At 60.5% G+C, this 56,604-nt stretch carries 57 protein-coding genes (1 of these 57 only partly in view); 18 read left to right on the top strand and 39 right to left on the bottom strand.

Annotation, left to right across the window (positions count from 1 at the left end; all coding sequences use genetic code 11):
• The 7 genes from SO139_RS20240 to SO139_RS20210 all read left to right on the top strand — a co-directional run.
• A protein-coding gene (locus SO139_RS20240; protein ID WP_498540471.1) for an aminotransferase crosses the window boundary here: on the top strand, positions 1 to 1,336 show its 3' portion. The gene continues 32 nt to the left of window position 1, outside the view; 1,336 of the gene's 1,368 nt are visible here — the last part of the coding sequence; its start codon lies beyond the left edge, outside the window; the stop codon is at positions 1,334 to 1,336.
• Positions 1,333 to 3,012: an amidohydrolase gene (locus SO139_RS20235; RefSeq protein WP_498540470.1), complete on the top strand. Its 1,680-nt coding sequence runs from the start codon at positions 1,333 to 1,335 to the stop codon at positions 3,010 to 3,012. The genes SO139_RS20240 and SO139_RS20235 overlap by 4 nt, the downstream gene beginning before the upstream one ends.
• Complete coding sequence (locus SO139_RS20230; protein ID WP_498540469.1) at positions 3,009 to 3,860, top strand: ABC transporter ATP-binding protein; 852 nt, start codon at positions 3,009 to 3,011, stop codon at positions 3,858 to 3,860. Before SO139_RS20235 ends, SO139_RS20230 begins: the two co-directional genes overlap by 4 nt.
• Positions 3,860 to 4,642 (top strand): ABC transporter permease, encoded by a 783-nt coding sequence (locus SO139_RS20225; protein ID WP_498540468.1) that lies wholly within the window; start codon positions 3,860 to 3,862, stop codon positions 4,640 to 4,642. Before SO139_RS20230 ends, SO139_RS20225 begins: the two co-directional genes overlap by 1 nt.
• Positions 4,639 to 5,406, top strand: a complete 768-nt coding sequence (locus SO139_RS20220) for an ABC transporter permease (RefSeq protein ID WP_498540467.1) — start codon at positions 4,639 to 4,641, stop codon at positions 5,404 to 5,406. Before SO139_RS20225 ends, SO139_RS20220 begins: the two co-directional genes overlap by 4 nt.
• Before the next feature lie 19 nt (positions 5,407 to 5,425).
• Positions 5,426 to 6,370 carry an ABC transporter substrate-binding protein gene (locus tag SO139_RS20215; RefSeq protein WP_498540466.1) on the top strand — a complete coding sequence of 315 codons (945 nt, stop codon included), beginning with the start codon at positions 5,426 to 5,428 and terminating at the stop codon, positions 6,368 to 6,370.
• A gap of 312 nt (positions 6,371 to 6,682) precedes the next feature.
• Positions 6,683 to 8,377, top strand: coding sequence for a methyl-accepting chemotaxis protein (locus SO139_RS20210; RefSeq protein WP_498540465.1), 1,695 nt, complete (start codon positions 6,683 to 6,685; stop codon positions 8,375 to 8,377).
• 556 nt (positions 8,378 to 8,933) lie between these two features.
• Here SO139_RS20210 and SO139_RS20205 read toward each other — a convergent pair.
• The 9 genes from SO139_RS20205 to SO139_RS20165 all read right to left on the bottom strand — a co-directional run bounded on the left by SO139_RS20205 (position 8,934) and on the right by SO139_RS20165 (position 16,473).
• Complete coding sequence (locus tag SO139_RS20205; protein WP_498540464.1) at positions 8,934 to 9,155, bottom strand: hypothetical protein; 222 nt, start codon at positions 9,153 to 9,155, stop codon at positions 8,934 to 8,936.
• A gap of 201 nt (positions 9,156 to 9,356) precedes the next feature.
• Positions 9,357 to 9,554, bottom strand: coding sequence for a hypothetical protein (locus tag SO139_RS20200; protein ID WP_498540463.1), 198 nt, complete (start codon positions 9,552 to 9,554; stop codon positions 9,357 to 9,359).
• Positions 9,555 to 9,572: 18 nt separating this feature from the next.
• The gene (locus SO139_RS20195) at positions 9,573 to 10,169 is read right to left on the bottom strand and encodes a 3-phenylpropionate/cinnamic acid dioxygenase subunit beta (RefSeq protein ID WP_498540462.1); all 597 of its coding nucleotides are present in this window, start codon (positions 10,167 to 10,169) and stop codon (positions 9,573 to 9,575) included.
• 24 nt (positions 10,170 to 10,193) lie between these two features.
• Positions 10,194 to 11,000, bottom strand: coding sequence for an SDR family NAD(P)-dependent oxidoreductase (locus SO139_RS20190; protein WP_498540461.1), 807 nt, complete (start codon positions 10,998 to 11,000; stop codon positions 10,194 to 10,196).
• A complete protein-coding gene (locus tag SO139_RS20185; protein ID WP_498540460.1) occupies positions 10,997 to 12,346 on the bottom strand; it encodes an aromatic ring-hydroxylating oxygenase subunit alpha in 1,350 nt (449 codons plus the stop codon). The genes SO139_RS20190 and SO139_RS20185 overlap by 4 nt, the downstream gene beginning before the upstream one ends.
• A gap of 73 nt (positions 12,347 to 12,419) precedes the next feature.
• On the bottom strand, positions 12,420 to 13,664 hold the full coding sequence (locus SO139_RS20180; RefSeq protein ID WP_498540459.1) for an NAD(P)/FAD-dependent oxidoreductase: 1,245 nt from the start codon (positions 13,662 to 13,664) through the stop codon (positions 12,420 to 12,422).
• A complete protein-coding gene (locus SO139_RS20175) occupies positions 13,661 to 13,984 on the bottom strand; it encodes a 2Fe-2S iron-sulfur cluster-binding protein (RefSeq protein ID WP_498540458.1) in 324 nt (107 codons plus the stop codon). The genes SO139_RS20180 and SO139_RS20175 overlap by 4 nt, the downstream gene beginning before the upstream one ends.
• A gap of 354 nt (positions 13,985 to 14,338) precedes the next feature.
• On the bottom strand, positions 14,339 to 15,133 hold the full coding sequence (locus SO139_RS20170; RefSeq protein WP_498540457.1) for an SDR family NAD(P)-dependent oxidoreductase: 795 nt from the start codon (positions 15,131 to 15,133) through the stop codon (positions 14,339 to 14,341).
• A gap of 113 nt (positions 15,134 to 15,246) precedes the next feature.
• Positions 15,247 to 16,473, bottom strand: coding sequence for an ABC transporter substrate-binding protein (locus SO139_RS20165; protein ID WP_498540456.1), 1,227 nt, complete (start codon positions 16,471 to 16,473; stop codon positions 15,247 to 15,249).
• Between the two features lie 248 nt (positions 16,474 to 16,721).
• On the opposite strand from SO139_RS20165, the gene SO139_RS20160 reads away from it, so the two are divergent.
• On the top strand, positions 16,722 to 16,967 hold the full coding sequence (locus SO139_RS20160; protein WP_498540455.1) for a hypothetical protein: 246 nt from the start codon (positions 16,722 to 16,724) through the stop codon (positions 16,965 to 16,967).
• A 29-nt stretch (positions 16,968 to 16,996) separates the two neighbouring features.
• Here the strand turns inward: SO139_RS20160 and SO139_RS20155 are convergent, their stop codons facing one another.
• From SO139_RS20155 to SO139_RS20135, 5 genes are all read right to left on the bottom strand, one after another.
• The gene (locus SO139_RS20155) at positions 16,997 to 17,740 is read right to left on the bottom strand and encodes an ABC transporter ATP-binding protein (RefSeq protein WP_498540454.1); all 744 of its coding nucleotides are present in this window, start codon (positions 17,738 to 17,740) and stop codon (positions 16,997 to 16,999) included.
• Positions 17,737 to 19,437 (bottom strand): branched-chain amino acid ABC transporter ATP-binding protein/permease, encoded by a 1,701-nt coding sequence (locus SO139_RS20150; protein WP_498540453.1) that lies wholly within the window; start codon positions 19,435 to 19,437, stop codon positions 17,737 to 17,739. Before SO139_RS20150 ends, SO139_RS20155 begins: the two co-directional genes overlap by 4 nt.
• A 59-nt stretch (positions 19,438 to 19,496) precedes the next feature.
• Positions 19,497 to 20,537: a branched-chain amino acid ABC transporter permease gene (locus SO139_RS20145; RefSeq protein WP_498540452.1), complete on the bottom strand. Its 1,041-nt coding sequence runs from the start codon at positions 20,535 to 20,537 to the stop codon at positions 19,497 to 19,499.
• A 58-nt stretch (positions 20,538 to 20,595) separates the two neighbouring features.
• Positions 20,596 to 21,753, bottom strand: coding sequence for an ABC transporter substrate-binding protein (locus tag SO139_RS20140; protein ID WP_498540451.1), 1,158 nt, complete (start codon positions 21,751 to 21,753; stop codon positions 20,596 to 20,598).
• Between the two features lie 138 nt (positions 21,754 to 21,891).
• On the bottom strand, positions 21,892 to 22,071 hold the full coding sequence (locus SO139_RS20135) for a hypothetical protein (RefSeq protein ID WP_498540450.1): 180 nt from the start codon (positions 22,069 to 22,071) through the stop codon (positions 21,892 to 21,894).
• Between the two features lie 203 nt (positions 22,072 to 22,274).
• Here SO139_RS20135 and SO139_RS20130 point away from each other — a divergent pair, with 203 nt between their 5' ends.
• Together SO139_RS20130 and SO139_RS20125 are read left to right on the top strand one after the other, a co-directional pair.
• The gene (locus SO139_RS20130; protein ID WP_498540449.1) at positions 22,275 to 23,936 is read left to right on the top strand and encodes a thiamine pyrophosphate-dependent enzyme; all 1,662 of its coding nucleotides are present in this window, start codon (positions 22,275 to 22,277) and stop codon (positions 23,934 to 23,936) included.
• 7 nt (positions 23,937 to 23,943) lie between these two features.
• Positions 23,944 to 25,377, top strand: a complete 1,434-nt coding sequence (locus SO139_RS20125; RefSeq protein WP_498540448.1) for an aldehyde dehydrogenase family protein — start codon at positions 23,944 to 23,946, stop codon at positions 25,375 to 25,377.
• Between the two features lie 11 nt (positions 25,378 to 25,388).
• Here SO139_RS20125 and SO139_RS20120 read toward each other — a convergent pair whose 3' ends face one another.
• Positions 25,389 to 26,306, bottom strand: coding sequence for a Bug family tripartite tricarboxylate transporter substrate binding protein (locus SO139_RS20120; RefSeq protein ID WP_498540447.1), 918 nt, complete (start codon positions 26,304 to 26,306; stop codon positions 25,389 to 25,391).
• Positions 26,307 to 26,531: 225 nt separating this feature from the next.
• Between SO139_RS20120 and hpaE the strand changes: the two genes are divergently transcribed.
• The 7 genes from hpaE (at position 26,532) to SO139_RS20085 (ending at position 35,252) form a co-directional block, all read left to right on the top strand.
• Positions 26,532 to 28,049, top strand: a complete 1,518-nt coding sequence (gene hpaE / locus SO139_RS20115) for a 5-carboxymethyl-2-hydroxymuconate semialdehyde dehydrogenase (protein ID WP_498540446.1) — start codon at positions 26,532 to 26,534, stop codon at positions 28,047 to 28,049.
• A 12-nt stretch (positions 28,050 to 28,061) separates the two neighbouring features.
• On the top strand, positions 28,062 to 29,042 hold the full coding sequence (gene hpaD, locus SO139_RS20110) for a 3,4-dihydroxyphenylacetate 2,3-dioxygenase (RefSeq protein ID WP_498540445.1): 981 nt from the start codon (positions 28,062 to 28,064) through the stop codon (positions 29,040 to 29,042).
• Positions 29,043 to 29,057: 15 nt separating this feature from the next.
• On the top strand, positions 29,058 to 29,942 hold the full coding sequence (locus tag SO139_RS20105; protein WP_498540444.1) for a fumarylacetoacetate hydrolase family protein: 885 nt from the start codon (positions 29,058 to 29,060) through the stop codon (positions 29,940 to 29,942).
• Between the two features lie 185 nt (positions 29,943 to 30,127).
• A complete protein-coding gene (locus SO139_RS20100) occupies positions 30,128 to 30,988 on the top strand; it encodes an IclR family transcriptional regulator (protein WP_498540443.1) in 861 nt (286 codons plus the stop codon).
• A 282-nt stretch (positions 30,989 to 31,270) separates the two neighbouring features.
• Positions 31,271 to 32,506: an FAD-dependent monooxygenase gene (locus tag SO139_RS20095; protein WP_498540442.1), complete on the top strand. Its 1,236-nt coding sequence runs from the start codon at positions 31,271 to 31,273 to the stop codon at positions 32,504 to 32,506.
• Complete coding sequence (locus tag SO139_RS20090) at positions 32,506 to 33,936, top strand: FAD-binding oxidoreductase (RefSeq protein WP_498540491.1); 1,431 nt, start codon at positions 32,506 to 32,508, stop codon at positions 33,934 to 33,936. The genes SO139_RS20095 and SO139_RS20090 overlap by 1 nt, the downstream gene beginning before the upstream one ends.
• Before the next feature lie 356 nt (positions 33,937 to 34,292).
• A complete protein-coding gene (locus SO139_RS20085; protein WP_498540441.1) occupies positions 34,293 to 35,252 on the top strand; it encodes a LysR family transcriptional regulator in 960 nt (319 codons plus the stop codon).
• Here the strand turns inward: SO139_RS20085 and SO139_RS20080 are convergent.
• From SO139_RS20080 to SO139_RS19970, 23 genes are all read right to left on the bottom strand, one after another.
• Positions 35,219 to 35,464, bottom strand: a complete 246-nt coding sequence (locus SO139_RS20080) for a DUF2274 domain-containing protein (RefSeq protein WP_498540440.1) — start codon at positions 35,462 to 35,464, stop codon at positions 35,219 to 35,221. The two genes, SO139_RS20085 and SO139_RS20080, sit on opposite strands and share 34 nt — an antisense overlap.
• 3 nt (positions 35,465 to 35,467) lie before the next feature.
• Entirely contained in the window at positions 35,468 to 36,679 is a 1,212-nt protein-coding gene (locus SO139_RS20075) for a TraB/TrbI/VirB10 family type IV secretion system protein (protein WP_498540439.1), read from the bottom strand.
• Positions 36,676 to 37,710, bottom strand: coding sequence for a P-type conjugative transfer protein TrbG (gene trbG / locus SO139_RS20070; RefSeq protein WP_498540438.1), 1,035 nt, complete (start codon positions 37,708 to 37,710; stop codon positions 36,676 to 36,678). The genes SO139_RS20075 and trbG overlap by 4 nt, the downstream gene beginning before the upstream one ends.
• Positions 37,707 to 38,390, bottom strand: coding sequence for a conjugal transfer protein TrbF (gene trbF, locus SO139_RS20065; RefSeq protein ID WP_498540437.1), 684 nt, complete (start codon positions 38,388 to 38,390; stop codon positions 37,707 to 37,709). Before trbF ends, trbG begins: the two co-directional genes overlap by 4 nt.
• A gap of 91 nt (positions 38,391 to 38,481) precedes the next feature.
• On the bottom strand, positions 38,482 to 39,711 hold the full coding sequence (gene trbL, locus SO139_RS20060) for a P-type conjugative transfer protein TrbL (protein WP_498540436.1): 1,230 nt from the start codon (positions 39,709 to 39,711) through the stop codon (positions 38,482 to 38,484).
• On the bottom strand, positions 39,708 to 40,043 hold the full coding sequence (trbK-alt, locus tag SO139_RS20055) for a putative entry exclusion protein TrbK-alt (protein WP_498540490.1): 336 nt from the start codon (positions 40,041 to 40,043) through the stop codon (positions 39,708 to 39,710). The genes trbL and trbK-alt overlap by 4 nt, the downstream gene beginning before the upstream one ends.
• A gap of 32 nt (positions 40,044 to 40,075) precedes the next feature.
• The gene (gene trbJ, locus SO139_RS20050) at positions 40,076 to 40,804 is read right to left on the bottom strand and encodes a P-type conjugative transfer protein TrbJ (RefSeq protein WP_498540435.1); all 729 of its coding nucleotides are present in this window, start codon (positions 40,802 to 40,804) and stop codon (positions 40,076 to 40,078) included.
• Entirely contained in the window at positions 40,801 to 43,242 is a 2,442-nt protein-coding gene (trbE, locus tag SO139_RS20045; RefSeq protein ID WP_498540434.1) for a conjugal transfer protein TrbE, read from the bottom strand. The genes trbJ and trbE overlap by 4 nt, the downstream gene beginning before the upstream one ends.
• A gap of 10 nt (positions 43,243 to 43,252) precedes the next feature.
• Entirely contained in the window at positions 43,253 to 43,516 is a 264-nt protein-coding gene (locus tag SO139_RS20040; RefSeq protein ID WP_498540433.1) for a VirB3 family type IV secretion system protein, read from the bottom strand.
• Positions 43,516 to 43,842, bottom strand: coding sequence for a TrbC/VirB2 family type IV secretion system protein (locus SO139_RS20035; protein ID WP_498540432.1), 327 nt, complete (start codon positions 43,840 to 43,842; stop codon positions 43,516 to 43,518). The genes SO139_RS20040 and SO139_RS20035 overlap by 1 nt, the downstream gene beginning before the upstream one ends.
• A 1-nt stretch (position 43,843) precedes the next feature.
• The gene (trbB, locus tag SO139_RS20030; protein ID WP_498540489.1) at positions 43,844 to 44,758 is read right to left on the bottom strand and encodes a P-type conjugative transfer ATPase TrbB; all 915 of its coding nucleotides are present in this window, start codon (positions 44,756 to 44,758) and stop codon (positions 43,844 to 43,846) included.
• A 226-nt stretch (positions 44,759 to 44,984) separates the two neighbouring features.
• The gene (locus SO139_RS20025; protein WP_498540431.1) at positions 44,985 to 46,301 is read right to left on the bottom strand and encodes an MFS transporter; all 1,317 of its coding nucleotides are present in this window, start codon (positions 46,299 to 46,301) and stop codon (positions 44,985 to 44,987) included.
• Positions 46,302 to 46,432: 131 nt separating this feature from the next.
• A complete protein-coding gene (locus SO139_RS20020; protein WP_498540430.1) occupies positions 46,433 to 46,861 on the bottom strand; it encodes a CopG family transcriptional regulator in 429 nt (142 codons plus the stop codon).
• Between the two features lie 5 nt (positions 46,862 to 46,866).
• Positions 46,867 to 48,855 carry a conjugal transfer protein TraG gene (locus SO139_RS20015; protein ID WP_498540429.1) on the bottom strand — a complete coding sequence of 663 codons (1,989 nt, stop codon included), beginning with the start codon at positions 48,853 to 48,855 and terminating at the stop codon, positions 46,867 to 46,869.
• Between the two features lie 36 nt (positions 48,856 to 48,891).
• Positions 48,892 to 50,655 (bottom strand): relaxase/mobilization nuclease domain-containing protein, encoded by a 1,764-nt coding sequence (locus tag SO139_RS20010; protein WP_498540428.1) that lies wholly within the window; start codon positions 50,653 to 50,655, stop codon positions 48,892 to 48,894.
• Between the two features lie 418 nt (positions 50,656 to 51,073).
• A complete protein-coding gene (locus SO139_RS20005; RefSeq protein WP_498540427.1) occupies positions 51,074 to 51,910 on the bottom strand; it encodes a lytic transglycosylase domain-containing protein in 837 nt (278 codons plus the stop codon).
• The gene (locus SO139_RS20000) at positions 51,907 to 52,419 is read right to left on the bottom strand and encodes a S26 family signal peptidase (RefSeq protein ID WP_498540426.1); all 513 of its coding nucleotides are present in this window, start codon (positions 52,417 to 52,419) and stop codon (positions 51,907 to 51,909) included. Before SO139_RS20000 ends, SO139_RS20005 begins: the two co-directional genes overlap by 4 nt.
• Positions 52,416 to 52,880, bottom strand: a complete 465-nt coding sequence (locus SO139_RS19995; RefSeq protein ID WP_498540425.1) for a DUF2840 domain-containing protein — start codon at positions 52,878 to 52,880, stop codon at positions 52,416 to 52,418. Before SO139_RS19995 ends, SO139_RS20000 begins: the two co-directional genes overlap by 4 nt.
• Positions 52,881 to 53,169: 289 nt before the next feature.
• On the bottom strand, positions 53,170 to 54,051 hold the full coding sequence (locus tag SO139_RS19990) for a replication initiator protein A (RefSeq protein WP_498540424.1): 882 nt from the start codon (positions 54,049 to 54,051) through the stop codon (positions 53,170 to 53,172).
• 22 nt (positions 54,052 to 54,073) lie between these two features.
• Complete coding sequence (locus SO139_RS19985; protein WP_008561544.1) at positions 54,074 to 54,355, bottom strand: helix-turn-helix transcriptional regulator; 282 nt, start codon at positions 54,353 to 54,355, stop codon at positions 54,074 to 54,076.
• Between the two features lie 133 nt (positions 54,356 to 54,488).
• The gene (locus SO139_RS19980; protein ID WP_498540423.1) at positions 54,489 to 54,929 is read right to left on the bottom strand and encodes a DUF2285 domain-containing protein; all 441 of its coding nucleotides are present in this window, start codon (positions 54,927 to 54,929) and stop codon (positions 54,489 to 54,491) included.
• A gap of 136 nt (positions 54,930 to 55,065) precedes the next feature.
• The gene (locus tag SO139_RS19975; RefSeq protein ID WP_092297058.1) at positions 55,066 to 55,260 is read right to left on the bottom strand and encodes a transcriptional regulator domain-containing protein; all 195 of its coding nucleotides are present in this window, start codon (positions 55,258 to 55,260) and stop codon (positions 55,066 to 55,068) included.
• Positions 55,261 to 55,426: 166 nt separating this feature from the next.
• Complete coding sequence (locus SO139_RS19970; protein WP_498540422.1) at positions 55,427 to 55,699, bottom strand: DUF2285 domain-containing protein; 273 nt, start codon at positions 55,697 to 55,699, stop codon at positions 55,427 to 55,429.
• Positions 55,700 to 55,845: 146 nt separating this feature from the next.
• On the opposite strand from SO139_RS19970, the gene SO139_RS19965 reads away from it, so the two are divergent.
• A complete protein-coding gene (locus SO139_RS19965) occupies positions 55,846 to 56,094 on the top strand; it encodes a helix-turn-helix domain-containing protein (RefSeq protein ID WP_498540421.1) in 249 nt (82 codons plus the stop codon).
• A 102-nt stretch (positions 56,095 to 56,196) separates the two neighbouring features.
• Here SO139_RS19965 and SO139_RS19960 read toward each other — a convergent pair whose 3' ends face one another.
• The gene (locus tag SO139_RS19960) at positions 56,197 to 56,517 is read right to left on the bottom strand and encodes a DUF736 domain-containing protein (protein ID WP_498540420.1); all 321 of its coding nucleotides are present in this window, start codon (positions 56,515 to 56,517) and stop codon (positions 56,197 to 56,199) included.
• Between the last annotated feature and the right edge of the window lie 87 nt (positions 56,518 to 56,604).

Here is a 56,604-nt window from a genome sequence, read left to right as displayed (position 1 = left end):
CGATGTTGCGAGCCACGCCCACCCGCAAACGAATCTTCGATTGCACGAGACGATCGGGCCTCTCGTCATCGAGCGCGGCGAAGGGGTTTATGTTGTCGACCAAAACGGCAATCGGTTTCTGGAAGGCATGGCCGGTCTGTGGTGCGCGGCGCTCGGCTTCAGCGAAAAGCGCCTGGCCGAGGCGGCATACCGCCAACTGCTCAAGCTCCCGTATCAGCAGACCTTCGCGCACCGCTCCAACGACGCGATTATCGAACTATCGGAGAAGCTCCTGGCGCGAGCTCCAGTTTCGATGTCGAAGGTGATGTTCCAGGCCTCTGGCTCCGAAGCCGTCGACACGGCCATCAAGCTCGTCTGGTATTATCACGCAGGAATCGGCAAGCCAGAGAAGCGAAAGATCATCGGACGTGAACGCGGCTATCACGGAACCACAATTGCGTCGGCGAGCCTAACCGGCTTGCCGATCATGCACCGTGGCTTCGGAGTGCCCATCTCCGGCTTTATCCATGTCGCATGCCCGCATCACTACCGGAACGCCAAGCCTGGCGAGAGCGAGGAGGAATTTGCAAGCCGCCTCGCGCAGGAGCTTGAGGCCGTCATCTTGCGGGAAGGACCTGAGACCGTCGGCGCTTTTGTTGCCGAGCCGGTCATGGGAACCGGAGGCGTCGTCGTACCGCCTGCGACTTACTTCGCCAAGATCCAGGCGATACTGTGCAAGTATGACATCCTCCTCATCGCCGACGAGGTGATCTGCGGATTTGGACGGACTGGCGAGTATTGGGGGTCGCAATCCATGGGAATGCGACCCGACCTTCTCACTTGCGCCAAGAATCTGTCGTCGGGGTATTTTCCAATTTCCTCGGTGATGATGTCTGAAAAGATCTATCAAGGCGTGGCTGATCACAGCGCCGCAATGAACGGCTTTGGTCATGGATATACCTACAGCGGCCATCCCGTCGGAGCCGCCGTCGCCCTGGAAACGCTGAAGATCTACGATGAACTCGATATCGTCTCCCGAGTTCGGGAGAATGCACCTCTGCTGCAGAATGGGCTGCGCCAGTTCGCCGATCACTCGCTGGTTGGCGAGGTACGTGGCATAGGACTTATGGCCGCGGTGGAGCTTGTAAGCGACAAGCCCAGCAAGACACCCTTTGCGCCAGAAGCTCGGATCGGCGATCGGCTTATGGGCGGTCTGCAACGTCGCGGTGTTCTGTTGCGCGCAATAGGAGGACAGCTCTACTGCGCTCCGCCGTTGATCATCAGCCCTGATGAAATCCAGATGCTGGTCGCAGCTGTCGCCGACACCCTGGACGAAGTACAAAAGGCGCTTTCATGACGACGGCTCAGCCCGCGACCGATGAGCATCACGCGGATCTAGTCCTGCGCGGCGGCCGCATTTACACGGTTCATCGCGCGCAGGCCTGGGCCGAATGCATTGCCATCGGCAAAGGACGAATCCTTGCGGTGGGGTCGGCGACGGACGTCGACCCATTTGTCGGCAATCGGACGAAGCAGGTCGATCTCGCGGGGCGCATGGTGTTGCCCGGCATTATCGACGCACACTGCCATGTCCTTGAAGGAGCCCGCTCACGCCTGTTCGAACTCGAAGTCAGCCCGGCTGCGTCTTTCAAAGACCTGCTTGAAGCGGTCGAGGATGCAGCAAAAAAGCCCGGGCGCGCCTGGATCACCGGCGGAGCCTGGGGACCGGCTCTCTCCAGCCAACTCTCTACCAAGGCTGCCAGGCAAGCGCTCGACGAGGTCTCTGGTGGAAGACCCGTCATGCTTCGCGACGTAAGCTTTCACTCTCGTTTCGCCAACTCTGCAGCTCTCGCAGCAGCCGGGATTGATCGTGATACTCCGGATCCCGTGAATGGCGTCATCGTCCGCGATGAAGCATCGGGCGAGCCGAGCGGCCTGGTGCATGAATCCGCAGCGTTCATGATGGAGGAGGCTGTACCGCCGTGGACGGAGAGCGAGAATCTGGAGGCGGCGCGTTTTAGTGTAGCTCTCTACAACAAGCTCGGCGTAACCGGATTTCAGCTGGCCGTCGCGTCGCAGACGACAATGGCGACCTACAAGAAATTGGACGACAGCGGCGATCTCTCGGCTTGGGTCGGGATGTCAATCGCCATGAAGGAAGGACTAGCACTGGTCCGGGATGGCATCGGGCCCGACGCCGTTGCCAACCGCGAGCGGTTTCGGTCGAAGCATATTGGCGTCGACTTTGCCAAGTTCTTCATGGACGGCGTGCCCAGCATGCAGACGGCTGCTTTTCTCGAGCCATATCTCGGAGAAGGCGCTGCTCAGTTGACGGGGCACAGCTTCTACACTGTGTCCGAGCTAACCGAGCTCATCATCCCCCTGGATCGCGACCAAATCAGCGTCAAGATCCATGCGATCGGCGATCGGGCTGTGCGGGACACGCTCGATGCCATTGATCTGGTACGAAAGCGCAATGGATCAGACGGCCCGCAACACCAGATCGCCCATCTCAACTTCATCCATCCGGATGACGTACCGCGCCTAAGCCGGCTGAACGTCCTGGCCGATCTGTGTCCGCCCATGTGGTTTCCCTCCGCTCACATGCAAGCCATGTTGCGGCTCCTGGGTGCTGAACGCGTTGCGCGCTCGTGGCCAATTCGTCGCCTGCTCGAGCTCGGCACCGACGCCGCGGCCGGAACTGATTGGCCCGCAATCGCCCCCTCGCCCAGCCCGTGGCCAGGCCTCGCTGCGATGGTTACGCGCAAGAACCCGTACATCCCTGCTACGGAAACACATCGGCCGGACCAGGCCATCGATCTCGCAACGGCCATCGAACTCTATACGTGCCGGCCGGCCCGAGCCCTGCGCCGCTTTGACGAGACGGGATCGCTTCAAGCTGGAAAATCAGCCGACATCATCCTGCTAGACCGGAACCTCTTCGAGATCGCCCCCGAGGACATCGCCGAGACTGAGGTTCTTGCGACGCTCTTCGAAGGAAACTGCATTCACGGCAACCTGGAGCTCCCATGAACGCCCCCGTCATCCTGGGCGCGGCCCCTGCCGCCGGGCTTGAACTCGCCGCCTCTGATCATCTCGGGCCACAAGCCCACCCAGAAGGAAAACCTGCCGTATTTGAACTACGGCGGGCTCATCTGACGCTTTCGGGACGTCCTATTCTCGAGGACATCGACTTCACTGTGCGCCACCGGGAATTCGTCTCGGTCGTCGGCTCTTCGGGATGCGGGAAGACAAGCCTCCTGCGCCTAATGGCCGGCCTCGCTCGTCCGACTTCGGGCGAGGTCCATTACAACGGTGCATCCCTCATTCGCGCGCACCAAGACGTCGCCATTGTCTTCCAGGATTATGGCAAGGCTCTCCTGCCTTGGCGCACGGTGAGCGGAAATGTGGCGCTTGCCCTGGAAGCAATGCAAGTTGCGAAGGCCGAGTATCGCGAGCGGATCGGACATGTCCTCGATCTCGTCGGGCTATCGCAGCACGCCGATAAATTTCCGGGTCAATTGTCGGGTGGCATGCAGCAACGGCTCCAGATTGCGCGCGCACTGGCGCAGGAGCCGAAGGCAATTTTGATGGACGAACCGTTTGGCGCGCTGGATGCGATGACGCGTCAATCGCTGCAGGACGAGATCCTGACGATCACAGCTCGTACTAACGCCTCCGTATTCTTCGTCACCCACGATCTGGAGGAAGCCATTTATCTCGGTGACCGCGTCATCGTCATGCGGCCCAATCCTGGGCGAATCGTGCAGACCTTCGACGTCAACCTGGCGCGACCGCGGGATCAGCTCCGCTCACGCGAAGATGTCGAATTCCTTCGCCTCCGCCACGAGCTCTACACGCTCTTCAAGGAGCTTCATTGATGAAACGCATTGAGCGTCTCAGTTCAGGACGGCTTCAGGGATTCGTGGTGCCGCTTCTTTTGATCGGCATCGCCGAGGTCGCTTACGCGGTCAGTCGCACCCATAGCGACGTCGTGGCTCCACCGCACAGCATTTTTGCCGCACTTGTCGAAGCAGCCGTGGGCGGCGTGCTCGTGACCCAAACACTGCAGACCTTGGCAGCAGCCATGGCTGGACTTGCCATCGGGTTCGGTGCCGGTCTTTTCACCGGTGCTCTTCTCGGCGTTTCGCGATTTCTCGATCGGATGTTGTTCGTGACGATCGAAATCATTCGGCCACTTCCTTCGATCGCCTTTATTCCGATCGTCATGCTGATTTTTGGCTTCGGCTATCGGATGGAGTTGTCCATCGTGGCGTTCGCGACGTTCTGGCCGACCCTCCTCCTGACGCGATCGGCCGTTTCGAGCATTGAACCGCGCCTCCTGGAGGTCTCGAGGGCGCTTGGGTTTGGGTTCGGCGCCTCGGTCTGGAAAATCGTGCTCCCGGCTGCAGTACCGCGCATTTTCGTCGCCCTGAAGCTCGCCGCGAGCATTGCTCTCATCGTCGCCGTTACGGTCGAGGTCACGGCTAATCCGCTCGGCCTCGGCTACGGAGTGATGAATGCTCAACAGTCCTTACAGCCGGCGACCATGCTTGCTCTCGTCTGTTGGCTCGGGGCCGTTGGCTGGACGCTCAATGGTGCGCTGTCGTGGATTGAACGGCGGCTGTTTGGTCGTATGGCGGTGACAGGCGGCATCGGATGAGGAAATTTGGCACTCTCTGGATCGTTCCCAGCATCGCTGTCGCAGTGATGTTCGTTCTGCTCTGGCAATATCTCTCTACCGCAAAACTAGTCTCTCCCGTCTTCCTGCCTGGACCGGACCGAACCTGGGCCGCACTGCAACGCGGCTTCGCGCTCGGGGCGCTCCAGCCCAAGCTTTTCCATACAGTCGAGCGCATGTTCTATGGATGGATCTGCGCATCGATGATGGGTGTCGCTCTCGGTTCGCTGATCGGGAGCTCGAAGACGATCCGCGCGTATCTGGAGCCAAGTCTTGAGCTTTTGCGGCCGCTTCCTGCCTCAGCTATCGTTCCGGTCGCCATCGCTTTTCTCGGCCTTTCCGAGGGTATGGTCCTGGCGACAATCTGTTTCGGCGCGCTTTGGCCAATGTTGCTCGCGACGATTCATGGCTTCAGCTCCGTCGAGCCGAGACTTTACGAATTGGCCGATGCCCTTGGAATGAAGCGGACCGCGGTGATCTTCAAGATTGTGCTTCCGAGCGCTCTGCCAGATATCCTCACCGGCCTGCGACTTGGCATGACGGTATCGCTCATCCTCACGATCGTAGGCGAGATGCTCGCAAGCCGCGATGGCTTGGGTCAATGGATACTGCTTGCGGGACGTTCGTTCCGGTCACCCGACCTGTTTGCGGGCCTCATCCTCCTGGCTGGCCTCGGCCTCGCCAGCAGCTTGCTACTGATCATCCTCGAACGCTGGCTGCTCCGTTGGAAGCCAGCCTATTCATAACCGCCTGATGGAGTTCTGCATGCTTAAGACGCCGCTTATACGATGCGTACTCTCGGTGGCCGCGATCGCTCTCGGAGTGACGACCGCTCAATCAGCAGATATCCCGCTCAAGGTCGCTGTGATTAACAACAGCGATGCTTTGGCGCTATACGTCGCTGCCGATCAACACATGTTTGAACGTCGCGGTCTCGCAGTCGAGATCACTCCTGTGGCGAACATGTCGGTGATCGTCAGCGCCTTGGTGTCGGAAGCCGCCGACATTGGATTTGCCGTGCCGCCTGTCATCATCCAGGCGAAAGACAATGGGATCGATCTTCAGATCGTCTGCGGCGCAACCCAGTTTCCCACCCCGAAGCCCGATTATGCTGGGATCGTCGCTCGTACTGGATCAGGAATAAAGGCGGCAGGCAACCTGGTCGGCAAGAAAGTGGGCGTGATCAGCCTTAACTCATTCCACCACATTATGACGCGCCGCTGGCTCGCAGAGAACAACATCGATTCCAGCAAAGTCACGTTTCTCGAGGTCGGATTGCCTCAGATGCAGGATCTGATGAAATCCGGTCAGATCGATGCAGGCGTGACGGTCGATCCGTTTTACAGCCAGATGATCAATCAGAACGTCGGATACACCTTCACCGACTATCTGGCGACCGTCCCAAGCGGGATTCCTATCGATTTCTATGCGAGTTCCAAGACATGGCTCGCCAGCCATCGAGAAGTGGGAACGAAATTCCATGACGCAATCGCTGAAGCAATCGATCACATCAAAAGCAACGAGGCTGATGCTCGTGCAAGCCTGGCGAAGTGGACCAAACTTCCTCCACCTGTCGTCGCGTCGACCCGGATTCCCAACCTGACCGCCGACGTCAGCAGCAATACGCTCGATTGGTGGATAGCGCTTGTCAAGTCACAGGGTTTGATCACGGGATCCGTGCAGGCGGCCGATTTCTTCCCAAAGAAATAGGATCTTTGAGATGGGACGGTAGTCCGTCGTTCGCGAAGTCGCCGCTTGCGGCGGCCGACGGCGCTCTTAGCAGCGTCGTCAAGCACCCGCAGTTCTGCTTGCTGCGGGGCCTCAGGCATGTGGGCGGCCGAAACACTGCCGAAGAGTGCGCCAGCCTTCGCGGCGCCCGGTCTGATATCCAGCGGAATCCCTTGCCATTTCGGGTATTGGCTCGGGGAGGCGGGAAGTAAACTATTTTGCAGCGAATGGTTGATAGTGTCCATTAGATGGACTTTGTTGTCGATTTTGACATGGAATAGGCGAAGCGGCGTCATGAAATACCTGAGCAACCTCAGTATCCGCACAAAGCTTTTGCTGGTTCTTTGCCTGGCGGCTGTGGCCGTAACGGCGTCCATTGCCCTAGCCGGCGCCATCATGCGCGGTCGAATGCTGGATGATCGGATCGAAAAGCTCCATGCCGTTGTCCAGGCGGCGACGGGAATTGCAAAATCGCTCGAGGCGGAGGTCGGAGCCAGCAAACTGAAGCGCGAACAAGCTTTTGAGCAATTTCGTGCCGCGGTGCATACGATCCGTTTCGACAACGGCGAAGGGTACATTATCGCGCTGGAGTCTGACGGACGTGTGCGCGTCCATGGCACCAACCCAAAGCTCGAAGGCAATGTGTCGGAGGCGAAGGTCGCGGACGGTCGCTTCCTCAGTGAGCTTATTCAGATTGCCCTTGCAAAAGCGGACGATGGCATCGTCGACTACTATTTTCCGAGAGCAGGAGCGAGCGAACCACAGCACAAGGTCGCGTATGTCTCGCGCTTCCGCCCCTGGAATGACCTGACCGTCATGGCTGCAGCTTATACTGACGATCTGGATGCGGCCTTTCGCGCTACCATTCTGAAACTCGCCAGCGCGGGCGGCCTCGTTTTCCTACTGGTCGTCGCTTCCTGCTGGCTTATCAGCCGCGACATTAGTGGTTCCCTGCTCCGCATGAAGTCCGACATGCAGCGGCTCGCTTCAGGTCATCTAGATGTCGACGTCTCAGGGGCCGACCGACGGGATGAGATCGGTGAGATGGCGGCCGCTCTTCGGGTGTTTCAGGACAATGCCACCGAGGTTAGTCGCTTGAAGGCGGAGCAAACCGCCGCAGCCGAGCGCTCAGCGATTGAGCAACGCGCGGCCATGGAGCGTGTGGCGCGGGAATTCGAGGCCAGCGTAGGTGAGGTCGTCAACACCGTTGCTTCGGCGGCGACCGAAATGGAACAGACCGCAGCGTCGATGAGCGCTTCCGCCGGCGACGCGTCGCGGCAAGTCGGCGCGGCAGCCGTCGCCTCCGACCGTACGTCGGTCAATGTCGAGGCCGTTGCCGGAGCGGCAAGCGAACTCACCAGTTCCGTCGACGAAATTAGTCGGCAGGTCGCCTCCTCTTCCGAAATGGCAGCCAGAGCTGTCGACGACGCACAACGTAGCGATGTCCTCGTCGCCGCGCTAGCGGATGCCGCCAAGCAGATCGGTACTGTCACCGAAATGATCAGTGAAATCGCGAGCAAGACGAATCTTCTCGCGCTTAACGCGACGATCGAGGCTGCGCGCGCCGGTGAAGCAGGCAAGGGTTTTGCTGTCGTAGCATCGGAGGTCAAGAGCCTCGCCGCTCAGACCGCGAAGGCCACTCAAGAGATTTCTACCCAGATCGAAACCATGCAGAATGTCACCGGCGAAACCGTGTCCGCGATTCATTCCATTAGCACGAGCATAAGCCGTTTCAACGAAACTGCCTCGGCGATTGCGGCCGCTGTGGAAGAACAAAGCTCTGCAACCCGCGAGATTGCGCGGAACGCTCAGGAGGCATCCGCTCGTACAAAAGCGGCTTGCGGCGGTCTGGAGGATGTGACCAGGACCGTCGACGCTTCCGGCGATGCGGCTCTCCAGATGAAAGACGCGTCGGGAGAACTAGCTCAGCAGGCTGAGAAGCTGCGGACACGTGTCCAGAGTTTCCTCCACGATCTGCTGGCGGCGTAGACCCGTATCTTTTCGGAGATTTATCCGCAGTGCCGCGCTCGCCGTCTTCCGAAGAGGCCCCGCGTGCGACATCGGCGGGCCTCTTACTCTCGAAACGCCTTCGTCGACGGCTGGATCGTCAAGCGGTACATGACAAACGTGCTGCCGTCGAACGTCTCGACAAACTCGCCGCAGACAGGGCAACGATATTCGCCTTCGCTGCCAGGTAGAGTTGCCAATTCAAGACGGCGAAAGCCAGCCCCGCACTCAGAACACGACACGTCGCCCTTTTTCATACGAACCCCGACCTAGCTCACCGGTCAGCCAGTAGTACTATTATAGCCAACAGCAACGTAACGCCTATGGCAGGCGCGACGATCCACGCGGTCTCATTCGCCATGCTAAGCGTGATTGGGGGACAGCGCGGTTTTGGAGGATGTTGCACCCGCCAACGGCTGAACGGAAGCAGCTTCACAGAAAGAGGCACGATTGCGGACATTAGCACTCCCGGTTTGACCACAACGGTTTAGCCTGCTTTTCTGGATGAGCCCGAACGATTGTCTCGAGGCTCCTCCGTTCAGCGCTTCGTAACGAGAAAATCGTCGGTGAACTCACCGCGCGAGATCTTCACGGGGATCTCGCCGTCACTTCCGACCTCGATGAGGTCCGAGCCAGATTTGTGGTCTTTCGGCGTCAACAAATCGATCCGCTCGGCAATGCGGTCGGCCTGCCAAGCATTGAGCCGCCACTCGAACGAGCCGCCGACGTCACGCAGGCCGAATGCGTCCTCTGCCGGCACAACAACCAAGCTTGTGCGCGATTTCGAGCCTGGAATTCCTTCGGCAACTGACACCTGGTGGCCGCTTTTCGCAAACGACCGCAGAAAGTTTGCGAGAGCGCTGAGATCCGAAGCCTCCCCCAAGAAAAGGAAGATCGGATGGAAGTCACTCGGCATATGGTCAAATCGGAGCATGGGTTTAAGACCTCGATGCTTGCGGGGTTAAACGCCGGCAGATACCTTAACGATATCTTGCGCGTGGCAGAGTTCGACGGCGCCGACCTCGGAAGGGCTATTTGGCACCTCAAGATATTTCACCTGAAGCCACATGCCATCCTCCATGTTCTCGACCACCTGCGCCACGATGCCCTCGCGGAGGTGGAGCTTGGTCCCGACTTTGACATCCAGAACGTTGATCATCGTGAATTGCTTTCCGGCTCAGAAGAACATAGTGAGATTTTTCGCGAGCAGAATGTTCTGTTCGAGGAGAATTTCCCTTCTCGCGACCTTCCATCCGGCGTCCGTGACCCTGATCGTGTCGTTGCGCCGGCCGACAAACGTGTAGGTCTCGTACTCGACGCGGTTCTGATATAGCAAAAATCGGCTGGTGACTTCCAGCTCGCTCGGCTTGTCGAGATCTGGTCGAACTGCCTTGATCTGCACGTTGCTGACCATGTGCGTGATGCGAGACAGCGGCTCCTCGGCGTAGTGCACGCCTGTCAGAATCTGGTCGACGCGCTTCGACAAGGTCCACTTGTCCTCGTCGAACCAGCTCATCCCCTCGCCCTGCTTCGTATTCTCGCGCGCGGCGTGCTGGCCGAATTTTACATTGCGGCGGATCGGCATGAAGTAGACGATGTCATCAGCCAGGATGTCGAGCCACTCACGGAAGCGGCGCTCGTCCAGCAGGTCGGCTTCGCGATAGTAGAAGTCCTCGACGTCGGCCTTGAGGCGGTAGTACTGCGGCGTCCTTTCGATTGCCGCATTGCCGGTGACGACCGTCGCTTGGTCCTTTTCCTGCACAATCGCGTTCATGGTCATGCTCCTCGTCTTAATGGCTCAGCCGGCTGGTTTCGGGGGAACGGGTCCGCCCTGATTTGCGAAGCAGCCGACATCGATCACGGTTCCAGAAAGCGTTTCCGCTTCCGGCGACAACAGAAATGCGACGACGTTTGCAATGTCGTCCCCGTTGGCGACACGTCCGGCGGCGGTGCCTGGGGCGCTGCGTCCAAGACGAGACTGGTCACCGCCAACTCGGCCGAGACTCATGCCGCTAACAATCCCGCCGCCGCCCGGAATGACTGTATTCACTTTGATCCGATCATAGATGAAGTCATAGGCCATCGCGGCACTCAGCGTATGTAGACCGCCCTTGCTGGCGCTGTAGACCGCCATATTCGGCTTTCCCCAGCCTGCGCCGGAGCCGATGTTGACGATCGATCCGCCGCCCTGCCTCTTCATGTGCGGCACGGCCATGCGGCTAAGCAGGAAGGGCCCCTTCAAATTGACGCCCACGATGCGATCGAACAGTTCCTCGTCGGTATCGAGCACTGTCCCCAAGGGCCCAATCGCGGCGTTGTTGACCACGGCATCGAGCCGACCGTAGGTCGAGGTTGCCGTATCAACGACCTTAGCAACGTCAGAAGCCTTCGAGACGTCGGCTTCCAACAGCGTGGCCTCGAGCTTTCGGGCCGCCAGTTCGTCGCGCAATCCCGGTATGGAGGCCTGCGCAACGCTGGAGACCTGGGGGGACTCGAGACCGAACGCCACCACTTGATGGCCGCGCGCAGCCAGGCCGAGGGTGATGGCCCGGCCAATCCCGAAGGTGCCCCCGGAGACGACGACGACTTTTGCGGGATTTGTCACTCTGCTGCCTGCCTGCTGTGGGCCTGACCGCCGAGGAGTTCGTCCCAACCCGCACTGCGCATGTAGGAAGCCCAGCGGTTGTAGAAGCCACGCGCGATCTGCTCCGTGACCTGGAGACTGACTTGGCCTCCCAGCGGATGCTCGGTCGTGAAGGCTCCCATGGATTGCTGGTAGTTGAACGGGTAGCGGCGCGCGACCGTTCCGGTGCTGGCAGCGGTGGCGTACAGCCAGTTCTCCATGTCGTCCTGCTCAGTCATGCCGGCCGGACCCGAGTAGCGCATATAGTAACGGCGAAGGTACTCCTTGGCCTCCTTCGGGGCGTCCTTATCGACCAGGAAGAAACGCCAGCCCTCCGTCGACGTCGGGCTGTGCGGGTGCCACGCACACAGACCGCGCGGCTGACGCCCGTGATAGGAAGTATTGGGAAAGATCGTCCCGACGAACGGCAGGAGCTTGGCTCCCTCGCCCAGTCGCTTCTTTCGCTCCTCGAAACAATGCCGGAAGTATTCCTCGAGGACCGGATTGTCGAGGAAGGACTCCATGTACTCGTTGGCATCCGGCTGGAGCGCACTGTGCACGCCATGACCGCCGGGGAAGCTGATCCAGACGTGTTGTGCCTTCTCCAGTTCGTCGTCGCGCCGTCCCTTTTTGCCGGCCGCCGCGCTCGGCCCGATGCCGATCAAATCCACCGATCGATGGCTGGGGTTGTGATAGGTGTCACCCAGGAAGTTCTCCGCCGCGAACTTCCAGTTCGCCGGGAACACCCATTTGTGCACGCCGATGACTTCCGATCCGCCCTCGCGGCCATCGCGGCAATCGAGCGCCTGATCGAGGTGAATTTTGGCATCGCCTAAATAGGTCAGGAAATCAGGCGCGTTCTTATCCCAGGTCGCCCAGATCGATCCCTTGTAGTTGAAGAGCTTCGCCACCGAGACCAGCGAATTGGCCTCACGATCAAGCACGCCGTCGTAGAGCGTCTTGTACAGAGGAACGCCCTGCAGCTTTCCGTCCGTGGTGTACGTCCAGCTATGATACGGGCACGTGAAGAGCGAGGTATTGCCCGACTCGTAGCGGCAGACCTTCATGCCGCGATGGCGGCAGGAATTCAGAAAAACGTGGATCTCGCCCTTTTTGTCGCGGCAAAGAATGACGGACTCCTCGCCCATCCTGGAGGTATAAAAGTCACCAGGATTGGGAACGAGGCTCTCGTGACCGACCATCAGCCAGGCGCGGGTGAAGACCTTGTCCAGTTCTTCCCTGTAGACGTCGGCATCGACGAAGATCTCTCGGCTGATGAAGCCTTTGTCGATATCGACAAGCTTGTCGAACTCGTTTTTCTGAGCCATGCGATTTTCTCCAGATATTGAGCGCGTTTGCGCCCGGTCTTAGGACTGTTGTTCCAGGGTTGGTTGGCGCGGACTAGGCACTGACCGCCTCCTTGGCGGCGAAGGTCTTCAGATCGAAGTTGGCGGTCTGCACCATCTCCGGCGTGACCAGGGAGAGCCGGCCGGTCTTCAGCAAGTTGCGGGCGGCCATATGGTCGGCCGCTCGATTGACGGACTCCACACAAGCGAGCCGATTGTTCTGGAACAGGAATACGGAGAAGCGGCCAGTTGACGGGTCGCCCTTGGCGAGGCGCACGTCCGCGGACGCCGAAATGCCGGCGATCTGCAGCTTGTCTTCACCCTGGTCGCTCCAGAACCACGGAACGGCCGTGTATGCGAACCGATTGCCCATCAGCCGCGCGGCGACAGTGCGGCCGTGGTCGACCGCGTTCTGCACGGACTCGACCCGCATCATGCTTCCCGCGAAGACATTCGGGTAAACCGCGCAATCGCCAACAGCCGAGATCGCCGGATCCGACGTCTCGAGGTACTCATCGACAATGACACCCTTGTCGGTCGCGAGACCAGCCTCGTGCGCCAGCTCGCTGTTGGGAACGATGCCGACGCCGATCAGGACGAGATCTGCGGGCAGTGTCGCTTCCTTGGCCGTCTCGACTGACGACACCCGTCCCCCGTCGCCGTTGATGCGCAGCACCGTGTCGCCGAACGAGAAGGTCGTGCCACGTTCGCCGTGCCGCCGGGTGAAGTAGGCCGAAACTTCGGAGGAGACAGCACGCGCCATCGTCCGCGGTGCAGCCTCGACTACGTGAACGCACGCGCCGGCCTTTGCAGCGACCGCCGCGAACTCGAGGCCAATGAAACCGCCGCCGATGACGACGACGTTACGTGCCGTACCCAACCGCTCACGGAGCGCGATGGCGTCATCCAGCGAACGAAGCGAAAGGACCCCTTCAAGCCCCGCGCCGGGCAGGTTCAGGCAACGGTTTCGGCCGCCAGTCGCGAGGACGAGTGCGGAATACGGAAGCAAACCGCCACTCCTTAGAACGACCTGCTTGGTTGTACGGTCGATCGCGTCCACGCGGTCGCTCAGGAGCGAGATTCCGGATCTTTCGAAGAAGTCCGAATTGCGCAGCCACATGCCTTCGAGGCCGACCTTGCCCGTCATGAAGGCTTTCGACAGGGGCGGCCGTTGGTACGGAAGGTGGCCTTCCCCATTGAAAATCGTAATAGGCCGCCCGTAACCGAGTTCGCGCAGGGACAGCGCGGTCTGCACACCGGCCTGCCCCCCTCCGACGATTACGACGCCTGCCTCGGTCACGATTGCGCCTCCGGTGTCCGGACGATCAATCCGTCCAACTCGTCACAGAGCTCGATCTGACAACTCAACCGGCTGTTTGGACGGCGCTCGCTCGCCGTGCATTCCAGCATGTCGTTCTCGTCGTCGCCGGGCGGCCCGCATTTATCGAGCCAGGCCTCGTCGACGTAGACGTGGCACGTCGCGCAGGAAGCGGCTCCGCCGCACTCGGCCAGGATGCCCGGCACGCCATTGGTGATAGCGGCCTGCATAACGCTCGTTCCGGCAGCGGCATCCACGGCCTGCTCGCTGCCATCAGACTGGATGTATTTGACTGTCGGCATCCGCCGTCCCTTGGATCGCTGTCCGCCCGAGTTCCGAAGGTAGATCTTAAAGGCGTCTACCAGATGGACATCATTCTCAAAATATAACTCGGCGTTTTCCTGACCATTGTCAAGAACACTATGCCGGTCATCGGGAGATGTCAGCCATCCCGTTTTACACATGTCCAGCAGGCGGACATGGAGAGAGCGCCGCTTCGTCGGCGGCGCTCTCCAGCGGCTGCGGTTAGCTTCCTGGATCGACTTCGGCTCTGAATCTTGCCTCCACCCAGAAGGACGCGCTCCATAGCAACAGCAGGGCTCGCAACTTCGCTGTCAAAAGCTTGAAGCCAGAGACCATCGCCATCGCGATCGGCCTCAGAGATGGATACCGCCGCCGTCGACGACGATCGTTTGCCCCGTGATGAAGCCGCTGTCCTTCGAGGCCAGGAAGAGAAGGACGCGTGCGAGATCTTCGGGTTGACCTGTCCTCTTGACGCTCTGCATATTCTTGATGAAATCGAACGTTGCGGCGTTGACGACCTGGGTGTCCACGCCGGTCTCGATGAGTGTGGGCATAATGGCGTTGATCGTCACACCATCCTCGCCAACTTCGCGGGCGACCGAGCGCGTGAGGCCGAGGACGGCAGCCTTCGATGTCACATAGTGCAGATAGAGGGGGCGCCCCATGGGCACGGTGGTCGATGAGATATTGATGATGCGGCCGTACTTCTCGCGACGCATGTGAGGCACGACCGCCTTGGTCATCAGAAAAGTGCCGTCGACGTTCACCTGCATGACTCGGCGCCATTCCGCGAGCTCAATTTGCTCGAATGGCTTCTTGGTCAGCGCGGAGAACAGAGCAGCGTTGTTCACCAGAATATCGATCCGTCCATGCCGATCCGCAATCGAGTTAACGGCTCGCGTCACGGACTGCTCATTGGCCACATCGATGTTCACGAACTCGGTTGAGGCCCCTGCACTATTGAGATCCTGCTCGACTTTCCTTCCAAGCGAGTCGTTGACGTCAGCAATGATCGTCCGGCAGCCTGCCGCGGCCAGATATTTGGCATAGATCGCGCCGATACCCTGCGCGGCACCCGTAACTATCGCTACGCGATCGCGCAGATCGACGTTCATTTCTTCCATCAGTCCAGCGGCAAGTTGTGTCATGGTTTTTCCATTCGAGAGGTTGGACAGAAATTGGTGGTTGACCCCGGAGAGAAAAAAATGCCGACGGCCGAAGCCGCCGGCAGTCTCGGGAGTTAACGCGTGGTTCCTGAGTGCTAGTGGATAAGGTTGCAGCCACCCTCGTTCTCAGGACGGAATGCTTTGTCGCCAGGGATCGTCGTAATCTTCTCGTAGTAGTCCCAGGGCGCCTTGCTCGCCGCCGGCGCTTTCACCCGGTAGATGCTGAGGTCATAGATGACGCGGCCATCTTGACGAATGCGTCCGGGCCGCCCGAAGAAATCGACCGGCATGATGCGCATTTTCGCATTGACCGCCTTTGCCTCGTCCGTCCCACCAGCTTCCACGGCTTTCAGATAGTGCTTGACCGAAGCGTAGGTTGCTGCCTGCAACTTGGTCGGCATTCGCTTTTCAATTTCGAAAAAGCGCTTTGCAAACGAGCGCGTATTGTCATCGTCGTCCCAGTAATACTGTGACGCGAGATACATGCCCTGAGCGTCCTTCAGTCCGACGGAGTGAATGTCAGCGATGAAGGTCAGGAGGCCTACAATGGTCTGCCCTGCGCCCTGTATGCCGAATTCGTGGGCCTGCTTGACTGCGTTGATCGTGTCGGCTCCCGTGCTTGCCAACGCAATAACCTTGGCGCCCGAAGATTGTGCCGTCAGAAGAAATGAGGAAAAATCTGGCGTTCCGAATGGGTAACGCACGCTGCCGACAACCTTCCCACCATTCTTCTTAAGCGCTTCCGACGCGTCACGCAGCATGGCGCTGCCGAAGGAATAGTCCACGGCGACGAAGAACCAATCCTTGCTGAGCCTCGCGCTCACTTCTGGCACGATGCCACTCGATAGCGCGTAAGTGTCGTCGGCCCAATGCGTAATGATGGGAGAGCAGTTTGCGCCCGTTAGATCAGAGGTCGCAGCTCCCGAAATCAGAACGGATCGATTGCTCTGCGTCGCAAGTCCCGCAACGGCAAGGCCGACAGAGCTGACCGCCAGATCCGTGACCGCGTCAACCTGCTCGAGGTCGAACCACTTCTTCGCGATGGCGACCGCGGTATCCGGCTTGTTTTGGTGATCCGCCGAGACGATCTCGATCGGCTTCCCCAAGACCTGGTTCTTGAAGTCTTCGGCTGCGAGCTTGGCAGCGGTCACGGAGCCCGGCCCGCCCAGGTCCTTGCCTCCGCCGTAGTCGCCCAGAACACCAATCTTGACGACGCCGTCAGTGATTCCGCTCGTCGACTGGGCAACACCAATTGAGGGCATAAACGCCGCCGCGATGAGGATTACTATTCTTAACCTGCCCGTGCTCGGCCGCATCGACATTGCTCCAACCTCCCTTGTCCATCTGGTGGACATTATGTTCACTTTTATTACACCGAGACGGTGAAGGCCGTCAACCCGCGCTTTGTGTCCACGGTATGGACGTCGGCCGGTGCGTCCCCCCTTTCCCGAGGGTGCCGGAACCCACCGTGTCGGCCCGTTCAATTGAACGGTTTTTTCCTGGTCCCTGCGCATTACGACTCCCGGCCTCGACGACGCCGAGGCGACGAGGATCACCGGACACAGCTGCTATGAGAAACACGGCCTTCTTCACCGACGAGCGGACTTTCTGGCATTCGACCGGCATGCAGGTTCACACTCTGCCGATCGGCGATTGGGTCCAGCCATCATCGGGCATCGGCACGCGCTTGAGCGATCTTTCTGGCGGAGACCTCGGCAAGGTAGCTCCGTTCGCCCGCGGCGGATTCGAGATCGCAAGTGTATCAGCCGGACTTGCGATGGCTGCCGTCGGTGTGCACCTCTACCCACCGCGCTGACGTCCGGCGAGATGGCGGCATGCAGCGCGCTAAGCGCTCACTTCTGTTACGGACTTGGAGGCCTTGCCGAGATAACTCGCAACCAGTTGAGGATCGCCCGCCAATGTTCGGGCTTCCCCCTGCATGGACACGGTGCCGCGCTCGAGCACGTAGGCATAGTCGGCAGCCTCAAGCGCCGCTCGAGCATTCTGTTCAACAAGCAGGATGGATACACCGAGTTTACGCAGATCTGCGATGATCTTGAACATCTCGCGGACGATCAACGGTGCCAAGCCCAGACTCGGTTCGTCGAGCATGAGCAGCTTCGGTTTGCTCATGAGCGCTCTTGCAATAGCCAACATCTGACGCTCGCCACCTGATAGCGTCGATGCCAACTGTGAATGTCGTTCTCTGAGCCTCGGGAAGCGGTCGTAGATCGCCTCCAATTCGCGGGTCCGTTCCGCCCTACTCAATGATCGGACGTAAGATCCGAGTACGAGATTGTCGGCGACGCTCATTTCCCCGAAAAGCTCCCGTTGTTCGGGGACCAGACAGAGGCCGGTTTCGACAGCGGTTTCCACGTCTCCATTCTTCAACTCGTTGCCCTGGTAGCGAACGACGCCCCGCCGCGGCAAAAGCCCGAGAACGGCATTCAGCAGCGTCGTCTTGCCCGCTCCATTCGGGCCAATAACCGTCACGATGGATCCTGACGGGACATCGATGCTGATCTCGCGGACCGCCTCGACCCTCCCGTAGGAAACGCTCAGGTTCTCGATCTGCAGCAACGCTGTCATGCGGGGATCCCCAGATAGGCCTCTTGGACGCGCGGATCGACCTGGATTTCCGACGGCAGACCTGTCGCAATCATCGTGCCGAAATCCATCACTACGAGACGGTCGACCAGGTTCATCACGAAATCCATGTCGTGCTCGACGATGAGTATGCTTACGCCTTCCGCGCGCAGTTGAGACAATACGGCCGCCAATGCCTCCTTCTCCAGGTGCCGCAGCCCTGCGGCGGGCTCGTCCAGCAATAGCAGAAGAGGATCCGCCGCAAGTGCCCGCGCAATCTCCAGAATTCGCTGCTGTCCGAGCGCCAGGCTGCCAGCCGTTTGATGCATATGTTTGCCGAGCCCGACGCGCTCCAATTGCTTCGAGGCCTCCGCAAAGATCTGCGCTTCTTCACGCCGGTCGAGCCTTAGGAGTGCAGAAAAGAAGCCGGCGCGCGAACGTAGATGAGCGCCGACGGCAACGTTCTCGAGTGCCGACATATCGGAGCGGAGAAGCACGTGCTGAAACGTACGAGCGAGCCCTAGAGTCGCGATGGCGCGCGACGCCATGTGATCGATGCGTTTCCCGAGCAGGCGTATGGCGCCATCGCTCGGTGAGAGAACGCCAGACAGCAGGTTGAACAGGGTTGATTTACCTGCGCCGTTCGGACCGATCACACCGAGGATTTCGCCCGCCTTGACCGAAAACGAGACTTTGTTGACCGCGACCAGACCGCCGAAACGACGCGTGACGCCGTCAAGCTCCAGGAGAGTTTGAGCCTTGGGAGGTTGAGTCCTGCGATCAAAACCGGCGCTCGATGGATCAAGTCGTCGCGGCGGCGGTGGCGGTAGGAGTTTCGCTATTAGAGGCACCACGCCGGTGCGGGCGCGCTGCAGCACGAGGACCATCAGGACGCCGAAGGCAATGATCGAGGCTGCTCCAGCCGAGCCAAAAACAGACGAAAACACGTCTTCGATGCGATCCCTCAGCAACGTGATGAACGCGGCGCCGACGACAGCGCCCCAGATGCTGGAGGCCCCTCCGAGGACAGCCATGAACAGCGCTTCCATGGACGCATTTATGCCGAACGGGGCAGTCCCGACGAACCGGGTCAAATGAGCGAATAGCCAACCGGACAGGCCGGCGAGCATGGCTGCATGCGTAAAGATGACAGTCCGCAACCAGGATGTGTTCACCCCGAACGCTTCGGCCATGGTGGATCGCGTTCGCAGCATACGCACGGCGCGCCCGACGCGAGATTCGAGCAGATTATGAACACTGACCAGACCAAGGATCACGCCTGCCCAAATGAGATAGCAATAGCTCCTCGGGTCCGACAGTTCGTATCCCAGAACCGAGACGGACGGCAAGCCGGTTAGTCCGTCCCGGCCGCCAAGCGAGGCAACCGTCCCGATAAAAAAGTACAGGCTCAGGCTCCACGCGATCGTCGACAACGCGAGGAAATGTCCCTGAAGTCGCTCTGTGATCAGACCCAGGAACAGAGCGAGCGCGCAGCAGGCGAGCAAACTGATCGGCAGAGTCAGCCAGGGCGACAGCCCCCAGGCTGTCGTCAGGTAGGCGGTGGAATAGGCACCGACCCCGGCAAATGCGGCTTGTCCGAACGAGGTGAGACCTCCAACGCCCGTGAGCAGAACGAGACCGAGCGCGATGAGGCTCCACATGCCGATGTAGTTCAGCACCGTCACCTGATAGGCGGGCACCAGGGCCGGGAGAACCAGAACAGCGAGGCAGAACAGTGCGATGAATATAGACCGGATCGTCACTCTTCGTGCTCCTCGACGTGTGTCGTCGTCAGGCTCCGCGCGATCAGGATCGGAATGATCAGGGCGAAGACGATGGCATCCTTGTAGTTGCTGGCGTAGAACGCAGAAAACGTCTCGATGAAGCCGATACTCACGGCGCCAAGCACAGCGAGCGGATAAGAGACAAGTCCGCCGACGATTGCGGCAATGAATCCCTTAAGCCCAATCAGAAGACCGCTATCGTAGTAGATGGTCACAATAGGCGAGATCAGAACTCCCGACACGACCCCGATCGCTCCGGCGAGCAGGAATGCGATACTGCCGGACTTCGCCGGCCGAACGCCCACGATGCGCGCCCCCGTCAGGTTCACGGCTGTTGCCCGAAGCGATTTGCCGGCCAACGTCTTGCCAAAGAAGGCTGCGGTCAGCCCCATCAGAACGACCGTCGCCACGATGACGAAAAGCGACTGTTGGGAGAGGCTGTAGCCGGCGACCGAGAGCTGCCCAGGGAAGGTCGCCCGGGTTCGGGCACCCTCCGCGCCGAACAGCACCAGCGCCAATCCCAGAAGCGCGAAATGCACCGCAACGGCCAGCATCAGCTTGACCAGCACAGACGCATTTCCGAGCGGCTCGAATGCAAGCTTGAAGACGATCGGCGCGAGAGGAACCACGATCAGGAGAGTCAACATGATCGAGCCGATGCCGACGATCGGCGTACCTGCAACTGCTCGTCCGATGAGAAAGATCGCGATAGCGCCGACGCCGTACATCGAGGCGTTCGTGAGGCGCGAGCGGCGCCGGTCTCCGAGCAGGTAGGCGCCGAGCTCGAGACTCGCAACGGCCAGGCCACCAATCAGCACCAGCCACGTCGTCGGAGCTGCCTGCCCGCCCTGAATGGAGGCCAACGTCATCCCGGCAAACGCGATCAGCTCTCCTTGCGGGACGAAGATGACACGTGTGACGGAGAAGATGATGACCAATGCGACGGCCACTAGACCGTAGATGGCTCCGACCGTGAGCGCATCCTGAGAGAGAAGTATCGCGATAAAGCTATTCATGCCTGCAGCTCTTGGACGAGAGAGACGGGACGCGCTCGAAAAACGCGTCCCGCAATCGTCACTTGGAAGGTACGTAGACCCATTTGCCATCCTTGATCTGCAGCAGGGCTGCGGACCGCACGTCTGTGCCGTTGTGATCTTCCTTGGTCATTGAGTAGATCGCCTGGGCACCTGCGAAGTCCTGGACTTTCTCGAGCGCATCCCGGAGGGCCGAGCGGAATTCGGGCGTGCCCGGGTGAATACCGGCCTTCAACACTTCGGTGCTCGCATGTGCGACCAGGCCGCCGGCATCCCACGCCAATGCGCCAAAGAGGGTGCGGGAGTTCGGCCCGTATTTGGCTTCGTAGAGCTGCGCGTATTTCAGGGCCGAGGCCTTGATCGGATTGCCGTCCGGCAACTGCTCCGCCACGATGATCGCGGCCGTTCCTACAAAGAGACCTTCAACTTGAGCACCGCCGACGCGGAGGAAGTCCGAGTTTGCAACGGCGCCGCTGCTGTAGATGTCTCCCTTGTAGTTCACTTTCTTCAATTCAGCGATCGGGGCAACGGCGGGCGTTCCCGATGCGGCGAGAAACACGGCGTCGGGGTTGGCGCTGACGACCCGCAGCACCTGCGCGACAACGCTCGTGTCCGTGCGATCGAACCGTTCGTCAGCGACGACCTTGATGTCGAATTTCGCGGCGAGCTTGCGCATCTCGCTTAGGAAGGCTTCTCCGAACGAGTCATTGAAACCCAGGAACGCCACCGATTTCTTGCCACCTTCCTTCATCCGCTGAAAGGCATAGATCCCCTGGGACTCTTCGGTGAGCGATAGAACATAGGACCATGCCTTGTTTCCGGTCGATGGATAGGCAATCACCTTCGAGCCGGCTGCGCTGACCATCGGGGTCTTGGCCGGCCCAATCACTTCAAGGATCGCCAAAGATGCGGGCGTCGTGCTTGGCCCGATAATCGCGTCGACCTTCTCTTCATCAATGAGCTTGCGCGCCGACTTGACGGCGGTAGCCGGGTCACTCGCGTCGTCGAGGATGATGTAACGGACGGGCTCGCCATTGAAGTTGCGCGGCATGAGGTCGACGCTGTTCTTCTCTGGAATGCCCAGTGAAGCCGCCGGTCCGGTCAACGAAAGGATGACACCAATCTTGACTTCCGCGTTGGCGGGGTTGACGGCGAACGCGGCAATCGCGGCCACCGTCGGCCATAAGAATTTCTTCATGCGTTTCTCCCTTTACCTTTCGAGTGTTTGCTTGGGTTGGATTGAGAGGGGGTGGCGGGCGTCAATTGCTCGAACAACTCGACTGGGCCACCTCACAACGGGAGACGATCCAGGCCGCCGCGTATGGCTCGCGGAGAATCAACACTCCGGCTCAGGTCGGTTCGGCTGACACAGGCTGATCGCCACAATGGCAATTGGCGAATCCAGCGCGCCAGGCTCCTTGATCGCCGCAGGCTCAGCGATCGTCCCGGACGGCTTCTGCGTCGCAGCGGGGAACAGCGCCACCAAATGGTCGCGTTCGCGCTTCCGCACAAACATCTTGTATCCTCCCAATGTCCGTCAGGCGGACACAATGTCCAAATTCCTTACACCGACATAATGAAGGCCGTCAACCCGTGCATTTGGACGGCGGCTAGGATGTCCGCTCCGTGGACGAAGATTGCAAAATGCGTATAACGGCGGCTGATCGCAGCGTTCCGCCAGGCGCCTAGTAGCTCTGGCCGACAAGAAAGTGAGAGACAATGCAGCAGACAGGCGGAGAAGCGTTGGCGAACCAACTCGTTCAAGAGGGCGTCAAACACGTCTTCGGTGTTCCCGGCGTTCAGCTTGACTGGGCCGTGGACGGATTGCGCAAGGTCGCCAATGCTATCAGCTACATCGTCCCCCGGCACGAGCAGGCAACGTCTTACATGGCTGACGGATATGCGCGCACGTCGAATTCGGCGGGTATCTGCATGGTTGTCCCCGGGCCAGGCCTTCTCAATGCCATGGCTGGCCTGTCGACCGCCTACGCCTGCAACTCTCGCGTCCTTTGCATCTCCGGCGACATTCACTCTTCGGCAGTCGGCAAGGGCCTCGGCTTGCTCCACGAGGTCAACAGGCAGTCCTCAATCCTCGAAACCGTGACGAAATGGCACAGCCGAGCGGACCGACCGCAAGACGTTCCGAACCTCGTCCGCTCCGCCTTCCGCGAACTGGAGAGCGGCCGGCCGCAGCCCGTTGGGATCGAGATCCCTCACGACGTCCTGAGCGCAAAGGTCGACGTCGATCAGTTGGCTCCCTCCGCCTCTCCTGCTTTGGTTGCGGATAGCAAGCAGATCGAGCGTGCGGCCAAACTGCTGGCGCGAGCCAAGTTCCCCATCGTCTATGTTGGCGGCGGCGCTCTCGCCGGCCGTGCGTCGAGCGCCCTCAAATCCTTCGCAGAGAAGCTCCAAACCCCGGTCATCATGGGCGAGAATGGCCGCGGCGCCCTGTCTGATCGGCATCCCCTGGCCTTGAACACGCTAGATGGCCGGGCTGTGTTTCCCCACGCGGACGTGGTGCTCGTTGTCGGTAGCCGGTTCGTCGATACGGCCATGGGCAAGCCCGCCTGGCCGGGAGATGGCAAGACCTTCATCTACATCAATCTGGACCCTGCCGCGTGGAGCGCTCCCCGTCAGTGCGACATTGCCCTGGAGTGCGACTGCGCGACGGCGCTGCGAGCGCTCGAGGAAGCGAGCTCCAAGCGCCCTTCCCTCGCAGTCGACCTCAGCAAAGTGCGCGCTTGGGCGACTGCGCAGATGGCCGAGATCGAGCCGCAAGGTGCGTGGGTAAGGGCGCTTCGCGAAGGCATTCCTGACGACGGCATCCTGGTCAACGAGCTCACGCAGGTCGGCTATTTCGCCCGCCTGGCTTACCCCGTCTACGAGCCCAATACCTTCATCACTCCCGGCTATCAGGGCACACTTGGTTACGGATTTCCCACAGCTCTCGGCGCGGCAGTCGCGAACCCTGAGCGCGCCGTCGTCAGCATTAATGGCGATGGCGGCTTTGGCTGGAATCTTCAAGAGCTCGCCACCGCCCGCAAATACAACCTGAACATCGCTATCGTCATTTTCAATGATGGCCACTTCGGCAACGTCAGAAAGATGCAGCAAGATCAGTTCGGCAAAGAGTTCGGAGTCGAACTTCAGAATCCCAAATACGATCATCTCGCCGCGGCCTTCGATATTCCATACGAGCGCGCCGATGGGCCTCATCAACTTCTCGCTTTGCTGAAATCGCGCCCTCGCGGGGGCGGACCGGTTCTGGTCGAGGCTCGCGTCGCGCCAATGCCTAGCCCTTGGCATCTGCTTCGACTTGTCCCTCCGCCATTCGCGTCGGGCCGACAGGCGCCGGATCCGACCAAAGTGATCAATCCGTGAGGCTCGAATGACCAGGTTCGATTGCAATTTCATTGACGGGAAGTGGACGAAGGCTGCTGGCGCGGGTCGCACCCCGGTCATCGATCCCACAAGCGAAAGCGAATGCGCGGTCGTCCTTCACGGATCGCGGGAAGACGTGGATACCGCAGCGCAAGCTGCCGCAAAGGCCTTCCCGCGCTGGAGTTCGACCCCGGTCGAAACTCGAGCCGCAATTCTCGAGCGCTGCCTCAATGAGATCGAGGCCCGAACCGATTCATTCGTCCAATCCATGGCGCAGGAAATTGGGGTACCGGTTTGGTTTGGCCGGCTTCTGCAAATTCCCATGCCGCTCCGCAACGGGGCCGTCGCGGTAGACTCGATCCGGACCATGGATTGGAGCGAGTACATGGGCGCGTCCCTGGTCAGCCGTGTACCAGTCGGCGTCGTCGGCGCAATCACGCCTTGGAATGCGCCCCTCCATCAGATTGTGGCGAAAGTCGTTGCCGCATTCGCCGCCGGCTGCACGGTGGTCCTGAAACCGAGCGAGACTGCTCCTTCTACGGCCGTCCTGTTCGCTGACGCGCTTGTAGCAGGCGGCCTGCCGCCCGGCGTTTTCAACATGATCTGGGGCGGAGCGGAAATCGGTGCAGCGCTTAGCAGCCACCCTGACATCGATATGCTGAGCTTCACCGGTTCCGAGACAGTCGGGATGGCTGTCGCAGAAGCTGCGGGTCGAGATGGCAAGCGCGTCGTCCTCGAGCTTGGAGGTAAATCAGCGGCGATCATTCTCAATGATGCGCCGCTCGAAAATGCTATTCCGGCCGTCCTGACGTCCTGTTTCGCCAACAGCGGTCAGACCTGCGTCGCGCAATCGCGTATGCTCGTGCCGCGAGGAGCGCTTTCCGATATCGAACAGCTTTGCCGTGAAGCGATGACGAGCTGGACGCTAGGCGATCCTCTGAAAGAAGCCACGCGAATGGGCCCGGTCGCGACCGCCAGACAATTGGGGCGCGTGACGGATCACATTGCCCGCGGGCGGCTCGAGGGAGCTCGCTCACTCGAAGCCACGGAGCGTAACGCAAAGCCGGCCAAAGGTTACTTTGTCGAGCCGACGGTATTTTCAAACGTGCACCCGTCGATGACGATTGCCCGGGAGGAGATCTTTGGGCCGGTATTGTCGATCATCCCCTACGAAGACGATGCGGAGGCGTGCGCGATTGCCAATGCCTCGTCCTACGGTCTCTCCGGCAGTGTTTGGAGTAGAGACAACGAGCGCGCGCTGCGCGTTGCCAGCGCGCTCCGAACCGGCCAGGTGAGCCTTAATGGGGCCCCCCAAAACTTCTTGGCTCCCTTCGGAGGTTTCAAGAAGTCCGGGTTTGGCCGCGAAAACGGCCGCTTCGGCGTCGAAGAATTCTTGCAGTACCGGGCCATTCACGGTGCCCGCCCTGCCCCCGACGCATGACCCATGAGGGGCTACTTCGTCCCCTCAGCAAGCTTGACGAGCGACTTCATCTTTCCGGACTGCTCGCTCAGGAAGTTCGCGAAGAGCTTGGGCCCGAGGAACGCTGGCTGGCACGAAAGATTCTCCACGCGCGTCACCACATCCTTGTCGGCCATGGCCTTCTCCGAAGCCGTGGAGAACGACTCGACCGCCTCGGCGGACAGCGTTGCCGGACCAAACAGGCCAAGCCAGGCCGGCACGTCGAACCCATTCAGACCCTGCTCCGCGAACGTGGGGATATTGGGCGCGATCGCATATCGCTTTCCCGCGGTGACACCGATCGGAACGACAGCCCCCGCCTTGATTTGCTCCGAGACAGAGGTGAGGTCCACGCAGGCCAGAGGCAATTGCCCGCCGAGCAGGTCGGTCGTCGCCGGCGCGCTCCCGCGGTAAGGAACGTGCGTCAGATTGGCGCCAGTCATTTGCTTCAGCACCTCGATCGAAAGATGCTGAGATGAATTGATGCCGGTCGATCCAAAGCTTAGCCCTTGCGGGCTCGCCTTGGATTTCGCCACAACATCGTCGATCGTTTTCAATCCAGTGGCAGGGCTCGCCACCAGGACGAGCGGGATGTCGACGAGCTTGGCAATCGCCGTGAGCTGCTTGAGCGGGTCAAATGGAGGGGCTCCCTCCACGTGTGGATTGATCGTGATGGCGCCCGTGGCGCCGATCCCGATGGTGCCGCCATCAGCGCCGGCCCGCGAAACAGCCATCAGGCCCACTGCGCCGCCACCGCCGGCCCGATTGTCGATCACGATTGTCGTTTTCAGGCTGTCCGTCAGGTAGTTGCCGAGCATTCGCGCAATGCCGTCGGCAGAAGCGCCCGGTGCAAAGGGGACGACGATCGTCACAGGACTCGTCACATTGGCCAACGCCGGTGACGTAGCCACCGCGATCACTCCCACCATTACTTCTCGCCTCGAAAGCATCCCTCAACCTCCAAATTCTTAATGTGTCCATTAGATGGACATCATTGTCATTTTTATGGAATGGCAGTATCGAGTCAAGAGGCGCCTCTGCAAGGCTGTCCTGGCCCTCCCGTGTTTGACTACTTAACATGTTAAATATATTTGAGCCGGATCGTCGATCTCGGAGCTCAATCAAGGAACCCAAAGATGTCGGACCTCGAAGCTAATCTTCTTAAAGCCGAGAAATACCTCGCCCGTTTTGAGACTGGCGGCGTCCTCAACCACATCAACGGCAAAGCGGTGCCAGCCCTCGATGGCCAGACGTTCGACACGACGTCTCCCGTCGATCTCAAAAGCCTCGGCAAGGTCGCGCACGGCAAAGCCGCCGACATCGACCGCGCGGCAGTAGCCGCAAAAGCAGCCTTCCCTGCCTGGGCTGCACTCGATGGCGAAAAGCGCAAGGCATTGCTGCACAAAGTCGCAGACGCAATCGTCGCGCGCGCCGAGGAAATCGCGTTCGTTGAATGCATGGACACGGGCCAGTCGTTGAAGTTCATGGCCAAGGCCGCCTTGCGTGGCGCGGAAAACTTCCGCTTCTTTGCCGACCGTGCGCCAGAGGCGCGCGATGGCAGCACTCTGCATGCGCCAGGTCAGATCAACATGACGACACGCCAGCCAATCGGCCCGGTCGGCATTATCACGCCTTGGAACACGCCCTTCATGCTGTCGACCTGGAAGATCGCCCCTGCCCTGGCCGCGGGCTGCACGATCGTCCACAAGCCTGCCGAGTTCTCGCCGCTGACGGCGCGGCTCCTTGTCGAGATCGCCGAAGAAGCCGGCTTGCCACCCGGCGTTTGGAACCTGGTCAACGGCTTCGGCGAGGATGCGGGCAAAGCACTCACGGAGCATCCGGACATCAAGGCGATCGGCTTCGTTGGAGAAAGCCGGACGGGCTCGCTGATCATGAAGCAGGGTGCGGATACGCTGAAGCGCGTGCATTTCGAACTCGGCGGAAAGAACCCTGTCATCGTCTTTGCCGACGCGGATCTTGAGCGCGCCGCCGATGCCGCCGCCTTCATGATCTATTCGCTGAACGGTGAGCGCTGCACCTCGTCCTCCCGCCTGCTCGTGGAAGAATCAATCTACGAAAAGTTCACCTCGATGATCGCCGATCGCGCCAAGCGCATTCCCGTTGGTCATCCGCTCGATCCGAAAACCGTGGTCGGCCCGCTGATTCATCCGGTGCACGAGAAGAAGGTTCTCGAATACATCGAGATCGGCAAAGGTGGCGGCGCGAAACTGTCGGCAGGCGGTGAAAAGGTCGCTGGACCAGGCGGAGGCTGCTACGTCTCGCCGACGTTGTTCACGAACGTGACCAACGATATGCGTATCGCGCAGGAAGAGATCTTTGGACCCGTCCTGAGTGCAATATCGTTCAAGAACGAAGCCGACGCGCTTCAGATCGCCAACGATACGCAATACGGCCTCACAGGATATCTCTGGACCTCCGACATCACGCGCGCCTTCCGGTTCACCAGCGGCCTGCAGGCCGGCATGATTTGGGTGAACTCCGAGAATGTCCGTCATTTGCCGACCCCGTTTGGTGGCCTGAAGAATTCCGGTGTTGGTCGAGATGGCGGCGACTGGTCTTTCGATTTTTACATGGAGACCAAGAACGTCGCTTTCGCAACCACCGAACATTCAATCCAGAAACTCGCCCGCTGATAGGAGACAACTATGCCGATTCCCGCTCCCGTCCTTTATCCGCCCTTCAATATCCTTCGCCTGAGCCACGTCGAACTGGCTGTCACCGACCTGGCCAAGTCTCGCGCCTTCTACGTCGACACCTTGGGACTTCAGGTCACCGATGAGACGTCGGATACGATCTATCTGCGTGCCATGGAGGAGCGCGGCCATCACTGCATCGTCCTGAAGAAGAGCTCTGCTGCGGTGGCGAGGGATCTCGGTTTCAAGGTCTTCGGCGACGAAGACCTTGAAAAGGCGGCCCACTTCTTCAAGGGAAAAGACTTGCCCGTCGACTGGGTCGAGCGTCCTTATCAGTCGCGTACGTTCCGCACGAAAGACCCTCACGGCATCCCATTAGAGTTCTATTCGAAGATGGACCGGCTTCCGCCAATCCATCAAAAGTACGCTCTCTACAAAGGTGTCAAACCGCTGCGCATCGACCACTTCAATTGTTTCTCACCAGATGTGGATGCGTCCGTCGCCTTCTACAACGAGATCGGCTTCCGCGTGACCGAATATACGGAGGACGAGGAAAGCGGTCGGCTATGGGCAGCCTGGACGCACCGCAAGGGCGGTGTGCACGACATCGCGTTTACCAACGGTCGTGGACCGCGGCTCCATCACACCGCATTCTGGGTCCCGACGCCGCTCAACATCATCGACTTGTGCGATCTGATGGCGACGACCGGATGGGTGAAGAACATCGAGCGCGGTCCTGGCCGGCACGGCATATCGAATGCGTTCTTCCTTTACATCCGTGATCCGGACGGGCACCGGATCGAAATCTACTGCTCGGATTATCAGACGGTTGATCCGGACCTCGAGCCCATCAAGTGGGATCTCAAGGATCCTCAGCGGCAAACCCTCTGGGGCGCGCCCGCACCGAAATCCTGGTTCGAGGAAGGCAGCCAATTTGCCGACGCCAAGGTCCGGGATTCCGTGTTGGCTGCCCAGCCAATCGTCGCGCCCTAACAAGGAGCTCAGAACATGGAATTTCGTTACGGGCGGCTTTCCACTGTCCTTGCAAACGGGAAGACGCGCTACGGCGTCATCACCGAGAAGGGCTTTGTCGACCTGTCGAGTCGGTTCGAGGCCAATTGGCCGAGCCTGCGCCACGTGATCGAGGCCGGCGCGCTCGACAAGCTCGTCGAGGCCGGCGCAGGGAAGTCGGAAGACTTTTCCTTGTCCGACGTGACATTCCTTCTCCCTGTGCCAAACCCCGAGAAGATCATTTGCGTCGGCGTCAACTACCCTGACCGTAATGAGGAGTACAAGGACGGCCAGGCCGCTCCGCAGAATCCCTCCTTGTTCCCCCGGTTTCCCCGATCGTTCGTAGGGCACAACGTGGCGTTGACCCGCCCACCGGAGTCCCCTCAATTGGACTACGAGGGCGAGGTCGTTCTTGTGATTGGCCAAGCCGGCCGTCGCATTCCGGAGGCGAAGGCCCTCGATCACGTCGCCGCTATCACCCTGTGCAACGAAGGGACGATCCGCGATTGGGTGAGGCACGCCAAGTTCAATGTGACGCAGGGCAAGAACTTTGATGGAACTGGCTCTATCGGACCTTGGCTGATCCCCTTCAAGGCCGAAAGCCAGATCGGCGACATCCGCCTCGTCACGCGGGTCAACGGAGAGGTCCGTCAGGAGGACCGCACCAGCCGAATGATCTTCCCGTTCCGGAAGCTCATCAATTACATCTCGACTTTCACAACGCTTGTACCGGGCGACGTCATTGTCACCGGTACTCCCACCGGAGCTGGTGCCCGACTGAATCCGCCGGTTTGGCTTCGCCCGGGCGACGTCGTTGAAGTCGAGGCGGATGGCATCGGAGTGCTCCGGAACAATATTGCCGACGAGGCCACTCAAATCTGAGAAATAAACCTCCCCCTAAATTCGGGAGGAGGCCGTGAGACGGCGTTCCGCAGAGCGGACGCCGGCTCGAATCCCTCTTTTTTGAGGTTTTCAAGCGCTAGAAGCTAGCAAGGGCTGTTATCGGGCCGGGCCAACCGGTATTGTAGAAGGGAAATCCACCACAACTCCCAGATTCTAGAGGCCAGATGGCAAAGAAGCGAAAAATCGCGGCAACCGAATCCGACGCCGGCATGTCCAGCGTCCGTGCCGTGGATCGGGCGATTGCCATCTTGCAGTGCTTTTCAGCCGATCAGCCGGCTATGAGCGTCATTGAGATCCAGAAGCGCGTCGGATTGAGCCGGCCGACCCTGTACAGGCTGCTTCACACTCTTTCGACCCGCGGATTGATCCACGCTGAGGGCGATCCTCAGCGCTTCAAGCTCGCGCACGGTGTGATGAAGCTCTCGCACGTCTGGCTCAGCGGTCTTGATGTCGTCAACGTAGCCCGCCCTATTCTGGAGGAGTTGCGTGACGCGACGGGCGAGACTTCGGCACTCTTCAGGCTGGAAGAGGATCGCAGCATCTGCATTCTGGAGTGCGAAAGCCGTCACGTATTGGCCATCAGTCGCGGAATCGGATCGTCGATGAAGATCCCGCAAGGTGCGACGGGTAAGGCTTTGCTTGCCTTCATGCCGCAAGAACGCCAGGCAGAATTTTTGGCTGAGATGCCGAAGGACGCTCAACGCAGCAACCTTGAAGAAGCCGTTCGCTCTGCGGCCCACAATGGCTACACGATCAGCCGCGGCGAGATATTTGTCGGCGCTGTCGCTGTGGCCGCCCCCTACTTTGATCATCGCGGAAATGTCGTCGGTTCGGTGGGCCTCTACGGTCCTGCGGCACGCGTAAGCGAAGAGAAGATTGCGGAGTTTGCGAGGCTGATCCGAGAAGCGGGTCACAAGATATCAACGCTTCTCGGCTCCCAAGCATCGGCGACGCCCTCGCAGGACGACGACTTGAAAACAGCCGATGTGACGCCAATCAAGCGTCGCAAGGCCGTCAAAGCGTAGTTCAAAGCTAACTTGGACGCGGATACTGGGCTCGGGCCGTAAGGACCGGAGCCTGCTCGCTGGTGCTGCGTGCAGGGGGCACCTTCCGGCCATGTTTTTGAGAATGGTGTTCATCTGATAGACACAGCTGTCTCGATCGGCTAAGTCCTCTTGAGCGGGGCGAGCGGCTCTCAAGCCACTCGACGCGCCCGAGCGAGACCCGAAGCCTAAGTCTAAGGGCAGTTCAGTCGCAGCCCGCGACAACTCAACTTGCCGTCTACGTCGCTTAGAGGGAGACCAAGCATGGGCGATCGCAAAATCGTTATCGTCGGCGCTGGTATTGGTGGATTGACTGCCGCACTCGCGCTCCTGCGGCGGGGTTTCGATGTCGAGATACTTGAACAAGCCGACGAACTGCGTGAAGCAGGCGCGGGTGTCCAGATCAGCCCTAACGGGACGCGCATTCTCTCCCATTTGGGGCTCGATGGCGCGATGGAAGGTGTTGCCGTCGCAGCCCAAGCCAAAGAGATACGTCTTTGGAATAGCGGAGAGACTTGGCCACTCTTTGATCTCGGGGCCGCATCAATCGCCGAATACGGATACCCGTATCTGATGTTCCATCGCGGCGATTTGCAGATGTTGCTTGCACGCGCGGTGACCGCTATCGCCCCGTCGGCGATCCGTTTGGGTGCGAAAGTGGCGGACGTTCTTCAAGGTGATCGACCTGCGGCGATCCTCGCGGACGGAGAACGCGTGTCCGGAGCCGCCTTGGTGGCGGCGGATGGAATTCATTCGCGTGTCCGCGCAGCCATGTTTGGCGATTCACATCCCGTATTCACGGGCTGCGTTGCCTGGCGCGGTACGGTTCCCGCGTCTTCGCTGCCTGAGAGCTTGCGCCGCCCGACTGGCGCTAACTGGGTAGGGCCGGGCCGCCACGTCGTCACCTACCCTCTGCGCCGCGGTGAGCTCATAAATTTCGTTGGCGTTGTCGAGCGCAATGAATGGCAAACCGAATCCTGGACCGCTCGCGGCGAGCGGGCCGAATGCGCTGCGGACTTTGCTGGTTGGCACGATGACATTCACGCGCTTATCGACACTATCGAAGTCCATTACCGGTGGGCTTTGATGAGCCGGAAGCCGATCCAGCAATGGTCGCGTGGCAGGATCGTCCTTATCGGTGACGCCGCACATCCAATGCTGCCATTCATGGCCCAAGGCGCGGTCATGGCCATCGAGGATGGCATGATATTGGCGCGTTGCGTCGAAGGCTTCGCGTCGGACATTCCAAAGTCTATTGCAACCTTTGAAGCCACACGAGTCGGACGCGCCAACCGCTGTGTCGATCTGGCCGACCGCAACCGCCTCCTGTTCCACAATGAGCGCCTTCTCGACCGTGAGGACGCGCAACGCTACGTCACGGTACAATGGAACGAGCAAAAGGTACGCGATCGTTACGATTGGCTCTTCCGCTATGACGCCGTGGACGGCCCGCTTGAGCCCAGCAGCGTTCCACCGAACGCGAGCGGAGTGGCGCCTTGATGAAAGCAGCATCAAGAGAGGGGACAACAATCGTTCAGCAAGCGCTCGGTCGCGCGCTGCCGCGCCCCGGATTGCTGGTCACAGATCACGACATGATGGGTCCGAACTCCCGGGACTACCGAGGGTGGTATCAAGGGGAAGCAATCGCTGTCGCTCGCCCGCGAAGCGTCGAGGAGGTTCAAGCCGTTGTGCGCGCCGCCAATGAGGCTGGGTGCGCGATTGTACCTCAGGGGGGAAATACAAGCCTTTGCGGTGGTGCTGTTCCTACCGGCGAAGGGGCTCCCGCGATCGTCCTTAGTACGACCGGATTGAACCGAATCAGGTCGATCGACCCGCGTTCGTGGTCGATCGTCGCCGAGGCGGGATGCACCATCTCCCAGATCCAGGAGGCCGCTCGAGCCGAAAGTCGCCACTTCGGCCTGGATTTCGGTGCCCGCGGCAGCGCAACTATCGGCGGGGCACTTGCCACGAACGCCGGCGGCATGGGTGTTGTGCGCTACGGCACTTGTCGAGACCTGACCTTGGGCGTTGAGGTTGTTCTCCCTGACGGGCAACTGTGGTGCGGGTTAAAGAATCTGCGCAAAGACAACAGCGGTTTCGATCTCAAGCAGCTCTTTGTCGGTTCCGAGGGCACACTAGGCGTTATGACGGCGGCTTCTTTGAAGCTGCACGCCGCTGAAGCGGCCAGCGTTTCTGCTCTCGTCAGCCTTGTCTCGCTCGACGCGGCTCCTGACTTCGCCAATCTCGCGCTTGAGATGGCTGGAGGAGAACTCGCGGCGATTGAACTGATGCCCGCCATGGGAATCCGGCGCACTTGCGAAGAGCTTTTGCATTGTCGATCGCCGATAGAACTGCGGGACGCTTGGTTCGTGCTCTGCCGCCTTGGTAGTCGAGAGCCCGTCCAAGACAAGCTCGAGAATATTGTCTCACGCGCGCTGGACGAGGGATTGATTACGGACGCGGTTCTCTCTCAATCGATGTCACAAGAAGCCCAACTCTGGACGATCCGAGATTCTTTTTCAGACCTACACAAGGTCCTCGGAGCATCCTTTCGCTTCGACTATTGCGTTCCGATCGGAAAAGTGCCCGAGCTCTATAATCGTCTGACATCGGCGATCGACGAACTTTTCCCGGGCTTTGTGCCATTTGCGTTTGGCCACCTGGGAGATGGAAATCTTCATTATAGTGCTTGCCAACCGCAAGAGAGCGGCGCGAACCATTTCGTCGACATGAGAAAGCAGATCGAAGCTGCCGCGAACGCGATCGTTTGGTCGCTTGGCGGAACGGTTAGTGCCGAGCACGGCATTGGCCAACTTCATTTATCGGAACTATCGCATCAGAAGAGCGACATCGAACTTGCTCTAATGCGTCGCGTGAAAGCAGCGCTCGATCCATTAAGCATCATGAACCCCGGTAAATTGATCCCCTAGGCTCGCACAGACAAGGCGTCAGAGTCACTAGGGCCGTCCGAGTTCGCGTGAAGTTGAGGGAAGGACGATGTACGACATATATTTGAACGGAAGAAGCGCGCTTCTGGTAGTTCCTCGAGGTGGATTACTTCCGTCAGAGCTAAGCGGCAATTGGAAGAGAAAGAAGCGAGCGGTTCGATCGGTCAGCGAGACCATTCGCATGGACGTGCAGCGTTTCGGCTATCATCGCCGCAGCCTGCTGCCGAGTCGATCGAGAAACTCAACAACTCTGTAGATCGCCGCCGAAGCAATGGAGCTTTGGCTACCCGCTCCCCGTCTGGAGCGGACACGCCGTAGTTCTCTAGAGAGCTTTGAACATGACCGAGACAGACAACAGAAGCGATCGACGGCATGCATCAAGGGCCATCGATTTGCAACAGCTTCGGCTAGCCGTGGTCGCCGCTGACTACGGAAGTTTTCGACGAGCCGCAGAAGTGCTTTCCATCAAACACACGGCACTAAGTCGTTCTATTGGCCAACTTGAGCATTTAGTTGGGACATCTTTATTTGATCGCTCAAGCGGAGGAATTAAGCCGACCAGCGCTGGCCGCGCGGTTTTGCGAATTGCGCGGTTGATCCTAGAACAAGTTGACATGCTCGTTGACAAAGGAAGGTCCAGTGGTCGCGGCGATACTGGCCATCTCATCATCGGCTTCTTTACATCCATGTCCACCGGAAATTTGCGAGCGACGATAGGTGAGCTCAAGAAGCAGCTCCCGAAACTCGAATTGGCGACAATGGAGCGCTCTCGTTTCCGTCTGATGACTGCCCTGCGTAACGGAACCGTCGACGTTGTCGTTAGCCCTGGACGTTTGCCTTCAAAAGACACCAGATCACTGCTGCTATGGAGCGAACGAATCCTGATCTCGCTACCTCAGGACCACCGCCTGGCGGCCCGCCAGATCATCTATTGGACCGATTTGCGCAACGAAACGATCCTTCTAAGTGAGTATGATCCAGGACGTGAGTTTGAGGATCTCTTGATTTCGAAGCTCGTTCTACCAGACGATCGCCCCAAGGTAGAGCGACACGATGTAAGCCGCGGCATCATCAAAAGTCTGACGAGTATGGGCATGGGGCTCAGTCTGGTGATGGAATCGGATATTGGCGCAAGTTTCGCTGGCCTGGTGTACCGGGAGTTGCAAGACGGAACGGGGCCAAGCCGGGTGGATTTCCATGCGCATTGGCGCGACGACAATGAAAATCCGGCTCTGAAGCGTTTCCTCAATCTGTTGGCAGAACGCTATCCGTCACCTTCGCCGGCTCTTGGGGATTGATTGGTTCGTCTCGCCCTTGCAAATCCGCGGTCCGTGGCCATGAAGCGCGCCAGCATGGGCGCGATCAGCTTTGCCGGATCGATACTCTGCCCGCTTTCGCGTGTCACAGCATCTGCATAGGCGACGAGATCCCGATGGACTGATGCTGGAAGCTCAGTGGTTACCTTGACCGGCTTGTCGTCGGGCAGCGTTCCTATTCTAAGCTTTGTCATCCCCTACCCTCCGTAAGGCACAAGTATGAGGTCACGATTGACGACAACGCGAACCGGGAAGCCGGGTCGGACAGTCAAAGTGGGCTGAATATTGAGGCTACGCCGAACTACCTGCTGCCCGGTCTGGTTGAGTGAATCCGAGGCGCCGTGCCGCAATGCCTGGATGATGGCGCTGTCGTTGCTATTGGTATCCGAGCCAGCCCCTAGTTCGGTCCCGACCGCCAAAAACGTCGATAGTGCCGCAGCCTTGAAGAGTTCACTCCAGTGGTTGTCGACCTGGTCTTCGAGACCTGCATAGCCAGCGGTGTCAGCGCCGGGCTGCCGCTCGAGAACGATAGAACGTCCATTCGGCATGATCAGCCGGGTCCAGACGAGCAGGACGCGGGACTGACCGAAAGTGACCTGGCTGTCGTACATGCCGATCAGACGCGCTCCTTGCGGCACAAGGAGAAAGCGGCCGGTAGGCGTGTCAAAGACATTCTCGGTGACCTGCGCAGTGATTTGGCCCGGAAGGTCCGATCGGATCCCGGTTATCAGGGCTCCCGAAAAAACCGTCCCGGCCTGCACGACATACGGTGAAGCCGGCCTCGTGATGCGGTCAGGGCTAAGCGTGCGACGGTCCACAGACGCGTTGACGAAGGCAAGCTTGCGGTCCTGACCATTCTGCGCAGATCCATCGTCGCCGATGCTTGTTGCGCTCGCCGGCACAACGCGCTCGCTTCCAACAGCTGCAGCGGCGGACGGACGCACTTCTCGTCCGTTGGTCGAAGCGAACAGATGACTGGTGCGGGCTGCTTCGGTCTCTTGATCCCGGCGCTGCTGGTCTGGATCAGCGCCGATCGTCGGCGACTGGCCCTGAGCTGCAAGGATGGGTCGACCGAGGTCCCCGGGGAGCGGTGGACCAAGCTGCGGAATTGACTGGCGCGGAACGCCAGCATAGTCCTTCGGCAGCGTCGTAATACCGTCGGCAACATTGTGGTGGTCGGTACTGTAAAGCTCATCGGCCGCTTGATTGCGGGAGCGATTGTTCTGTAGCGACCACAGCACCGCTCCGCCGATGACAAGCAGGGCAACCGCGCTCCCGCCCGCCAAGACCTTCCGCGACAACCGCGTCACGCGCGGATGCTCTGCTCTCAAGCGGAAGCTTTCGGACTGCTTCCCTTGTGTTTGTGGCGGAACTGCTTGCTCGTGATCGTTCACATTCCGAGTGTTCATGACGACGGCCTCCCGTCGGTCCTGACAATACGGACCTTCTGCTGGTGCTCGCCGCCAAGTCGCAGTTCGGCGGCAGCAAAAAGCCGATCGACAATCAATACGTTGCCGTAAGCGCGATAGTTGACGAGTTCGGTTTTGCCGTCTGGACCAATGACGAAGAGCGGAGGCATCTCGCCCTGCACGATGCCTTGCGGGAATTCGACATAGACCTTGCGACCATCGTCGTATGCGGCAAGCGGCCGCCAAGGTGGGGTGTCTCCTTCGATGGCGTAGCGAAAAATACGCTCCGCCGGATCCGGAAGAATGGGTTTCAGAGCGACCGAACGCACTTGTTCGCGAACGGTTTCTGGATAATACCATGCAACGGACGGCATATATGGCCGCTCGCGCGAGCGGAGCTCGATCAGGTATGTGCGCCGATCGGTATTGACGACAAGATTGGTCTCGATCGATGCCCGGGTCGGCTTGACCAGGATATGGACGCGGCGCGTGTCACCGCTCCCGCTCTCGGTATCGCCAACGACCCACCGCACTGTGTCACCGGCCGCGATAGGTCCCGATCCCGTCAGTTGCTCTCCTTCCTCGAGCGCAATATCCGTGATCTGGCCCGGCGCCGCGTAAATCTGATAGAGCGCGCCTGGACTGTAAGCGTAGATTTGCGCTGCATTGAAGTACCCCCGCTTGCGCGGTTCGACGCGCGCTGCGCTGTTTGCCGTCTCAACCCGGCCCACAGGTTCAGGCTCTTCCTTCCCTCCCGACTTTCCGCCAAGAGCCGGTTTCCAGAGCGGTGGAACGTGAAGTGGTCGTGATCTGTCGTCGAGAGGCGCTGGAGGCGCCTGCAGCGGAGGGACTTGCGCGTCATAGCTAATCTCCGGCGGAATATAGGTCGCGCACCCACCGAGCGCCGACGAACAAAGCAGAAGGGCGGATAGAAATACTCGCTTCGCGGTCACGAACTCGGACCGTGTCGAATTGAGACTGTTGTGCGAGCTGGGACCCTTGAAATGAACCACAGAAGGCGTTTTGGTCACTGACTCAACTCCTTTGACCAGTTGATGGCGCGGACATAGACACCAAGGGGATTCTTGCGCAGGCGTTCGGCATCACGCGGCGTCTCGTTCACTACCGTGAGAATCGCGGTCCATCGCTCGGTCGAGCTCAACGAACCGTTGTCGTAGCTGCGCTGGGTCCACGCGACCCGAAAGCTTTCTGAAGAAGCCCGAATGACGCTCGAGACATCGACGGAGATTTGTGCCTTGCCCAGCTTTGCGAAGGGGTCATTGTTGCGCGCATAGTCGTTGAGGGCCGCTGCCCCGCGATCGGTCGTAAAATCGTAGGCCCGGAGCCAGTTTTGGCGCAGAACGATGCCATCGGTCGGGAGACCTCTGACGTCCTCGATGAAGCGGGCCAAGTGATAGGCGATCTGCGCGTCTGTGGGTTGATAGTCGAAGTTGGCCGGCGCGACCCTCTGGGCCTGGCCGAGATGATCGACTTCAACCACCCAGGGCGTGATCGATCCTTGGCTCGAATGCCAGACAAGGCCGCCGGCGAGACTGGCGGATAGCATCAAGCAGCCGAACGCCATCAAGCGCCAGTTCTTGGCTTGTACGCGCGCCGAACCAATGCGCTCGTCCCAAACCTGCGCTGCTTTTTGATAAGGCGTGGTCGGCTCGGGCATGCGCCCGTAGTGAACGGAAGGTCGTTTGAACATCTATAGTTGCCCCTGAGATGAAGTGATCGGTTTTTGTGCGGTGCCCGCATTTGAGGTGGCGCCGCTCGCGGCGAGTGCTAGCTCGGCTGGATCAGCGCTCTCCTTCAGACAGATCGACGGAAGAGCCGCTGCCACCGTGATCGCCTGAGCGGACCGCCTGTCCGGCTGCCGACGCGCCATGCCGAATGGTCTGGGCACGCTTCATGCGCCGAGCCCAATCGGGCTGCCCTTCTGCCGAAGTGTTTGGGGCCTGCTCGCCAGCTTGCCCACTTCCGCTGAGGGCAGCCCCGGCGCGGCGTAAGGGGCTCATCACAACGGAACCACCAGCCTCTGCAACGCCGGCAAGGCCGCCACTTCGATAGGCGGCAGCCGCTCCGCTCAAGACGGCGCTGCCGCCACGCGCGGCGCCCGCAATTGCGCTACCAGCGAGACCAGCACCGCCAGCAGCGAGACCTGCACCGGCCGCAACAACACCTCCGGCAGCAAGCCCCGTGCCAATCGCGGCGCCTGCGCCGAGTTGCGGTCCGCCGGACACCAGGCCGTTTGCGATACCAGGACCGAAGATACCGAGGCCCAATAACGAAAGCGCCGCGAGCACCAGCGTCATCGCGTCTTCAATGGTCGGCTGACCGCCAGCGAAGCCAGCGGTGAACTGCGAGAACAGGGTCGATCCAATGCCGACGATGACGGCCAGGACCAAGACCTTGATTCCAGAAGATATGACGTTGCCCAACACCCGCTCTGCCGCGAAGGCAGTCTTGCCAAACAAGCCAAAGGGAATGAGCACGAAGCCAGCCAGCGTCGTGAGCTTGAACTCGATCAGGGTGACGAAGAGCTGGATCGCCAGAATGAAGAAGGCGAGCAGCACCACGACCCAGGCGAACAAGAGGACGACGATCTGGACGAAATTCTCGAAGAAACTGATGTAGCCCATCAGGTTCGAGATCGAGTCGAGCAATGGCCGGCCGGCATCGAGCCCGATCTGAGCGATCTTTCCCGGTCGCAGGAAATCTGACGCGGAGAGGCTTGCACCAGACGCTTTCAACCCAAGCCCGGCAAAGCTTTCAAAGACGATGCGCGCCAGGCTGTTCCAGTTGCCGATGAGGTAAGCAAAGACGCCGACGAAGAGCGTCTTCTTGACGAGGCGCGCGATGATGTCGTCGTCGGTTCCCCAACTCCAGAACAACGCGGCGAGTGTGATGTCGATCGCCGCAAGGGTCGTTGCGAGATATCCAATATCGCTACCCAGCAGCCCGAAGCCATTATCGATATAACGCGTGAACGTTTCCAGGAACTGGTCGATGATCCCCGTACCAGTCATGGCTTGCTCGCCTCAGGTGTCGCCAGTGGCGGATATCCCTGCGGGATCCGGCTTTGATCCTTTGGGGCGGGCGGCAAGCTGCCGGCCGACCCATCGTGGCCGGGAGTTGCAGCACCGTCTTTCTTGCCAAGGAAGTGACGCCGGTGTTCGTCCCAAACCCGCTTACAATGTTGATAGCCTGCCGTGTCCTCCGAAGTGACGCTGCGGCAGCGTGCGAGGTCTGAGCTCGTTGCACCTATCGTCTGCTCTGCCTTCGGTGGCGGAGACTCCTCTCCACCACGAAGCTGACTCGTGCAGGCAGCGATGGCGAATACGCCGATTGTCGTAAGCATCGACAACGCCTTGAACGCCCTTACATCGGTCATCAGTGGAACATCCGCACATCTTGGGACTGATAGCCCTGTCCGGGGGTCAGGAAGCGCCTAAGCTGTTCTCGCCCCTGGTCCTGGGCCGAGGCGCGCTGCGCCGCTTCGAGGCTCTGTGCCCTGCCCTGCGCCGCCACGGCAGCCGTGAGATCGGCGAGTTGTTGCGCTTGAAGCGCCAGAATCTGATTGCCGGCTTGGGTTGCCTGCAAGGCGCCACTGGCGCCTTGACTTGATGTTACAAGCGCTGACGTCTGGATGCGGTTGGTGTCGAGGTTGCCGACGACTCCGGCTTGGACACGGAGTGAATCCTGCAACGCCGCGACAGAATTCTGCCACCGCGACTGAGCGTTGGTGACCAACAACTGGCTCGACTGGCTGCCGGTGACCGGCGCATAGCTGGTCGAGAACGCGCGATCGATCTGTTGGACGTCGTAGGCGATCCGCTGGGCCTGAGCCAGCAATTGCTGGGTCCGCTGGATCGACGATTGCAGTTGCTGCAGCGACGAATACGGCAGGCTTGCCAAGTTCTTCGCCTGATTGATCAGCATCTGCGCCTCGTTCTGCAACGAGGTGATCTGATTGTTGATCTGCTGGAGTTCCCGCGCGGCGGTCAGGACGTTCTGAACGTAGTTGTTGGGATCAAAGACGATCAACGCTCGCGCGGGCACCGTAACGCCGAGCACCAGCGCGACGGTGCCGGCACCTATCAATAGGCCAAGACGCCTCATTGCGATTTCTCCAGATTGCCGAGATTGGGGATCAGGTCGGTGGCCCAGGCAACACCACGGTGCTGGAGCCAGGCCGGCACGAAGCCGTTAGGTCCATGCTCGGCGAGAAGCTGTGCGATGGCAGCTTGGTCTGTCTTGGAAGAGGCTGCGGTGAATGCGAGCGCAACCTCGCCAAGGCCGAGTTCGAACATCCGGTTGCCCCGGCGGGACTGGCAGTAGTAATCGCGCTTCGGCGTTGCCCGGCTCAGCAGCTCGATCTGGCGGTCATTGAGGCCGAAGCGGCGATAGATCGCGGTGATCTGCGGCTCGATCGCCCGCTCGTTCGGCAACAATAGGCGTGTTGGGCAGCTTTCGATGATCGCCGGCGCGATGGCGGAGCCATCGATGTCCGAGAGCGACTGGGTGGCGAAGATAACAGAGGCGTTTTTCTTCCGAAGCGTCTTCAGCCATTCCCGGAGTTGTCCGGCAAAATCCTCGTCGTCGAGGGCAAGCCAGCCTTCATCGACAATCAGGAGCGTCGGCCGGCCGTCGAGGCGGTCTCCAATACGATGGAAGAGGTAGGCCAACACGGCCGGGGCCACGCTCGTTCCGATCAACCCTTCGGTCTCGAATGCTTGGACCGAGCCCTCACCCAGGCGTTCGAATTCGGCATCAAGCAGGCGCCCGGAGGGGCCACCCAAGCAATAGGGTTGTAAAGCACGTTTCAGGGCGTTCGATTGCAGCAGGACCGACAGGCCCGTCAGGGTGCGTTCCTGCATCGGCGCCGAGGCAAGAGACGTCAACGCCGACCACAGATGATCCTTGACGTCCGGAGTGATCTCGATCTTTTCCCGCGCTAGGATCGCGCCGATCCATTCCGTCGCCCATCCCCGCTCGGACGGGTCATCGATCCAGGCCAGTGGCTGCAACGCAACGGGTTGGTCGCCTCCGTCGGACAATGCGCCGCCGAGATCATGCCAATCACCGCCCATCGCGAGTGAGGCCGCTCGGATCGAGCCGCCAAAATCGAACGCAAAGACCTGAGCATTCGGGTACCGGCGGAACTGCAACGCCATCAGCGCAAGCAGCACCGATTTGCCGGCGCCGGTCGGTCCCACCACCAAGGTATGGCCGACGTCCCCAACGTGGAGCGAGAATCGGAACGGCGTCGAACCCTCGGTCTTGCCGAACAGAAGAGGCGGACCTTTGAAATGCTGATCCCTCGCCTCGCCCGCCCATACAGCCGACATCGGGATCATGTGGGCGAGGTTGAGGGTCGAAACCGGTGGCTGCCGCACGTTGGCGTAGACGTGCCCGGGCAGACTGCCGAGCCAGGCTTCAACTGCGTTCACCGTCTCAATCATGCACGTGAAATCGCGGCCCTGAATGACCTTCTCGACCAGACGGAGCTTTTCATCGGCAGCATTGGGATCGCGGTCCCAGACGGTGATGGTTGCCGTGACAAAGGCTTGTCCGATCTGATCCGACCCTAATTCCTGAAGCGCGGCGTCGGCGTCCATCGCCTTGTTGTGGGCATCGGTATCGAGCAGCGTCGAGGCCTCGTTGGTCATGACCTCCTTGAGAATGGCCCCGATGGATTTTCTCTTTGCGAACCACTGCCGGCGAATCTTGGTGAGCAGCTTGGTGGCGTCGGTCTTGTCGAGCATGATCGCGCGGGTCGACCAGCGATAGGCAAATGCCAGCCGGTTCAGGTCGTCCAGAATCCCCGGCGTCGTCGCGCCCGGAAAGCCGACGATGGTCAGAACCCGAACGTTGGCTGAACCGAGCATCGGCTCGAGACCGCCGGTCAGCGGCTGGTCGGCCAACAGCGCATCGATGTATATGGGAATTTCGGGCACCCGAACGCGATGACGCTTGGTCGAGATCGTCGAGTGCAGGTAGGTCAGTGTGTCCTGGTCATCGAGCCAAGCGCATTCGGGCATAAACCCTTCAACAAGCTGCAGCACGCGATTGGTTTGATCGACAAACCCGCGGAGCACCTCGCGCGCATCGGCTCCAACGGTGCGATCCCGTCCCTCATAGAGCAATCGCTCCGCCTTGGCGGCCCCCTCCTCCGGCGGCAGATAAAGGAACGTCAGGAAATAGCTCGACTCATAGTGGGCGCCCGCCTCCTCAAATTGAGCTTTTCGTTCGGCATCGACCAGCGCTGACGCGACATCCGGAAAGTTGTTCGGCGGGTAGGCACCCGCAGAGTGACGCTGCGCCTCAACGAACACGGCCCAGCCGGATCCCAGCCGGCGCAAGGCGTTGTTCAAACGACCGGCGACGGCGACAAGTTCGGCCGGCACAGCGCTATCGAGGTCGGGGCCTCGGAATTTTGCTGTCCGTTGGAACGAGCCATCCTTGTTTAGGATGATGCCCTCGTCGACCAGGGCTGCCCAAGGCAGAAAGTCGGCGAGACGCGCGTTGGAATGGCGATATTCGGCAAGGTTCATCATGATAGAGAGCTCAAGAGTTAAGATGGCCGGGAATGCGCAGATGTCGGCGCACTACATCGACAAAGGCGGGATCGCGCTTGGCGGCCCAGACGGCGGCCATGTGGCCGATGAACAAGAGGACGAGACCCGCGATCCAGAGTCGCAGTCCAAGTCCAAGGGCAGCCGCAAGCGTGCCGTTTACGATCGCGACTGACCGGGGTGCCCCGCCCATCAGGATTGGTTCGGTGAGTGCACGGTGAACGGGCACGACAAAACCTGCGACCGGCTCATCCATCAGATCACCACACCGCCGCCGAAGGAGAAGAACGACAGGAAGAAGCTCGAGGCGGCAAACGCGATCGACAGACCGAACACGATCTGGATCAGCCTGCGGAAGCCACCGGACGAATCCCCGAACGCGAGTGTCAGCCCGGTCACGACGATGATGATGACGGCGATGATCTTGGCGACCGGCCCTTCGACCGACTGCAAAATCTGATTGAGTGGCTGCTCCCATGGCATGTTCGAGCCGGCCGCCCAGGCCGGCGCCGACATCAATAGAACTGACCCGGAGGCGACCAGGGTCGCGGATTGCCAAAGAAAGCGAAATTGCTGACGCATGTCAGTCTCCTGCTGATGAAAGGCTGTAGTCGCCGGCGGCCCCAAGGCCCGAGACGGTGGTGAGTTCGGCGAGGCGGCGATCGACGCCGCGACCCGCAAGAACGGCGACCAGGTTGATGGTCTCGGCGATCAGGGCGCGCGGCACCGTGATGACGGCTTCCTGGATGAGTTGTTCGAGCCGCCGCAGTGCGCCGAGCGTTGTGCCCGCATGAATGGTCCCGATGCCGCCGGGGTGACCGGTGCCCCAGGCCTTGAGCAAGTCCAACGCTTCCGCACCGCGGACCTCGCCAACAGGGATGCGATCAGGTCGCAGCCGCAGCGAGGACCGAACGAGGTCCGACAGCGTGGCCACGCCGTCCTTGGTCCGTAGCGCGACAAGATTGGGCGCCTTGCACTGAAGTTCGCGGGTATCTTCGATCAGCACGACCCGATCGGAGGTCTTTGCCACCTCGGCCAAAAGCGCATTCGTCAAGGTGGTCTTGCCGGTCGATGTCCCACCGGCGACAAGGATGTTCTTCCGTGCAGCAACCGCGTTCTTCAGGATCTTGGCCTGCGCCGAGGTCATGATCTCCTTGGCGACGTAGTCATCGAGCGTAAACACAGCGACCGCGGGCTTGCGGATGGCGAACGCCGGTGCAGCGACGACCGGAGGCAAGAGACCCTCGAAGCGCTCCCCGGTGCCAGGCAATTCGGCCGAGACCCGTGGCGAGCCGGCGTGCACCTCCGCGCCAACGTGATGCGCCACCAGACGCACAATGCGCTCGCCATCCGCCGCCGACAGAGTTTCACCCGTGTCGATCAGGCCATTTGACAACCGGTCGATCCACAACCGCCCATCTGGGTTGAGCATCACCTCGATGATTGTTTCATCTTCGAGGTAACCGGCAATCGCCGCGCCGAGCGCACTACGCAGCATCCGCGCCCCGCGCGAATTCGCCTCCGCTTGAATGGAATGGATTGTCACCGCGGTCCCCACCGAATGAGAACGTCCAAAGGCGTCCTCAGATGGGATGATTAGAAAAGGCACCAAACGATCAAAGGCAACGAGTGCTTTCGGCGATCGTAGATCAGCGTAGAAAAGGAAAGCCTGCTAACTGCTATTTGATGCCAACTCAACCGTATTGGCTCGTTGCAGCCGCAGTTCACCACTCCGCATCGTCATCGGTTTGCTCGCAGAAGATGCCTGCTTCGACCGAGCCGAAAGCACCGACCGGCATGATGGAAGGAACAGAAGCCATTCGCGAAGTGAGGGATTGGAGCCAGGGTAGCGCGAACCAGGCCAACGCCGCGATCTGAAGCGCGACGTTGAGACCGAACGCGACTTGATAGGCCACAATCGATCTATGACCATCCTCTGTGGACCACTGCTCCAGGACCACACCTGTCGCGTATTGGGCCAAAAATGCCCAACCGAAGTGCAGAACGTTCAAGGCTCCGTTGGCGCGCCCGGCAAGTTCTGGCGGATAATAATCAGCGATGACCGCGAAGCTGACCACGGTTGCCGTTCCAACAATTGCTACAACGGACCACGGCAAGATGGACGGCAAAGGCACGCGCAGGATCAACGCAAGTTGGGCTCCGATGAACAGGAGCGCAACTATCGCTAATATCGTCTCCGCCCCGAGTCCTCTTCGTCTGAAGCAATGGACAGTCGTACCGAATAACCAAGCGCCGCAGCTAAGTACGATCGACATAATGAATAGCTGTCCGACAAGACCCGCTCGATCAAGGCTCTCTACATCCATCAGCCAGGGCGATGCCCACAATCCCTGCAGGGACCAGGCCGATCCAACGCAAGTCGCGGACAACGGGGCAATACGCCAGAAGCGCCTGTCGCCGACAACGGAGCCAAGGGTGGTGGGGCCTGACGCTGTCGATGGGACAATCACCCGTTCAGGAACCACGACATAGATGAGGATGGCCGTGGCACCGGTCGCCGCCGCCAGGATTTCAAAGAGTTGCCGCCAGTCCATCCAGGTAAGTAGATGTTCGACGGGAGCCGTGGCGGTCACCGCCCCTAGTGAGCCCAGCATGATCATGTAGCCGTTCAGCAAGGCTACTCGTTCCCGGGGAAACCATAGAACGATGGACTTCAGTCCGGCCATCAACGCCGCCGCCACGCCAAGCCCGATCATTGCACGTGCGATCAAAAGCGACAGGAAGCCGGTCGATACCGCGAACAATCCGGCGCCCGCCGCGGCGAGCACCAGCAGGGCACTTTGGACGCGACGCGGACCAAAGCGGTCCAGCAAAATGCCGACTGGGATCTGTGCCGCCGCGAAAACGAGGAAATAGACTGACGTAAGCAGCCCGAGGTCGGCGGTCTCAAGCCCGATATCAGAACTGAGACGACCGGCGATCAAAGCGTTGATCGTTCGAAATAGATACGAGAGATAGTATCCAGCGGCAAAAGGAAAAAAAACGCGCGCAATTCGACGCCATGCTGTTGAAATTTGCATGCTGGCCCTTTTGCTCGCTCCGCTCGTTCGGGCCGATAGCGCGTCCAGCTTTCTGTCAGTTCGGCTAAATTGCTGCGGTCGCAGGTTGGCGTAAGAAAAGAAGGGTCCGGCGCGATAGCCTGTCCTGGGACTCAGTCAGCTTCGCCGACCGGTTCCTGACGGCGGATATCTTCTGGAATTTCGCGCAGAAAGCTCTGCCCCTTTTGCAATCGGCGCCCGAGCGCCTCGACGAACCCTTCGAAGCGCTCCCTGCCCTTTATCTGCGCGGCCGCCTGCGCGTCGTTGGGCAACGGCGGCGTGATCGTCAGCCAGAAGCGAATGAAGAGGGCCAAGGTCTCGGCCGTCAAACCAACGTCACGTTCCAGCCTCTGCATCTGTCGCGACAGCCGATCGAGGCGCCGGGTGAACGCTGCCTCCTGCCTGTCCGCTCCATCCGGTGACAGAAACGAAGCAACAGCCGCTTCGACGATCGCAGACCGGGAAAGCTTCTTGCGATCGGCCAGATCCGATATCTGCTTCAGAAGCTCCGGCGGGAAATACACGTTCATCCGGTCGCGCATATGTCTCAGAGCTCCATCCCGTCATCCGGGTCCATTGCGACCTGACGCGCGATGCCGCGCATCTGCTGGCGGAGAAGCCGAGTCTGGCGGACGGCATCCTCCTCGTCGTCGTCAAGAACGGCGGCAAATTCTTCTGCCGGCGTCGGTTCGGTCGTCTCCTTGGCGATCGCGACATGATCGGGAAGTTCGGGCTCGCGACGGAGGCCGCTATTCGCCGTGTCTTCCTCTCCTTGCCTGCTATCGGTCGGAAGGGACGCCGGCCTCAGCGTTGCAAGTGTCGACCATCCATCCGTTCGCGATGATCGACCGGCGGTCGAGGGATCGGGCGGCGGCAGGACCCGTTCCGTGAATCGCCGATCCTCGTAATAGCGCACTTTTTTCGCCCGGATCGGCGGCGTGCCCGCCACCATCACGACCTCGTCCATCGGCGGAAGCTGCATGACCTCGCCAGGGGTCAAAAGCGGCCTCGCCGTCTCCTGGCGCGACACCATGAGATGCCCCAGCCAGGGGTTCAACCTGTGCCCCGCATAGTTCTTCATCGCCCTCATCTCGGTCGCCGTACCCAACGCGTCGGACACACGCTTGGCGGTCCGCTCGTCGTTGGTCGCGAAGCTGACGCGGACGTGGCAATTGTCGAGGATCGCATTGTTGGGCCCATAGGCCTTCTCGATCTGATTGAGCGATTGCGCGATCAAGAAACTCTTGATGCCGTATCCCGCCATGAAGGCGAGCGCGGACTCGAAGAAATCAAGCCGCCCCAGCGCCGGGAACTCGTCGAGCATCATCAGGATGCGATGCCGGCGGTCGCGGGCGTGCAAGTCCTCGGTCAGGCGACGACCGATCTGATTCAGCACCAGGCGGATCAGTGGTTTGGTCCGAGAGATATCAGAGGGCGGCACCACGAGGTAAAGCGTCGTCGGGTTGGCATCGGCGATCAAATCCGCGATCCGCCAGTCGCAGCGGCGGGTCACCTGGGCCACGACGGGATCGCGGTAGAGCCCCAGGAACGACATCGCCGTGGATAGGACGCCGGAACGTTCGTTGTCGGATTTGTTGAGGAGCTCGCGCGCGGTCGAGGCGACCACGGGATGAGCGCCCTGCTCGCCAAGGTGCGGCGTGGTCATCATCGCCTTCAATGTAGATTCAATCGGCTGTTTCGGGTCGGACAGAAAGGCAGCCACGCCGGCCAAAGTCTTGTCCGCCTCGGCATAGAGGACGTGGAGGATGGCGCCGACCAGGAGCGAATGACTGGTCTTCTCCCAATGGTTCCGCTTGTCGAGCGAGCCTTCGGGGTCGACCAGGACGTCGGCGACGTTCTGGACGTCGCGAACCTCCCATTCCCCGCGTCGGACTTCGAGGAGCGGATTGTAGGCTGAGGACTTTGGGTTGGTCGGGTCGAACAACAGGACGCGGCCATGCTGCGCGCGGAAGCCGGCGGTCAGTTGCCAGTTCTCACCCTTGATGTCGTGCACGATCCCGGAGCCGGGCCAAGCCAGCAACGAGGGAACGACGAGACCGACACCTTTGCCGGACCGGGTAGGCGCAAAGCACAACACATGCTCCGGTCCGTCATGCCGGAGGTAGACGCGGTCGAGCTTGCCCAGCACCACACCATCCGGACCGACAAGCCCGGCCGCTCGAACCTCTTTCCCGTCAGCCCAGCGGGCCGACCCATAGGTGGCGACCTTCTTGGCTTCACGCGCGCGCCAGACCGACATGCCTATCGCCGCCGCGATCGAAACAAAGGTGCCCGACGTCACGATGAAAGCACCCTCGACAAAGACCCGTGGCGCATAGGCGTCGTAGACGAACCACCACCAGAAGAAGACTGGGGGGTAATAGACCTTGAAGCCCGACAGTTCGAACCAGGGCCGCCCGAGCTCGGGTTGGTAGGCCAGCCGCCAAGCGGTCCACTCAGTTGCTCCCCAGATGGCGAGCAAAACGATCAGGCCGACAACGATCGCCGGCCCCCAAAGGATTCTGGTTCCGGACATCCCAAGCGCCCTTCCGAGACTGAGTTGGCGAGATAGCTAGAGGCCCAGATCGCGCTTCCGACCAAAGCCCCATTCGATGCCGCCGCCGTCCTTCACGACGCCGGTGACGTGTTGGCCGATTTTCTTTTCGAGCTCGCGCGACCAGGGCACGAGCCGAAACCCAAGCCCGTTATCGATCATGGCAAAGCGTCCCGAGGCGAGCGTCAGCCGCTGGCGATACGTGCCGGCCACGTGTTCCCCGGAGGTTGCGGTCATCTGAGGCAGTCCGGTACTGGCCGAGACTTTTGCTGCCACCTCATCCAGTTCGCGTTGGCGCAACGTGTGGAGGAGGTCGCGCTGCAGGATGACACGCTGGCCCTGCCGCCGTGCCAAGCCCTCCTGAACCAGATGCTCGGTACGGGCTTCGATGGCATCGCGGGTCTCGCGGCCGAACCCGCCCATAGCAAGCGGCAAGGCGTCGCGTTCGACCAGCCGGTGGTCGAGCCAGGTCGCTCCTGTTGCGGTGACCTGCCCGTTGAGGTCGAGATCGGAGCGGATCGCGAGCACCAAGGTGGGGCGCGGATCGTCAGTTTGGCCGAAGCGCCGGACTTCGACGATGCCGCCGACCGGCGGCGCCTGTTCGAAGGCCTCGACCCCACAAAAGCGAACGTGGTGCGCGCGTCCGTCTGTTCCGTCGATCAGGGCGTAGGCCTCGCCCGTCAGTTCATCATGCAATCCCCGATCGACCAGTCGTCCGATGATCTGGGACGTCGGTTGTCCACTTTCGATGACGTAGTCGGCAACGCCGCGCGCTTCTCCACGCTCAGTAAAGGCGCGGTGCATGGTCTTGATGATGTCGCCACGCATGCCGAGGTCACGCAAGTTACTCTCCGCCTCGAGCCCGACCATCCATTCTCCGGGTCCGGCGGATGCAGCAAGCCCCATCCTCTCGAGGTGCTGAAGGCGACCGACCTTCAGACGCCGAATCTCGGGATCGGAACTGCCGGAATTTTCAGGGCGCAGATCGACATAGCCCGTTTCGTCGGCTGCCAGCCGGATCTCCCGATCGAGCCGTGTCCATCGCTCTGCCGTAACTTCCTTCTCCAGCGAATTGCGGATCTCGTGCTCCGACTTTGGACCCAGTTCGATGGCGACCAGTTCCTCGGCGCGCGAGCGCAGGCCCCGACTGATGTAGTCGCGGGAGATCACAAGATCGGCCCCTTCCTCATCGACTCCCCGAACAAGAATATGGACGTGAGGGTTGTCCGTGTTCCAGTGATCGACGGCCACCCAGTCGAGCCTCGTGCCGAGATCAGCCTCCATCTGCCTGGCCAGGTCACGGGTGAAGGCCTTCAGGTCAGTCAAGTCGCCGGCGTCCTCGGGCGAGACGATGAACCGGAAGTGGTGGCGGTCGTCCTTGCAGCGTTCCGCGAAAGCTGTGCCGTCTGCACCGTCGCTGCCGACATCGAACATCTCGGCTCTCTCGCCGCTCCGGCTGACGCCATCGCGCTTCAGGTATGAAAGATGGGCAGTCAGCGGTGCTGATCGAAAGGTTCGTCCCTTGTGTCGGACAACCCGCGCCTTCACCACGACACGGCGTGTGGGACTGAACAACCGGGCGCGACTAAAGGCGAGCCGGCCGCGGCCAAACGTCGAGCGCCCATAGGCCGCAGATCGTCTGCCAGCCGCAGCCCGACCCGAGGTGTGCCCGGCTTTCTTTGCGGCGCGTAGCACCTGGTTGATGAAGCTCTTGGGCTTCGGCGCGCGGGTGCCGCGAATGCGCCCGGGCCGAATACGCAGATCGCTATCGCCGACGGTCATGGCCGGCCCTCGAAATCCGCGACGGCGTCTCTAGTGCCGAAAACATCGTTGAATCTTCTGGCCAAAACCTTGGGCGCGGCACGCGCCCCGACCGACCGGCACGCCGGAACCCAAGCCATGTCAATGGCTTGCGGTTCGACCGGCGAGCCCCTTTTATCTCGCCGTCCTGCCGTCGTGGTCTCCCAGTCGCCGGATCCCGAAAGAGTCGCCGCAACCTGGCAGCTGACTCGCGAAGCCCCCACTGCTTCCGCGCGCTTGCGATAGCGATCGTTACCCGAAGGGCCGAGACACCCGAAGGGTGGCTCGGTGAGGAGCGAAGCGACGAGTAGAGCGCGGGCCGAAGGCATCGCCCATACGCCCTCAGCACGTGTCACCTGCTCGATGAAGCACGCCATGGCCTGCGAACCGGTACACTTGGTCATTGCGATACCCCCGAATCCGATCGAGGGACGAACATGCCAATTGGCCGGGGAACCATGGGCGAAACATCGGGCGTCGAGATTTCGGTCGTGACACCGCTCAATGGCATAAGCGCCAGCAACCGATCGCGCGTTTTCATGAGATCGGATCGCGTGACGAATAGCGAGGCAGCTGCTGCTGACTGTCCGCTGGACGCCCACCTCGGCGGCAATTCGATGGCAAGGAGATTTGCAAGCTTTGCGACGTATGCGCGCGTCTCGTCAGGCAAAGAGCCGCCTGCGAGATGCTCTTCATAGCGAGATGGTCCCGCGTTGTACGCGGCAAACACGCCAGGCGAGCCATACCGATCGAGCAGTTCGCGCAGATAGGCGGCGCCGGCCAGAATGTTGTCGTGGGGATCGTAGGGGTCGTTCCCAAGATTGTAGCGCTCGCGAAGTTCCGCCCAGGTTGCCGGCATGATCTGCATCAGGCCCATTGCGCCTTTAGGCGATCTGGCGTGCACGTCACCGGCACTCTCGATGCTTTGGACTGACCGGATCCAGTTCGGCGCAATCGCAAAGCGTTGTGAAGCTTCATTGATGAAGCCTTCAAACGATTTAACTGTCTGACTCATCGCCGGACGTCCGGCTGATGCGCTCTGGTCAAAAGCAGCACTGTCGGACGCGGCCAGAAGAAGCAGCGCGGGCAGGACAGCACACACATACGTGCCCAACTGCGCCAAGCACTCTTTTGCGCACGCGCCGGCCATGCAGACGTTGATCGGGACGGAGGAACGATCCCGCAGTCGATCGAACAAGGGAATGGCGAGGAGAACACGTCGAATACGCACGATCACTCCTCCCACGTCCACACCGGCATCGCACGGCCGATCACGCTGGATGCCGGAAGAAATCCAAAATACCGGCCATCAAGAGAATCGTCCGACTGCCAGTTCATCAGAAACAGTTCGCCATCGCCGACGACGCGGCAGCCCTGCCATTTCGGCAGCGGCTTGCCTCGTCCGTCGTGATCCTTCGCCTCGCCCACCGCGACGTCGTCGACCGAAATCGTGAGGCCGGTCCTGCAAACACTCTGCCCGGGAAGGGCGAGCACGCGCTTCAGCATGGGGACGCCTATGGGCAAATAGCCGTTAAGGTCGAGGAAGGTCGCGAGCGGCTCCGGTGGCTGCACGGCGACCAATTCAGTGACTTGGAATTGGTCCGCCGGTCGGAGGCGGTAGAGACCGATCGGCACGCTCGCGGATGCGTTCCAGATGTAAAACGGAAGCGGCTCCAGGACGATCGTCGCGATGAGCGCAGCAGCGACCCCAATCGTCACGACCAGCATCGTTAGGCGCCCCGTCATCGCATCACCTTTTGGCGATGAAGCCAGGCCTGATGGCGCGCTTTCGTATAGGGGCGCGGGCTTTCGTTGACGGACAGACGGTTGTGAACGTGATGCCAATGATCAGGAGCGACGTCAACCGGATCGATGCCGAGCGCCTCGACGGCGTCGATCATCTGCAGCACACGCTCGACCTTCGGCCAACCTGACAGCCGCAGTAAAATCTCCCCGCCGGGCTTCACATACGGCACGGTCGAGCAGCGCTGTCCCGGCGCGACCGCGCGCAAGATGTCGATGCGCGAAATGATCGTGCCAAAGTCGTTGGACGTCCAACGGACGAAAGCAAAGACGCTGCCTGGCGCGAATGACAGGACACGCCGGTGACGATCAAGCTTGCGTTCCTCGACGATACGACCGAACCGAACGCGATTTTCGATACGCTTCTCGAGCCACAACACTTCCACTTCCGTGAGATCGCTCATGCGGCGGCTCCCTGACGCTGGAGCTGGCTGCCGCGAGCTTGGGGCTCGGTGGAGAGTGTGTATGGCCTGCAAAGGCGGGCTGGACCGTCGGACCGCCGTTGCCGAGCGCTGGCAACGCGGCTTTCGGCCTGCTCCGTTAGAAGAAATCCGAAGGATTTCTGGTTAGTAAAGTTAGAGCAGTTGGAAAGCGCGGAGAAACAAGCCCTTAGGTCCGATTCCGGTCCCCGATAGCACGAGGATCTGGTCCCCGATAGCACGAGGGTTGCGGTCCCCGATAGCACGAGCTGATTCACAGGTTGTCCTCCGAATTTGGAATGAGACCGCGCCGGCGCAAGCGGGCCGTTAAGGGAGCAACAGGCGTTGGCGTGAAGTTCAGCCGGTCGATGCCGTTCGGGTCGCGCGTGAGCACGAGCTGGTAGCCGGGCAATGTCTGGCGCTGGACGATCTGCCGTACGTCGTAAGCAAAGTGCTTGAGCGGGGAGAGGATGCCGGACTTGGCATGGAGATGCACAAGGTCAAAGCTCCAGCCGCCATCCTGCCGACCGCCGTGCTTGCGCACGAGGCGGTAAAGCCAGCGCTCAAGCCCGCCTGTGAGCTCGAAATAGGCGCGGTCGATCGTCAGCACGAGCGCATCGTCGATTACGCCCGCGTAGAACCAATCCGGAAGGATCAGCTCGAGTCCGAACGGACGTCCGTTTGCATCGGATGTCTCCTTCCACTCGTTGATCCAGGAGAAGCGGTGTCGCCGTCGTTCTGTCGGCTGACGGATCGACGTCAGCACGGTCGTTGACTGAAGTCTGTCGAGACCAGCCTTCAGGCGGTCATAGTCGCGTGCGCTGGTGCCGCGGCCCACGAACGTTAGAATCTCGTATGGCGTTGCCGCCATCAGGCGTGAGGTCTTCAAGCCTGCGTCACGGGCTTCGACGATCTGGGACGCGGCCCAGATCAGAACGTCTGCATCCCAGATGGTTGCCATTCCGTGTTCCGGCACGGCTTCGACACGAATTGCGATCGCACCCGCGCGGAAATCGATCGGCACGATCCGCTTGGTCTTTGCGAGGGAGAAGAACGGATATGCCATCAGATCCTGCGCGTCGCGGGGCGCGAGATCTCCGGGCAGTGCCCGAAAGAGCTCAAGCTGCTCGCGCTCCGAATGGTGCTTGCGCCGCATGGTCATTGCTCTCACGCGGCAATCAGCGACGTTCCTGGCCCGCATACGGGCGCAGCGCGGGATGCTTCTTGGCCGGCAGCACGGTCCCCTTCCCGGGGTCGGAGGTCGACGTCTTGGCGCCTCGGTCGGCCCACGCTTTCAGGTCATCGACGGCGTAGACGACGCGACCACCGATCTTGCGGTACGTCGGCCCTGTGCCGTACGTCCGATGCTTTTCGAGTGTGCGGCCCGACAGGCCAAGATAGCGCGCGGCCTCCGGTGTACGCAGGAATCGCGGTGGTAGGCCGGCCATCGGATCGGGCATTTGAGGACTCCAGGAGGACATCGCACTACGCCTGGCTAGGTCGGCGTGCGTGCGGTCATCATGGAGAAGCGCGATATCGGAGGGGGATGCCGAATATGGAGGGGGCGATTTTCGGCACCCCTTGGGGACTGCGCTACTCGTCCTTGCGCCCGGGCCGCAGAAGCTTGCGGTAACCACCGCGCATCAACGCGAGGCCGCCCTGCACCAAGCGGACCGCTCGATTGCGCAGATCATGGGTCTTCCAGGAACGATCGGGGATGCGCTTTTTGCCGAACAGCGCTTCGGCGATAACGCGATAACTTCCGCCGGCGCTGCGAGCATCAAGCGCACGGATCGCGGCGCTCAGGCGTTCGCGTCGCTGTTTAGATAGTTGGTGAAAGGCAGGACCCGGCGCGCGTCCGTTGATCGCGCGCCACAGCCGGCGGGCGGCATACGCACGCGCACCGAAATCGCCATCAAACGGCAAGTCGGCTGCATATGACGCGCCGAGCAGCGGCGGCTCTTTGGACCAGACACGGTGATCTACCGCACCGATGCGCAGCACGGCGTGCCAGCCGTCGGCGGCGCGCCGCACCTGACCTGCTGCAAGGTCAAGCAGCGGTTGAGACGCTGAACTGCGATCGGCGGTCCGGGCAACCTTGACCGGAACGACCGCCGCTAAAACCTCGGGCGTCCAAAAGATCGTCTGCTCGTCGAAGGACCTCTGCGGGTCATGGGCGAAAGCAGATACCCCATTTCCTCCTGAATTCGTCAGTCACTTCGCCGTTCGGACTGTTGGCAATCATCACCTCGTACTCCCGCCGATAGTCGGCGTTGCGGCGGAGACATTCCCAGGCGATGTCGGTGACTTCCGCGTCTTGTAGGCTCTTGTAGGAATCCGGCGACCGCCAGTCGAATTCAGGCATTGCTTCCGCCCCATTTGCACGCAGCTAACAACGATTGCGGCGCAATAGGTATGAACGAAGCGGTTGTAGGAAGCCCCTAGTTTGGCACCACGTGGTGCATCGGAATGACCACCGATTAGCAAAAGAAAATAGTTCTGCCTGCGAGTCGCCAGCCGGTGATTTTCTTCTATTTGGAGCCAGTGCCACGTAATAGGCGGCCCTGCTCGGTCAACCATTTGGCCCGAGCAAGGTGACTCTGATATGCGCTCCGCGCACGGTCCGGCTCCCGCACCGGATCGATATGCAGCACGATTCGAGCGACTTCCATCCAGTCAGCCCCTTCGCTTTCGGCCTGCAGAAGGCGCATGTAGGTCACCACATGCCGCTCATCGTAGGCAGTGAGAATTTGATCTGCAGGCGCAGCATCGGCGACGTCTGGGTCGAGCGGCGGCTTCCTCATAAGACTCCACGCCTTAGATTAGACAATTTCTAACACGCGGGCCGGAAGGAGCAGAAGCGTTAAAACTGTCGCGTGAGCCGTCCGGAGGGTGTTTTGTCGAGAATACTCCGTGGTGAAATACTCTTCAAGGACATGCCCTCTCGCGTATGGATATACGCGAGATACTTGCAATCAATTTGCGGAAGCTCCGGCAGGCCCGTGGTTTGTCACAGGAGGAATTGGCTCATCGTGCTGAAATTGACCGCACTTATATCAGCGCACTCGAGCGAAGCGTTTATGCGGCGGGTATCGACGTTGTCGATCGGCTCGCGCGTAGCCTGGGTGTCGAGGCCGCCGACCTGCTCACTCGCCCTTCCACAAGCGCCAAGAAGAAGACTCGGGGGCAGGCCGAGTGATTGATGTCGAGCCGCTCGGTCCAGCGGCCGGTTCGCGCTCACTATGCCTGGAAGGATGAGAAGCCCCGCCCGGCGGATCGGACGGGGCTTGGTGGGGCGCTCTTACTCGCTGGTCTTGCGCGGCCGCGACCAGAGTAGGGTGTAGCCTTCACCGCCTTCGTCGTCGAACAGGTTCGCGTAGATCGGCGCGTTGAACGAGGGGTCGTCGAGCTTGAGTGAGAGGTAATCGCGGCCCTCCTCGGAACGCTTCGACCAGGCTGCGCCGATCTCCGCGCGACCCACATAGATGCGGTGGCTGGGAGCGTTTTCGTTGGACCGGTTGGTCTCGGCGACAATGCGGACGCCCTTGGCCTTCAGGCTCAGGGTCACGATCTCGCCCTGGAATTCGTTACCGACCTTCTTGAAAGAACCGATGTTAGCCATGTCACTTCTCGTGCGCCAGGAGTACTGGGTGGGATCCGGTACGCGCATTCAATGCCCCCGCAGGGTGGAAGACCCTGCCCTCAACGT

Source organism: Bradyrhizobium sp. UFLA05-89, assembly GCF_059803475.1.
Note: the sequence above shows the minus strand (reverse complement) of the source record. Positions and strands in the feature narration are given on the sequence as shown.

Bases quoted from the DNA above. Each gene is read 5' to 3' on its own strand.
- SO139_RS20235 (WP_498540470.1), top strand. From the start codon at position 1,333: ATGACGACGGCTCAGCCCGCGACCGATGAGCATCACGCGGATCTAGTC.
- SO139_RS20230 (WP_498540469.1), top strand. From the start codon at position 3,009: ATGAACGCCCCCGTCATCCTGGGCGCGGCCCCTGCCGCCGGGCTTGAA.
- SO139_RS20225 (WP_498540468.1), top strand. From the start codon at position 3,860: ATGAAACGCATTGAGCGTCTCAGTTCAGGACGGCTTCAGGGATTCGTG.
- SO139_RS20220 (WP_498540467.1), top strand. From the start codon at position 4,639: ATGAGGAAATTTGGCACTCTCTGGATCGTTCCCAGCATCGCTGTCGCA.
- SO139_RS20215 (WP_498540466.1), top strand. From the start codon at position 5,426: ATGCTTAAGACGCCGCTTATACGATGCGTACTCTCGGTGGCCGCGATC.
- SO139_RS20210 (WP_498540465.1), top strand. From the start codon at position 6,683: ATGAAATACCTGAGCAACCTCAGTATCCGCACAAAGCTTTTGCTGGTT.
- SO139_RS20200 (WP_498540463.1), bottom strand. From the start codon at position 9,554: ATGATCAACGTTCTGGATGTCAAAGTCGGGACCAAGCTCCACCTCCGC.
- SO139_RS20195 (WP_498540462.1), bottom strand. From the start codon at position 10,169: ATGAACGCGATTGTGCAGGAAAAGGACCAAGCGACGGTCGTCACCGGC.
- SO139_RS20185 (WP_498540460.1), bottom strand. From the start codon at position 12,346: ATGGCTCAGAAAAACGAGTTCGACAAGCTTGTCGATATCGACAAAGGC.
- SO139_RS20175 (WP_498540458.1), bottom strand. From the start codon at position 13,984: ATGCCGACAGTCAAATACATCCAGTCTGATGGCAGCGAGCAGGCCGTG.
- SO139_RS20170 (WP_498540457.1), bottom strand. From the start codon at position 15,133: ATGACACAACTTGCCGCTGGACTGATGGAAGAAATGAACGTCGATCTG.
- SO139_RS20165 (WP_498540456.1), bottom strand. From the start codon at position 16,473: ATGTCGATGCGGCCGAGCACGGGCAGGTTAAGAATAGTAATCCTCATC.
- SO139_RS20160 (WP_498540455.1), top strand. From the start codon at position 16,722: ATGAGAAACACGGCCTTCTTCACCGACGAGCGGACTTTCTGGCATTCG.
- SO139_RS20155 (WP_498540454.1), bottom strand. From the start codon at position 17,740: ATGACAGCGTTGCTGCAGATCGAGAACCTGAGCGTTTCCTACGGGAGG.
- SO139_RS20145 (WP_498540452.1), bottom strand. From the start codon at position 20,537: ATGAATAGCTTTATCGCGATACTTCTCTCTCAGGATGCGCTCACGGTC.
- SO139_RS20140 (WP_498540451.1), bottom strand. From the start codon at position 21,753: ATGAAGAAATTCTTATGGCCGACGGTGGCCGCGATTGCCGCGTTCGCC.
- SO139_RS20135 (WP_498540450.1), bottom strand. From the start codon at position 22,071: ATGTTTGTGCGGAAGCGCGAACGCGACCATTTGGTGGCGCTGTTCCCC.
- SO139_RS20130 (WP_498540449.1), top strand. From the start codon at position 22,275: ATGCAGCAGACAGGCGGAGAAGCGTTGGCGAACCAACTCGTTCAAGAG.
- SO139_RS20125 (WP_498540448.1), top strand. From the start codon at position 23,944: ATGACCAGGTTCGATTGCAATTTCATTGACGGGAAGTGGACGAAGGCT.
- hpaE (WP_498540446.1), top strand. From the start codon at position 26,532: ATGTCGGACCTCGAAGCTAATCTTCTTAAAGCCGAGAAATACCTCGCC.
- hpaD (WP_498540445.1), top strand. From the start codon at position 28,062: ATGCCGATTCCCGCTCCCGTCCTTTATCCGCCCTTCAATATCCTTCGC.
- SO139_RS20105 (WP_498540444.1), top strand. From the start codon at position 29,058: ATGGAATTTCGTTACGGGCGGCTTTCCACTGTCCTTGCAAACGGGAAG.
- SO139_RS20100 (WP_498540443.1), top strand. From the start codon at position 30,128: ATGGCAAAGAAGCGAAAAATCGCGGCAACCGAATCCGACGCCGGCATG.
- SO139_RS20095 (WP_498540442.1), top strand. From the start codon at position 31,271: ATGGGCGATCGCAAAATCGTTATCGTCGGCGCTGGTATTGGTGGATTG.
- SO139_RS20090 (WP_498540491.1), top strand. From the start codon at position 32,506: ATGAAAGCAGCATCAAGAGAGGGGACAACAATCGTTCAGCAAGCGCTC.
- SO139_RS20085 (WP_498540441.1), top strand. From the start codon at position 34,293: ATGACCGAGACAGACAACAGAAGCGATCGACGGCATGCATCAAGGGCC.
- SO139_RS20080 (WP_498540440.1), bottom strand. From the start codon at position 35,464: ATGACAAAGCTTAGAATAGGAACGCTGCCCGACGACAAGCCGGTCAAG.
- SO139_RS20075 (WP_498540439.1), bottom strand. From the start codon at position 36,679: ATGAACACTCGGAATGTGAACGATCACGAGCAAGCAGTTCCGCCACAA.
- trbF (WP_498540437.1), bottom strand. From the start codon at position 38,390: ATGTTCAAACGACCTTCCGTTCACTACGGGCGCATGCCCGAGCCGACC.
- trbL (WP_498540436.1), bottom strand. From the start codon at position 39,711: ATGACTGGTACGGGGATCATCGACCAGTTCCTGGAAACGTTCACGCGT.
- trbK-alt (WP_498540490.1), bottom strand. From the start codon at position 40,043: ATGCTTACGACAATCGGCGTATTCGCCATCGCTGCCTGCACGAGTCAG.
- trbJ (WP_498540435.1), bottom strand. From the start codon at position 40,804: ATGAGGCGTCTTGGCCTATTGATAGGTGCCGGCACCGTCGCGCTGGTG.
- trbE (WP_498540434.1), bottom strand. From the start codon at position 43,242: ATGATGAACCTTGCCGAATATCGCCATTCCAACGCGCGTCTCGCCGAC.
- SO139_RS20040 (WP_498540433.1), bottom strand. From the start codon at position 43,516: ATGGATGAGCCGGTCGCAGGTTTTGTCGTGCCCGTTCACCGTGCACTC.
- SO139_RS20035 (WP_498540432.1), bottom strand. From the start codon at position 43,842: ATGCGTCAGCAATTTCGCTTTCTTTGGCAATCCGCGACCCTGGTCGCC.
- trbB (WP_498540489.1), bottom strand. From the start codon at position 44,758: ATGCTGCGTAGTGCGCTCGGCGCGGCGATTGCCGGTTACCTCGAAGAT.
- SO139_RS20025 (WP_498540431.1), bottom strand. From the start codon at position 46,301: ATGCAAATTTCAACAGCATGGCGTCGAATTGCGCGCGTTTTTTTTCCT.
- SO139_RS20020 (WP_498540430.1), bottom strand. From the start codon at position 46,861: ATGCGCGACCGGATGAACGTGTATTTCCCGCCGGAGCTTCTGAAGCAG.
- SO139_RS20015 (WP_498540429.1), bottom strand. From the start codon at position 48,855: ATGTCCGGAACCAGAATCCTTTGGGGGCCGGCGATCGTTGTCGGCCTG.
- SO139_RS20010 (WP_498540428.1), bottom strand. From the start codon at position 50,655: ATGACCGTCGGCGATAGCGATCTGCGTATTCGGCCCGGGCGCATTCGC.
- SO139_RS20000 (WP_498540426.1), bottom strand. From the start codon at position 52,419: ATGACGGGGCGCCTAACGATGCTGGTCGTGACGATTGGGGTCGCTGCT.
- SO139_RS19995 (WP_498540425.1), bottom strand. From the start codon at position 52,880: ATGAGCGATCTCACGGAAGTGGAAGTGTTGTGGCTCGAGAAGCGTATC.
- SO139_RS19990 (WP_498540424.1), bottom strand. From the start codon at position 54,051: ATGCGGCGCAAGCACCATTCGGAGCGCGAGCAGCTTGAGCTCTTTCGG.
- SO139_RS19985 (WP_008561544.1), bottom strand. From the start codon at position 54,355: ATGCCCGATCCGATGGCCGGCCTACCACCGCGATTCCTGCGTACACCG.
- SO139_RS19975 (WP_092297058.1), bottom strand. From the start codon at position 55,260: ATGCCTGAATTCGACTGGCGGTCGCCGGATTCCTACAAGAGCCTACAA.
- SO139_RS19970 (WP_498540422.1), bottom strand. From the start codon at position 55,699: ATGAGGAAGCCGCCGCTCGACCCAGACGTCGCCGATGCTGCGCCTGCA.
- SO139_RS19965 (WP_498540421.1), top strand. From the start codon at position 55,846: ATGGATATACGCGAGATACTTGCAATCAATTTGCGGAAGCTCCGGCAG.
- SO139_RS19960 (WP_498540420.1), bottom strand. From the start codon at position 56,517: ATGGCTAACATCGGTTCTTTCAAGAAGGTCGGTAACGAATTCCAGGGC.